General features: G+C 52.8%; 42 protein-coding genes (1 of these 42 running past the window's edge). 22 read left to right on the forward strand and 20 right to left on the reverse strand.

Annotation, left to right across the window (positions count from 1 at the left end):
• Positions 1–219, forward strand: the final stretch of a protein-coding gene (coaD, locus tag HHI26_RS20825) for a pantetheine-phosphate adenylyltransferase (RefSeq protein WP_133846445.1). Its footprint begins 258 nt before the window's first position; only the last 219 of its 477 coding nucleotides appear in the window; its start codon lies off the left edge, out of view; it ends in the stop codon at positions 217–219.
• A gap of 11 nt (positions 220–230) precedes the next feature.
• Here coaD and mutM read toward each other — a convergent pair whose 3' ends face one another.
• The 4 genes from mutM to radC form a co-directional block, all read right to left on the reverse strand.
• Positions 231–1,040 (reverse strand): bifunctional DNA-formamidopyrimidine glycosylase/DNA-(apurinic or apyrimidinic site) lyase, encoded by an 810-nt coding sequence (gene mutM / locus HHI26_RS20830; RefSeq protein ID WP_133846446.1) that lies wholly within the window; start codon positions 1,038–1,040, stop codon positions 231–233.
• A gap of 112 nt (positions 1,041–1,152) precedes the next feature.
• Positions 1,153–1,320, reverse strand: coding sequence for a 50S ribosomal protein L33 (gene rpmG / locus HHI26_RS20835; protein ID WP_001051798.1), 168 nt, complete (start codon positions 1,318–1,320; stop codon positions 1,153–1,155).
• Between the two features lie 16 nt (positions 1,321–1,336).
• Positions 1,337–1,573 (reverse strand): 50S ribosomal protein L28, encoded by a 237-nt coding sequence (gene rpmB, locus HHI26_RS20840; protein ID WP_062746922.1) that lies wholly within the window; start codon positions 1,571–1,573, stop codon positions 1,337–1,339.
• Between the two features lie 297 nt (positions 1,574–1,870).
• Positions 1,871–2,542, reverse strand: a complete 672-nt coding sequence (radC, locus tag HHI26_RS20845; protein WP_133846447.1) for a DNA repair protein RadC — start codon at positions 2,540–2,542, stop codon at positions 1,871–1,873.
• 189 nt (positions 2,543–2,731) lie between these two features.
• Here radC and coaBC point away from each other — a divergent pair, with 189 nt between their 5' ends.
• The 3 genes from coaBC (at position 2,732) to slmA (ending at position 5,094) form a co-directional block, all read left to right on the forward strand.
• Positions 2,732–3,946: a bifunctional phosphopantothenoylcysteine decarboxylase/phosphopantothenate--cysteine ligase CoaBC gene (gene coaBC / locus HHI26_RS20850; RefSeq protein ID WP_133846448.1), complete on the forward strand. Its 1,215-nt coding sequence runs from the start codon at positions 2,732–2,734 to the stop codon at positions 3,944–3,946.
• The gene (gene dut, locus HHI26_RS20855; protein ID WP_133846449.1) at positions 3,924–4,382 is read left to right on the forward strand and encodes a dUTP diphosphatase; all 459 of its coding nucleotides are present in this window, start codon (positions 3,924–3,926) and stop codon (positions 4,380–4,382) included. Before coaBC ends, dut begins: the two co-directional genes overlap by 23 nt.
• Positions 4,383–4,497: 115 nt before the next feature.
• Positions 4,498–5,094, forward strand: a complete 597-nt coding sequence (gene slmA, locus HHI26_RS20860; RefSeq protein ID WP_133846450.1) for a nucleoid occlusion factor SlmA — start codon at positions 4,498–4,500, stop codon at positions 5,092–5,094.
• A 48-nt stretch (positions 5,095–5,142) separates the two neighbouring features.
• Here the strand turns inward: slmA and pyrE are convergent, their stop codons facing one another.
• Both pyrE and rph read right to left on the reverse strand, forming a co-directional pair.
• Positions 5,143–5,784: an orotate phosphoribosyltransferase gene (gene pyrE, locus HHI26_RS20865; protein WP_159338307.1), complete on the reverse strand. Its 642-nt coding sequence runs from the start codon at positions 5,782–5,784 to the stop codon at positions 5,143–5,145.
• Positions 5,785–5,841: 57 nt separating this feature from the next.
• The gene (gene rph, locus HHI26_RS20870; RefSeq protein ID WP_133846452.1) at positions 5,842–6,558 is read right to left on the reverse strand and encodes a ribonuclease PH; all 717 of its coding nucleotides are present in this window, start codon (positions 6,556–6,558) and stop codon (positions 5,842–5,844) included.
• A gap of 210 nt (positions 6,559–6,768) precedes the next feature.
• Here rph and HHI26_RS20875 point away from each other — a divergent pair, with 210 nt between their 5' ends.
• Positions 6,769–7,953, forward strand: a complete 1,185-nt coding sequence (locus HHI26_RS20875; protein WP_171149625.1) for a nucleoside transporter C-terminal domain-containing protein — start codon at positions 6,769–6,771, stop codon at positions 7,951–7,953.
• A gap of 49 nt (positions 7,954–8,002) precedes the next feature.
• On the opposite strand, the gene HHI26_RS20880 is transcribed toward HHI26_RS20875, so the two are convergent.
• Positions 8,003–8,431: a DUF3574 domain-containing protein gene (locus HHI26_RS20880; RefSeq protein WP_133846454.1), complete on the reverse strand. Its 429-nt coding sequence runs from the start codon at positions 8,429–8,431 to the stop codon at positions 8,003–8,005.
• A gap of 155 nt (positions 8,432–8,586) precedes the next feature.
• On the opposite strand from HHI26_RS20880, the gene HHI26_RS20885 reads away from it, so the two are divergent.
• From HHI26_RS20885 to HHI26_RS20895, 3 genes are all read left to right on the forward strand, one after another.
• Positions 8,587–9,450: a YicC/YloC family endoribonuclease gene (locus tag HHI26_RS20885; protein WP_133846455.1), complete on the forward strand. Its 864-nt coding sequence runs from the start codon at positions 8,587–8,589 to the stop codon at positions 9,448–9,450.
• A gap of 384 nt (positions 9,451–9,834) precedes the next feature.
• Positions 9,835–10,173: a zinc ribbon domain-containing protein YjdM gene (locus HHI26_RS20890; protein ID WP_133846456.1), complete on the forward strand. Its 339-nt coding sequence runs from the start codon at positions 9,835–9,837 to the stop codon at positions 10,171–10,173.
• A gap of 153 nt (positions 10,174–10,326) precedes the next feature.
• Positions 10,327–11,685 (forward strand): MFS transporter, encoded by a 1,359-nt coding sequence (locus HHI26_RS20895; RefSeq protein WP_133846457.1) that lies wholly within the window; start codon positions 10,327–10,329, stop codon positions 11,683–11,685.
• 316 nt (positions 11,686–12,001) lie between these two features.
• On the opposite strand, the gene HHI26_RS20900 is transcribed toward HHI26_RS20895, so the two are convergent.
• Positions 12,002–12,646: a response regulator transcription factor gene (locus HHI26_RS20900; RefSeq protein WP_133846458.1), complete on the reverse strand. Its 645-nt coding sequence runs from the start codon at positions 12,644–12,646 to the stop codon at positions 12,002–12,004.
• A 490-nt stretch (positions 12,647–13,136) separates the two neighbouring features.
• On the opposite strand from HHI26_RS20900, the gene HHI26_RS20905 reads away from it, so the two are divergent.
• The gene (locus HHI26_RS20905; RefSeq protein WP_133846459.1) at positions 13,137–13,754 is read left to right on the forward strand and encodes a trimeric intracellular cation channel family protein; all 618 of its coding nucleotides are present in this window, start codon (positions 13,137–13,139) and stop codon (positions 13,752–13,754) included.
• Here the strand turns inward: HHI26_RS20905 and ligB are convergent.
• The gene (gene ligB / locus HHI26_RS20910) at positions 13,751–15,433 is read right to left on the reverse strand and encodes an NAD-dependent DNA ligase LigB (RefSeq protein ID WP_133846460.1); all 1,683 of its coding nucleotides are present in this window, start codon (positions 15,431–15,433) and stop codon (positions 13,751–13,753) included. The two genes, HHI26_RS20905 and ligB, sit on opposite strands and share 4 nt — an antisense overlap.
• 260 nt (positions 15,434–15,693) lie before the next feature.
• On the opposite strand from ligB, the gene gmk reads away from it, so the two are divergent.
• From gmk to rluF, 8 genes are all read left to right on the forward strand, one after another.
• On the forward strand, positions 15,694–16,317 hold the full coding sequence (gene gmk / locus HHI26_RS20915) for a guanylate kinase (RefSeq protein ID WP_133846461.1): 624 nt from the start codon (positions 15,694–15,696) through the stop codon (positions 16,315–16,317).
• Positions 16,318–16,373: 56 nt separating this feature from the next.
• Entirely contained in the window at positions 16,374–16,649 is a 276-nt protein-coding gene (gene rpoZ / locus HHI26_RS20920) for a DNA-directed RNA polymerase subunit omega (RefSeq protein WP_133846462.1), read from the forward strand.
• A 19-nt stretch (positions 16,650–16,668) separates the two neighbouring features.
• On the forward strand, positions 16,669–18,792 hold the full coding sequence (spoT, locus tag HHI26_RS20925) for a bifunctional GTP diphosphokinase/guanosine-3',5'-bis pyrophosphate 3'-pyrophosphohydrolase (protein WP_133846463.1): 2,124 nt from the start codon (positions 16,669–16,671) through the stop codon (positions 18,790–18,792).
• Between the two features lie 86 nt (positions 18,793–18,878).
• Positions 18,879–19,574, forward strand: coding sequence for a tRNA (guanosine(18)-2'-O)-methyltransferase TrmH (gene trmH, locus HHI26_RS20930; RefSeq protein ID WP_133846464.1), 696 nt, complete (start codon positions 18,879–18,881; stop codon positions 19,572–19,574).
• Positions 19,574–21,655, forward strand: coding sequence for an ATP-dependent DNA helicase RecG (recG, locus tag HHI26_RS20935; RefSeq protein ID WP_133846465.1), 2,082 nt, complete (start codon positions 19,574–19,576; stop codon positions 21,653–21,655). Before trmH ends, recG begins: the two co-directional genes overlap by 1 nt.
• A 100-nt stretch (positions 21,656–21,755) precedes the next feature.
• A complete protein-coding gene (locus tag HHI26_RS20940; protein WP_159338303.1) occupies positions 21,756–23,144 on the forward strand; it encodes a uracil-xanthine permease family protein in 1,389 nt (462 codons plus the stop codon).
• A gap of 116 nt (positions 23,145–23,260) precedes the next feature.
• Positions 23,261–24,943 carry an AsmA family protein gene (locus HHI26_RS20945; RefSeq protein ID WP_171149632.1) on the forward strand — a complete coding sequence of 561 codons (1,683 nt, stop codon included), beginning with the start codon at positions 23,261–23,263 and terminating at the stop codon, positions 24,941–24,943.
• An 84-nt stretch (positions 24,944–25,027) separates the two neighbouring features.
• Positions 25,028–25,900, forward strand: coding sequence for a 23S rRNA pseudouridine(2604) synthase RluF (rluF, locus tag HHI26_RS20950; protein ID WP_133846468.1), 873 nt, complete (start codon positions 25,028–25,030; stop codon positions 25,898–25,900).
• 13 nt (positions 25,901–25,913) lie between these two features.
• Here the strand turns inward: rluF and fabY are convergent, their stop codons facing one another.
• The 5 genes from fabY to typA form a co-directional block, all read right to left on the reverse strand.
• Positions 25,914–26,852, reverse strand: a complete 939-nt coding sequence (gene fabY / locus HHI26_RS20955; protein WP_133846469.1) for a fatty acid biosynthesis protein FabY — start codon at positions 26,850–26,852, stop codon at positions 25,914–25,916.
• 59 nt (positions 26,853–26,911) lie between these two features.
• A complete protein-coding gene (dtd, locus tag HHI26_RS20960; RefSeq protein ID WP_133846470.1) occupies positions 26,912–27,349 on the reverse strand; it encodes a D-aminoacyl-tRNA deacylase in 438 nt (145 codons plus the stop codon).
• Entirely contained in the window at positions 27,346–28,218 is an 873-nt protein-coding gene (locus HHI26_RS20965; protein WP_133846471.1) for a virulence factor BrkB family protein, read from the reverse strand. Before HHI26_RS20965 ends, dtd begins: the two co-directional genes overlap by 4 nt.
• A complete protein-coding gene (gene yihX, locus HHI26_RS20970; RefSeq protein WP_133846472.1) occupies positions 28,219–28,815 on the reverse strand; it encodes a glucose-1-phosphatase in 597 nt (198 codons plus the stop codon).
• Positions 28,816–28,956: 141 nt separating this feature from the next.
• Positions 28,957–30,780, reverse strand: coding sequence for a ribosome-dependent GTPase TypA (typA, locus tag HHI26_RS20975; RefSeq protein ID WP_133846473.1), 1,824 nt, complete (start codon positions 30,778–30,780; stop codon positions 28,957–28,959).
• A 435-nt stretch (positions 30,781–31,215) separates the two neighbouring features.
• On the opposite strand from typA, the gene glnA reads away from it, so the two are divergent.
• From glnA to glnG, 3 genes are all read left to right on the forward strand, one after another.
• Positions 31,216–32,625 carry a glutamate--ammonia ligase gene (gene glnA / locus HHI26_RS20980; protein WP_133846474.1) on the forward strand — a complete coding sequence of 470 codons (1,410 nt, stop codon included), beginning with the start codon at positions 31,216–31,218 and terminating at the stop codon, positions 32,623–32,625.
• A 271-nt stretch (positions 32,626–32,896) separates the two neighbouring features.
• A complete protein-coding gene (gene glnL, locus HHI26_RS20985) occupies positions 32,897–33,946 on the forward strand; it encodes a nitrogen regulation protein NR(II) (RefSeq protein ID WP_133846475.1) in 1,050 nt (349 codons plus the stop codon).
• 7 nt (positions 33,947–33,953) lie between these two features.
• On the forward strand, positions 33,954–35,363 hold the full coding sequence (gene glnG, locus HHI26_RS20990; protein WP_133846476.1) for a nitrogen regulation protein NR(I): 1,410 nt from the start codon (positions 33,954–33,956) through the stop codon (positions 35,361–35,363).
• 126 nt (positions 35,364–35,489) lie between these two features.
• On the opposite strand, the gene hemN is transcribed toward glnG, so the two are convergent.
• Positions 35,490–36,863: an oxygen-independent coproporphyrinogen III oxidase gene (hemN, locus tag HHI26_RS20995; protein WP_133846477.1), complete on the reverse strand. Its 1,374-nt coding sequence runs from the start codon at positions 36,861–36,863 to the stop codon at positions 35,490–35,492.
• 242 nt (positions 36,864–37,105) lie between these two features.
• Positions 37,106–37,633, reverse strand: a complete 528-nt coding sequence (gene yihI, locus HHI26_RS21000; protein ID WP_171149626.1) for a Der GTPase-activating protein YihI — start codon at positions 37,631–37,633, stop codon at positions 37,106–37,108.
• Between the two features lie 551 nt (positions 37,634–38,184).
• Here yihI and yihA point away from each other — a divergent pair.
• Complete coding sequence (gene yihA, locus HHI26_RS21005; RefSeq protein ID WP_133846480.1) at positions 38,185–38,820, forward strand: ribosome biogenesis GTP-binding protein YihA/YsxC; 636 nt, start codon at positions 38,185–38,187, stop codon at positions 38,818–38,820.
• A 412-nt stretch (positions 38,821–39,232) separates the two neighbouring features.
• Here the strand turns inward: yihA and polA are convergent, their stop codons facing one another.
• From polA to HHI26_RS21025, 4 genes are all read right to left on the reverse strand, one after another.
• Positions 39,233–42,025: a DNA polymerase I gene (polA, locus tag HHI26_RS21010; protein ID WP_159338300.1), complete on the reverse strand. Its 2,793-nt coding sequence runs from the start codon at positions 42,023–42,025 to the stop codon at positions 39,233–39,235.
• A gap of 406 nt (positions 42,026–42,431) precedes the next feature.
• A complete protein-coding gene (gene dsbA / locus HHI26_RS21015; RefSeq protein WP_133846482.1) occupies positions 42,432–43,061 on the reverse strand; it encodes a thiol:disulfide interchange protein DsbA in 630 nt (209 codons plus the stop codon).
• A 48-nt stretch (positions 43,062–43,109) separates the two neighbouring features.
• Positions 43,110–44,102 (reverse strand): serine/threonine protein kinase, encoded by a 993-nt coding sequence (locus HHI26_RS21020; RefSeq protein ID WP_167864789.1) that lies wholly within the window; start codon positions 44,100–44,102, stop codon positions 43,110–43,112.
• 82 nt (positions 44,103–44,184) lie between these two features.
• Positions 44,185–44,454 carry a YihD family protein gene (locus tag HHI26_RS21025; RefSeq protein WP_159338298.1) on the reverse strand — a complete coding sequence of 90 codons (270 nt, stop codon included), beginning with the start codon at positions 44,452–44,454 and terminating at the stop codon, positions 44,185–44,187.
• Positions 44,455–44,505: 51 nt separating this feature from the next.
• Between HHI26_RS21025 and mobA the strand changes: the two genes are divergently transcribed.
• Positions 44,506–45,087, forward strand: a complete 582-nt coding sequence (gene mobA, locus HHI26_RS21030; RefSeq protein ID WP_171149627.1) for a molybdenum cofactor guanylyltransferase MobA — start codon at positions 44,506–44,508, stop codon at positions 45,085–45,087.
• The last annotated feature ends 162 nt before the right edge of the window (positions 45,088–45,249 follow it).

Genomic DNA, 45,249 nt, shown 5'->3' on the forward strand with positions numbered 1-45,249 from the left:
GTACGTGGCCTGCGGGCGGTGTCTGATTTTGAATACGAACTGCAACTGGCGCATATGAACCGTCACCTGATGCCCACGCTGGAAAGCGTATTTTTGATGCCTTCCGAAGCCTGGTCCTTTATCTCTTCATCCCTGATGAAAGAGGTGGCGCGCCACGGAGGGGAAGTCCAGGCGTTCCTGCCTGCCCCGGTGTATGAGGCACTGAAAGCGAAACTCTGATCAAGAGCGGCTTACTGCTGGCAGTGACGGCAGAAAAAGGTGCTGCGCTGCCCGTGCTTACTGCTCTCGATTGGCATGCCGCACTGTCGGCAAGGTTCACCCGCACGGCCATAAACCTGCAGTTCCTGCGCAAAATACCCGGGCTTACCGTCACTTTGTAGAAAGTCGCGTAAGGTAGTACCACCTTGCTCAATAGAACGCAGCAGGACCGCTTTGATGGTGGCAACCAGCAGCCCGGTGTCGGCTTCAGTTAAGTCCATTGCAGGACGATCGGGTAAGATCCCCGCCACAAACAGCGATTCACTTGCGTAGATATTTCCCACGCCCACCACCACTTTGTTATCCATCAGCCAGGGTTTGACCGCTGTACGCTTACCCCGTGATTTTTCAAACAGATATGCGGCTGAAAAATCCTCGCTAAGCGGCTCTGGCCCCAGATGCGACAGCACAGAGCTGGCGGCAAGGTCAGGACACCACAACCAGGCACCAAAGCGGCGTGGATCGGTATAACGCAGAACCTTACCGTTGCTCATGACAAGATCAACATGATCGTGCTTTGCCGCAGGCAGGTCTTCCGGCAATACGCGCAGGCTGCCCGACATTCCAAGATGCACAATGATCCAGCCTGTTGGCAGTTCCAGCAGCAGATATTTAGCACGGCGCTGGACGCTCAGAACGGGCTGGTCACTCAGAGCATGGATTTCTTGCGAAACAGGCCAGCGAAGGCGTGCATTACGCACCACTGCATGCAGAATCGTTGCTCCAACAAGATGTGGCTCGATCCCGCGTCGACTGGTTTCGACCTCTGGTAACTCTGGCATTGCCTCGCCTCCGTAGCGCCTGGCCAATTTTTCACACTGCAGCGTACTATACAGAAAACCCCAGAAACAAAAAAACCCGGCCGGGGCCGGGTTTTTCATCCACTGAGATTAATTACTTAATCTTAGCTTCTTTATAGATCACGTGCTGGCGGACAACTGGATCGAATTTCTTCAGTTCCAATTTTTCCGGCTTAGTACGTTTGTTCTTCGTGGTGGTATAGAAGTGACCTGTACCAGCAGAAGAAACCAGCTTGATCTTCTCACGAATACCTTTAGCCATGTTTCAGTTCCTTACCTTAGTACTTCTCACCGCGGGCACGGAGATCGGCCAAGACCGTATCAATACCCTTTTTATCAATTACGCGCATGCCATTGGCAGATACGCGCAGTGTAACGAAGCGCTTTTCGCTCTCAATCCAAAAACGATGAGAGTGCAGGTTCGGCAGGAAACGGCGTTTCGTCGCGTTCATTGCGTGGGAACGGTTGTTACCCGTTACCGGACGCTTGCCAGTTACTTGGCAGACTCGTGACATGTCTATTCTCCAAAAATCAAATCAGCTCGAGCTTTAAAAATAAGGTTCTGGCCGCCTCGTCAGGCTTATAGCCCATCCAGGCGAGTTCTATGTGAACCCGCTGAGTAGGCTCAAACGCCAAACCCGAGATTCTCAAAGGTGGCGTAGTATACGCCCTGAAGCGCGACCGCTCAAGTCCCGAACAGATAAAGATCCCTAAGGATCGCGTACATTTGTCTTTTTTGTACAGGAAGCATCCGGTTTATGCACTGTAATTCCTGAACTAAATCGTAAAACGGTTAAATAACAGCCCACTCATTATAGCCATCCCCGCTCAGCAAAAGACACATACTCACCCCGCCCGATCACCATATGGTCAAGTACCCGGATATTCATCAGGGTACAGGCACGCACAATTTGCTGCGTTATATCACGATCGGCGCGGCTGGGTTCTGCCAGCCCGGATGGGTGATTATGCGCCAGAATGACCGCCGCTGCATTGCGTTTTAGCGCTTCGCGTATAATCTCACGGGGGTGCACTTCAACGCTGTTGAGCGTGCCACTGAACATTTCACTGGTATGAATGACCCGATGCTGATTATCAAAAAAGACCACCTGGAAAATCTCCCTTTCCCGGTGCGCCAGTGAGCTGTTAAGAAAATCCAGCATCTGTTCAGCACTGCTGACAACACGGTTTTCCAATGCCTGCTGGCAGGTAAAGCAGCGCCGGGCGAGTTCGGCCACCGCATTGAGTTGCGCATATTTTGCCATGCCGATACCGTGAATCGCCTGAAAATCTTCGGCGGGTGCCGTCATCAATTGGTGTAACGAGCCAAATACGTCAAGCAACCGCTGCGCCAGCGTCATCACGTGGACCCCACGCGTTCCGATGCGCAGGAAAATAGCCAGCAGTTCAACATCACTCAGCGTTTGTGCGCCACATTTCAACAATTTTTCACGCGGGGGTAACCCCATCCAGTTCTCATCCATCTGCCGTTTCTCCTTCCTGAAGATAAAAAAGCATGGCATTATATACAGTAGTTTCCTATTGCGATGTGCTGACTTTACGCGCCAGCTCGCAAAAAATGTGTGGTGCTAACCCGCCCGCCGGAGTGTGATAAAATAATCAGATTACGGCGCGAGAGCACCGGGCAGGCTAAACAGAAGGCGAACAGCAACATGATGGGATTAACCGGAAAACGTATTGTTCTTGGCGTCAGTGGGGGGATCGCTGCCTATAAAACCCCTGAACTGGTACGCAGGTTACGCGACCGTGGCGCAGAAGTACGTGTCGTCATGACTCACGCAGCGAAAGCCTTTATCACCCCACTCAGTTTGCAGGCTGTATCTGGCTATCCGGTTTCCGACGATTTACTCGACCCGGCTGCTGAGGCCGCTATGGGTCATATTGAATTGGGGAAATGGGCAGATCTGGTCATCCTTGCCCCTGCAACTGCGGACCTGATCGCCCGTGTTGCCGCGGGTATGGCGAACGACCTGGTGACGACCCTTTGCCTCGCAACGGCAGCACCGGTGGCAATTGTCCCGGCAATGAACCAGCAGATGTACCGCGCACTGCCTACCCAGCATAATGTACAACTGCTGGCACAACGCGGAGTGCTGGTTTGGGGCCCTGACAGCGGCAGCCAGGCCTGTGGCGATATCGGCCCAGGGCGTATGCTCGACCCGCTGGCGATTGTTGACCTGGCGATAAACTGGGCTGCTCCCGTCAACGATCTGCAACATCTCAATATTATGATCACCGCCGGCCCGACCCGGGAAGCACTCGATCCGGTGCGTTTTATCAGCAATCACAGCTCAGGAAAGATGGGGTTTGCTATTGCGGCGGCGGCGGCGCAACGCGGTGCCAGCGTCACGCTGGTGGCGGGCCCGGTTACGTTGCCGACACCGGCAGGCGTTAATCGTATTGATGTCACTTCGGCGCTGGACATGCAGCAGGCAGTGATGGCGCAGGCAGCCGCTCAACAGATCTTTATTGGTTGTGCGGCAGTAGCCGACTACAGGGCGGCGGCAGTGGCGGAAGAAAAAATCAAAAAACAGGGCGAAGAAATCACCCTGCGAATGATAAAAAATCCCGATATTGTGGCAGGTGTTGCAGCGATGCCGCACGACAGACCGTATGTTGTAGGATTTGCCGCTGAAACCCAGAATGTGGAAGAATACGCACAACAAAAACGGACGCGCAAGAATCTGGACTTGATCTGCGCCAATGATGTAGCCAAAACCGGGCAGGGTTTCAACAGTGATACCAATGCTCTTCACCTTTTTTGGCAGGAGGGAGATAAAGCCTTACCGCTCTGCGATAAGACACTCCTTGGCCAACAGCTATTAGACGAGATTGTCAGCCTTTATGATGAAAAAAATCGACGTTAAGATTCTTGATGCGCGAGTCGGCACCGACTTCCCCCTGCCAACCTACGCCACGTCAGGTTCTGCCGGGCTTGATTTGCGTGCCTGCCTGGATGAAGCCTTTGTGCTTGAGCCTGGTGTAACAACGCTGGTGCCAACGGGTTTAGCGATTCATATTGCTGACCCACAGCTGGCTGCCGTGATCCTGCCGCGTTCCGGGCTGGGGCATAAGCATGGCGTCGTTCTGGGTAACCTGGTCGGTTTGATCGATTCCGATTATCAGGGTCAACTGATGGTTTCCGTCTGGAACCGTGGGCAAGACTCCTTTACTATCGAACCCGGCGAACGTATTGCGCAGATGGTTTTCGTGCCTGTCGTCCAGGCCGAGTTCAATCTGGTCAACGACTTTGACACCAGCGTGCGTGGTGAAGGTGGTTTCGGCCATTCTGGTCGCCAGTAATTCTCCACGGGCCGCACAACGATAATCTGAATTGACTCGCCGTGACCACGCGTTCACGGACGTTGTGTGGGCCTTTGCCCGTTTTATGGTGATGTTTTCAGGGGTCTTTTAAGACATGGTAGAAAAGAAGAGTGCGAAAAGGAATCGCCGCGAAGAAATTCTACAGGCGCTGGCGCAAATGCTGGAGTCTGGTGATGGCAGCCAGCGCATCACCACCGCCAAACTGGCGGCGAATGTAGGGGTTTCTGAAGCAGCGCTTTACCGGCATTTTCCCAGCAAAACCAAGATGTTTGACAGCCTGATCGAATTTATTGAAGACAGCCTGATTACGCGCATCAATCTGATTCTGAAAGATGAAAAAGAGACGCTTCCGCGTCTACGTATGATCACTCAGTTAATTCTGGGCTTTGGTGAGCGTAATCCGGGTTTAACGCGCATTCTGACCGGCCATGCGCTGATGTTCGAACAGGATCGCTTACAGGGGCGTATAAACCAGCTTTTTGAACGTATTGAGGTGCAGCTGCGCCAGGTGATGCGTGAGAAGAAAATGCGTGAAGGTGAAGGGTTTATTACCGATGAAACGCTGCTGGCCAGCCAGCTACTGGCATTTTGCGAGGGATTGCTGTCACGGTTTGTTCGTTCCGAATTCCGCTATCGCCCTACCGTCGACTTCGACGTACGCTGGCCACTACTGGCCGCACAACTCGTGTAATGTTGCGGGTCGACCAGAAAGAGGGTCGGCCCGCACAACGACATCCTGTCAGATACCAAACTCGCTGCGATAAGCACGTACAGCAATCAGATGATCGGCCATTTCTGGCTTTTCTTCCAGGTAAGCAATCAGTTCTTTTAGCGTGATGATCGAAATCACCTGACATCCATAATCACGTTCCACTTCCTGAATCGCTGAGATTTCGCCACGTCCGCGTTCCTGACGGTCGAGGGAAATCAATACGCCAGCCAGCGTCGCCTGATGCGCCGCGATAATTTCCATCGATTCGCGAATAGCCGTGCCTGCAGTGATCACATCATCCACCAGCATGATTTTACCCTGCAACGGGCTGCCCACCAGCGTGCCACCTTCGCCATGGGTTTTGGCTTCTTTGCGGTTAAAACAGTAAGGAACGTCACGGTCGTGATGATCGGCCAGAGCTACCACCGTCGTGGTCGCAATGGGGATGCCTTTATAGGCTGGGCCAAAGACCAGATCGAAATCGATACCCGAATCCACCAGTGCCTGGGCATAGAAACGGCCCAGCAGGGCAAGATCACGCCCGGTATTGAACAGACCGGCGTTAAAGAAATAAGGGCTTTTGCGCCCTGATTTCAGCGTGAACTCACCAAACTTCAGCACCTGCTTGTTGATGGCGAATTCGATAAATTGGCGCTGCCAGGCTTTCATGTCGTTTTCCTCAAATAGGGGGCATAAAAAAGGCGACTTCATCGTCGCCTGAAAAAATCAGTTGGCCAGCGCCGCTTTTTGCGCTGCAACCAGAGTATCGATACCGCCTCGTGCCAGCTCCAACAGCTTCAGCAGTTCGTCATGAGTGAACGGTTCACCTTCTGCGGTGCCCTGCACTTCAATCATGCGACCGTCTTCCGTCATCACCACATTCATGTCGGTTTCGGCGGCAGAGTCCTCAACGTACTCCAGATCGCACAGCGCTTCGCCCTTGACGATGCCAACAGAGATCGCGGCGACCATGCCTTTCATCGGGTTAGTCTTCAGCTTACCGATAGAGACGAGATGGTTCAGCGCATCAGCCAGTGCCACGCAAGCTCCGGTGATGGAGGCAGTACGGGTGCCACCGTCGGCCTGTAACACGTCACAGTCCAGGGTAATGGTGAATTCACCCAGCGCCTTCAGATCAATTGCCGCACGCAGCGAGCGGGCGATTAAACGCTGGATTTCCAGGGTACGACCGCCCTGCTTCCCTTTAGCCGCTTCACGCGCATTACGGCTGTGGGTGGCACGTGGCAGCATGCCGTATTCGGCGGTGACCCAACCCTGGCCCTGACCTTTCAGAAAACGTGGTACGCCTTCATCAATGGTGGCGGTACACAGAACTTTGGTATCACCGAATTCAACCAGCACAGAGCCTTCTGCATGTTTGGTGTAATGACGGGTCAGGGTGACGGGGCGCACCTGTTGTGCGCTACGGCCTGATGGACGCATAATTTCTCTCCGGCTAGCTAAACATAATTGGCTGCGCATTATACGGATTTCGCTATGGATTGCCTATCGCAGGCGAAACTGAACGCGGATTGTTATGAAAATAACGACTATTTAAACGCTAAAACAGCCAGATAGCGCCCGGCTGGATGTAAATCAAACTGAAATATGGCTAAATGCCTCTCATTAATCATTCTCATGCCGGACCTGCGTATGACCTCTGTTTTTCATTTTATTCTGGCCCTGGCCATTATCTGCTGCCTGGCGTTACTGTTCAGTAATGACCGGAAAAAAATTCGCCCACGCGTGCTGTTGCAACTGGTTGTCATTGAAGCTGCCCTCGCCTGGTTCTTCCTGCACGCTTCTGGCGGGCTGACCGTTGTTACCGTCTTTTCAGGCTTCTTTGAGGTTCTGCTGAAATACGCAGCGCAGGGAACCGATTTTGTCTTCGGCGGGATGAGTTCACAGGGGCTGGCGTTTATCTTCCTCGGCGTGCTCTGCCCAATTGTCTTTATCTCTGCCCTGATCGGGATTTTGCAGCACCTTAAAATTCTGCCGCTGTTGATCAGGGGCGTTGGCACCGTTTTCTCTAAAGTTAACGGTATGGGTAAGCTGGAGTCATTTAATGCCGTCAGCACGCTGATCCTCGGCCAGTCGGAAAACTTTATCGCCTATAAAGGTATCCTGGCAGAGATTTCACCACGTCGCCTCTACTCAATGGCAGCGGCCGCGATGTCCACCGTGTCGCTGTCGATTGTTGGCGCCTATATGTCGATGATTGAGCCACGCTATGTTGTGGCGGCGCTGATCCTTAACATGTTCAGTACCTTTATCATCCTGTCGATTATCAACCCGACACCGGTGGGCGATGAGCCGGAGATTCGTCTGGAAAAGCTGCACGAAGATCAGAGCTTCTTTGAAATGCTGGGTGAATACATTCTGGCTGGCTTTAAAGTGGCGATGATAATTCTGGCCATGCTGATTGGCTTTATCGCCTTAATTGCAGCGGTGAATGCCGTTTTCTCAGCCGTTTTCGGCATTAGCTTCCAGCAGATCCTCGGCTATGTGTTCTGGCCATTTGCGTGGCTGATTGGCATCCCGACCGCAGATGCTCTGCCGGCTGCCAGTATTATGGCGACAAAGCTGGTAACGAACGAGTTTGTGGCCATGATTGAGCTGAAGAAAATCGCCGCAGAATTGTCGCCGCGCGGACTGGGTATTCTGTCGGTGTTCCTGGTCTCCTTCGCGAACTTTGCCTCTATCGGCATCGTCGCCGGGGCGATAAAAGGGTTGAATGAGCAACAGGGGAATGTGGTTTCACGCTACGGCCTGAAGCTGATTTACGGCTCCACGCTGGTCAGCTTGCTCTCTGCAGCCTTTGCCGGGCTGGTGCTGTAATCTCTACACCCGGCGCATTCGCGCCGGGTGTTCTTGATTAAAAGACAGGTCAGAACGCCACACAGGCCGCCGCATCCACCCGCATCACTGAATCCTGGGCAAAGCGCTGTTTATAAATAGCACGCAGTGCCTCAATCCCCTGTTCACTGGCTTTATCCGGAGCATGGATCAGCAGCAGCGCCTTGCTGTTTTCCCGCGCCAGTTTTCCATCATTTCCCAGCCACTGCCCTTTTGCCGCAAAGACCGTCAACCCTGCTTTGAAGCGAGGTGTGACTTCTGAATCAACAAACGTCTGCCATTCTGCCTCGGTGATAACGGCACCCTGCGGGCGATTCAGACCGAAGTAGAGGGTAGTTTGCGTCAGGGCGTCGCCCACGGTACAGATCGGGGCGGTCATCTGGCTGGCTGGCCGTGACGGTGTCGTGCAGCCTGACAGCGCCAGTACCAGAAGGGAAAATGTGAATACGCGCGGCATCATAGTGGCTCCTGAAGTGAGTGATGTTTCTTATTTCGGCATCTTAAGCTTCTGGCAACAAAACGTCAGCCAAAACACGGCCATTTGACCGAATGCCTGTTAAGGCATCGTCAGCATCGCTATAATCGCTGCATCTTTTCCTAATAACGGTACGCAAAATGATCCGCAGCATGACAGCTTATGCCCGACGCGAAACGAAAGGCGAATGGGGCAGCGCAGCCTGGGAGCTGCGTTCCGTCAACCAGCGCTATCTTGAAACCTATATTCGTCTGCCAGAGCAGTTTCGTGGCCTGGAACCGGTAATTCGTGAACGCATTCGTAATCGTCTAACCCGTGGGAAAATCGAAGTTAACCTGCGTTTCGACGCTGACCCGCGTGCCCAAAGTTCGCTGGTACTGAATGAAAAACTGGCCATCCAGCTGGTGCAGGCTGCCAACTGGGTCAAAATGCAGAGCGACGAGGGTGAAATCAATCCGGTCGATATCCTGCGCTGGCCTGGCGTGATGTCAGCCGAAGAGCAGGATCTGGATGCGATTTCTGCCCAGTTGCTGAAGGCGCTGGATGCTGCCATCGACGAATTTATTATTGCGCGTGAAAGCGAAGGCACGGCTCTGAAAGCGCTGATTGAACAGCGTCTGGAAGGGGTGAGCGCGGAAGTGATCAAAGTCCGTACGCATATGCCAGAAGTACTCAAATGGCAACGTGAACGACTGGTTACCCGCCTGGAAGAGGCGCAGGTACAGCTGGAAAATAATCGCCTGGAGCAAGAGCTGGTGATGCTGGCGCAGCGTGTGGACGTCGCGGAAGAGCTGGACCGTCTGGAAGCCCATGTGAAAGAAACCTATAACATCCTGAAGAAGAAGGAAGCGGTCGGCCGCCGCCTCGACTTTATGATGCAGGAGTTCAACCGTGAGTCGAACACACTGGGATCAAAATCCATTAATGCTGATATCACCGCTTCTGCCATTGAGCTGAAAGTGCTGATTGAGCAGATGAGAGAACAGATTCAGAACATCGAGTAATGCGATGCTCACTGTGTAAAAAAGCCCTGTTTACAGGGCTTTTTTATGCTGTTTTCCCGCCGCCAGCAACAGCGGCTCACGATAGATCCAGTGAAAACTGAAATCCTGTTCGCTGTGCAGACTTATTTCCCCGATGATCACTATATCCATCTGGCCTTTAGACAGCGATTAAAGTTAAACATTGATTCCTTTCATAGCGATTTTACAGTGAATATTATTCAGAACCACAATATCTGACGCATCGAGTATCAGGTCAGCAGCCGCTGCGTTCTCTGCGAGATACTGTGCAGGTATCAAAATCCTCGGCCAAACAGCAATAGGAAGAACGTCTCCGACAAGGTAAACTATCCCCTTACTTTATTATGGATTTACTTAAGGATTATCATGGAAACGTTACCTCCTTGCCCAAAATGTCACTCAGAATATAGCTGGCAAGATGGCGTGATGCTCAACTGCCCGGAATGTGGCCACGTGTGGGCTGATGGCGCTGACGCCGCGACTGATGACACCCTGATTGTTAAAGATGCCAACGGCAACCTGCTGGCAGATGGCGATAGCGTCACGGTGATTAAAGACCTTAAAGTCAAAGGCAGTTCAACACCGCTGAAGATTGGCACCAAAGTAAAAAGCATTCGCCTGGTAGAAGGTGACCACAATATTGACTGCAAAATCGATGGCTTTGGCCCGATGAAATTGAAGTCTGAGTTTGTGAAAAAGAACTGATCCCAGCCAGTAGCCTCTGCGCTACTGGTTCCCTTTCCTCACCCGCCCGATTTGCCCTCAGGATTGAAACTGCTAGTATCACAAGGCACCCGCTTACGGTGTTAGGGGCGTACGGCGCTCAACGGACCGGTTCAATATTCCCCAGGAGGCAGAGTGAACAAGACGTTAGGCGTGTTTTTCCCGCTTTATACCACTACGCTGTTAATGCTGCTCGGTTCCGGGTTGCTGACGACCTATGTTTCCCTGCGTCTGACATCGGCCCATGTCTCCGGCGGTCTGATCGGGGCCATTATTGCAGCGAACTACATCGGCCTGGTGATCGGCGGCAAAGTGGGTCATTTTCTCATCGCCCGCGTCGGCCATATTCGTACCTATGTTTCCTGCGCCGGTATTATTACCGCGGCCGTGCTGTGCCACGGGCTAACCGGGTTTATCCCGGTCTGGGTCGGGCTGCGGTTGATCATCGGTCTGTGCATGATGTGCCAATATATGGTGCTGGAAAGCTGGCTTAACGACCAGTCAGAATCTGAACAGCGTGGCAAAGTCTTTGGCTGCTATATGGTGGCGACCTACCTCGGCATGTCGCTCGGGCAGGTGGTGCTGATGCTGCAAACCGATCTGGGTCTGAGCACGTTGCTGTTAATCGCCCTCTGTTTCTCACTCTGTCTGGTGCCAATTGCCTTGACCACGCGGACACACGCCCGCCAGCTTTCCCCAGCCCCGATGGAGTTGCGGTATTTTATCGGTGCTATCCCTAAAGTACTCGCAACCACCCTCGCTATTGGCATGCTGGTCGGCTCTTTTTATGGACTGGCACCGGTTTATGCCAGTCAGCAAGATCTGACAACAGGCCAAACCGGTCTGTTTATGGCCATCGCTATTTTTGCCGGGCTGGTCGCACAGTTTCCTCTCAGCTGGTTGTCTGATCGCTATAACCGCACCCTGCTGATGCGACTAAATGCCATTGTGCTGATTGTTGCAGCGCTACCCCTGGCAGTCCTGCCACACATCAGTTTCTCGCTGCTGCTGGGGCTGGGTTTTATCGTCAGTATGCTGCAGTTTTCGCTATATCCTCTGGCTGTCGCTCTGGCGAATGACCTGGTTGAGCCGGAAAGACGCGTCTCACTGGCAGCGTGCCTGCTGATGGCCTTTGGTGTCGGCGCCAGTATTGGTCCACTGGTCGTAGGCCTGCTAATGGAGCCTCTGGGGGGCAATACGCTTTATGCCTTCTTTGCGCTGTGTGGCCTGATCATTGTCGGCCTGAGCAGAACAGTGAAGGAAGACGAGGCACAATTTGTTGAGGATGCGCCCGTTCCACATATTGCGATGCCAGACAGCCTGATGAGTTCTCCGCTTTCTCCGGCACTGAATCCGGCATTTGATGAACAGATGATTGAGGAAACGATGCCCTCTTTTGATAGCGAATCGCTGACGGAAGAAGAAGCAACCTCGGCACAGGGAGCCGACCCCGATGAAGAAACCGGACTGAAAAAAGCCTGGGAAAAATTGTAAGTCGTCAGACAGGCTGCTGACGGGAAATAACGCTTCCCACATCGAGAGACCAGGCTTTGCCCTGGTCTCTCACGATTCGAGCGTGCTGTTCTCTTGCAGAACAGAAGGACTGAATGTCCGACAGATACCACTTGCCCCACATGGGTAATACTGCCCCAATGATGCCCCTCGTGATGACAGTTAATCACCTGGGGCATTTTCGTCTTGGTGTCGCTACCAAAAATAAGAACAACCGCATTAGAAATAATCGCTACAACTGAAAAAATGGAAATAACCTTCCAACTAAATACTATTTTTACCTTACGATACCAAAAAACTAGATTAACCCTTTTGCGTATGCATAGCGTATCAGCTCAATGTTAGAGGAGACACCCAGCCTACGCATCGCATTATACTTTTGAGTGGAAATTGTGCTGATGGTTCTGTTTTGGCGCACTGCAATTTCTGACAACGTGTATCCAGAAGAGAATAGTCTAATCACCTCTAACTCTTTAGGAGTAAGAGGGCTTCCTTTTTCCTTTCCTTTTACTAGATAATTCTTAACATGGCTACATGATGAAGAGAAGAAATACCCTTGCTGGGTCATGACGTGTTGGCAAGCCATTACCGTTTCCTCTACAGGGTCAGATTTACTAACGATTGACTTAACGCCATAATCGCATGCACTTCTCAGAATGGCTGTATTACTTTGTGAGGTAAGCAGGACAACCTTCACATCAGGAAACCGCCCTTTTAGAGCACGAAGCTTGGCAAACCCATCCATAGTCGAACGGTCTGAACTCAATGAAAAATCAGTAATAACTATGTCCGTTTGTTTAGAAGCCAGACCTGACAATAAGTTTTTCCCACATATTGTTTCGTTTGAAACAACGAACAAATCGCTATTTTCGAACAGCATCTTTATCGAATATATGATATGTGGGTGGTCATCAGAGATTGCTATTGTGTGCCGGTTAGACATACTCCCTCCATGTAGATTATCATCACAGCCCTGAATAAACATTCCGTTCATTAACAATTTCACAAAACATCTTAAATGCGCTCAGTACGGAATGGCAAGCAATTTGCACCAGATAAAAGCAAAGCATTGACTTACCTGTAATAAAAAAAACATAAATTAATGATGATAATTATAACCAGCTGGATATTTATAAATAAAATCTGAACACTTTAGAACAAAAAAATCATAAAATATAACTGTAAAACCAAACACAGAGAGACTTATTTATCAAACAATAATAATCAATAAAATCAGACAGACTCCATTCTGAAAACATCCATTTACACTCATTCCTATTTCATCTCCACGCATTTATTGTTTTGCTACGGCATTCATCGTTAGTGGCCCCCCGTTGAGCCGCCTCATACGACAAGGCTTCCCCTGTGAAAATTTCAGTCGCCGTTTTGACGCTAACCCCTTAGGATTGCCGCCAGGTTTTAAGGAGATGGCAATGTTACTCACGGTCCTTTATATCATCGGTATTACAGCGGAAGCCATGACAGGCGCACTGGCGGCTGGCCGTCGCAAGATGGATATGTTCGGTGTGATCATCATCGCGTCTGTCACCGCGATTGGCGGGGGTTCAGTCCGCGATATGCTGCTAGGACATTACCCACTCGGTTGGGTGAAACATCCTGAATACATCATGATTGTTGCTGCCGCCGCCGTCATCACTACGCTGGCAGCCCCCCTCATGCCCCACCTTCGTAAGGTTTTTCTTGTCCTTGATGCATTAGGCCTGGTGGTCTTTTCCATCATTGGTGCGCAGGTAGCGCTGGATATGGGGCACGCTGGAATTATTGCAGCCATCAGCGCAGTTGTGACGGGTGTGTTTGGCGGTGTTCTCCGCGATATGTTCTGCAACCAGATCCCCCTGGTTTTCCAGAAAGAGCTTTATGCTGGCATCGCCTTCGCCTCGGGCTGGGTCTACATTCTTTTGCTAAAAACCGCGCTGCCCACGGAAACTGTCATTATCATTACGCTGCTAGCCGGATTCATCGCTCGTTTGTTGGCGCTTCGTTTCAAACTGGGCTTGCCTGTATTCAATTACCCGCACGATGACCATTAATCTGATGATACAGCCAGGGCGGCCGGCTCCTCCAACCAATGGATAAGCTGCCGCACCTCCTGATGTTGCAGGAAATTGATAATCTTTTGCGCCAGCCCGTCACCAATACCGGGTAACGTCTGCCACTCCTCTACCGTGCGTGACAATAGCTGCGACCAGCTATCATCCACCAGTGCATTCATGGCCTTCTCAGGGATCGGAACACCTAATGCCCTGACCCAACGCTTGAAAGGCCGCTGTCGACTTAAGCGAAATTGCTGCCAGAAAAGATGTGATCTCGCCTCTCCGATTCCAGGAACAACCTTTAACTGTTCCTGCGACAGTGCCAGCCATGAAAACAAGTGTGTCAGATAGCCCGACTGAAGCAACTGCTGCCAGTTCTGGCGCCCCATACCCGTCAGGTTAAGCGCAGACTTACTGCTCAGCCACTCCAGCCGTGCCAGGAACTGCTGCCGACATTCTGGTGTCAGATGAAGGCAACTAAGATGACTGAAAGATGCCGCATCGGGAAACTGAGGATAATCTCGCTGCGCCACCCGCCACAGTACCTCATTCAGACGCGGGATCCCCTGACCCGCAAGATCAATACTGACGTGGTCTCCGGCGATCACATTCCATTTCCGCCAGCGTGACACTGAGCCAACATTCACCCGACTGATGCGTTTGTCATCCAGCTGTACTGGTTGCAGAATAAGCACCACATTCGTTTTTCCCGTACGGCCAACAGAAAACGCCACGGAACGGACTTCGCTGGTCGCTTGCGGTGGGGGATATTTCCAGGCCACCGCCCAGTTCCCCTGGCCAGGGATCCAGTTCCATCCCTGTTCCGATGGGAGGCTATGTACCACAACACCATCGGTAACAAAGGACAACGGCTGATGGAACCAGCGCTCACGCCAGCTTTCGACTTCGTCTGCGCCAGTCACTCTGTGCGTCCATTCACTGACATCGGGAAAACCCGCCTGACGCAGAGCCAACAGGCGCTGTGTTAAGTTTTCCGGTCCGTCTGGCCATGCCCAGACAAACAGACCGATATGCGGCAGCACTTCGGCAGGTGTTTTCGCCATTAATGCACCGGCAACAATTGAACGGGCATTTTTTCCCCCATCAGTAGCCTGCTGGTGATCGGTCATCTTGAGATACAATTCGCCCTGAAAAATCTGCTGCCTGGACAACAACGGAATCGTAAGGGGAATATCGCTAATCAACGCAGCTTTTGTCGTCCAGTCTTCGCCTGACAGGCCGTTACCACGACTGATCATCTTTACCAGTTTTCCCTGACGATAGATCAGCGTAACAGCCACTCCATCAATCTTCGGTTGTACCCAGAGCTCTCGCCTGTTCATCATCCAGTGGGCTACATCATCCTTACGGGACAGTTTTCGGACCCCGACATGGGCGACAGGATGTGACACCTTGCCATCGGTCTTCAGCACTGGCGGGTGAGGCTCGAGAGTGGGATGAAAACAACGTTGCCACTGCTGTAACTTACTGCGCAGAGCATCATAGTGCTCATCGGTCACCACGCTTTTCCCCTGACGATGGTAGAGGTCATCCCACTGAATGAGTTGGGCTTCAAGACCCGCGATCTCCTCCTCAGCGCGTGTGGGCGCCCAAACCGGACACATTGCCGAAACCCCGAGGCTAAAAAGCCAGACCAGTAAAATGAGATAGTGCATCCCTGCTTCTCCTGCGCATTCAATGAATACCCGGCAGTAAAACGCAGCAAAGGGGAACTGGCGAGGGGGAAAGCAGAATGATGGAAGCTGGCTTCAGGGGTTTCTGCTGCAGGGCACATCACACGACAAAAAACTTGAGAAACATTGTCCATTTCGACAGAAAAAGGCGTATTACAGGGCCTAAACGCTGCATCACGCGCTGCACCTGTGTATACTGTGCAGGAAGTAGACTCCGCTTTATTGGCATATCAAGAATAATCATGGCTCAAGGTACACTTTTTATTGTTTCCGCCCCCAGCGGCGCGGGTAAATCCAGTCTGATTCAGGCGTTGTTGAAAACGCAACCGCTGTACGATACTCAGGTATCTGTTTCCCACACCACACGTGGGGTACGGCCGGGTGAAAATCACGGTGAGCACTATTACTTCGTCAATCACGACGAATTCCGCACCATGATCAGCGAAGATGCGTTCCTCGAACATGCTGAAGTGTTCGGCAATTACTATGGAACATCGCGTAAAGCGATTGAACAAGTGTTGTCGACTGGCGTTGATGTGTTTCTTGATATTGACTGGCAGGGTGCAAAACAGATTCGCGAGAAAATGCCGGCAGCCCGCAGCATTTTTGTGCTGCCACCGTCGAAAGACGAACTGGACCGCCGCCTGCGTGGCCGCGGCCAGGACAGCGAAGAAGTGATTACCAAGCGTATGGCGCAGGCTGTTGCCGAAATGAGCCATTACGCAGAGTACGATTACCTGATCGTGAATGATGATTTCGATCTGGCATTGTCCGATTTGAAAAACATTATTCGCGCAGAGCGTCTGCGTATGGCTCGTCAAAAAGCCCGTCATGATGCTTTAATCAGCAAACTATTGGCAGACTGAGGACAACTCAGTATGATGCCCAGTCATTTCGTCACCACCCGTGGAGTATCACACTTATGGCACGCGTAACCGTACAGGACGCAGTAGAAAAAATTGGTAACCGTTTTGACCTGGTTCTGGTAGCAGCACGTCGCGCACGTCAGATGCAGATTGGTGGTAAAGACCCACTGGTTCCTGAAGAGAACGACAAATCTACCGTTATCGCGCTGCGCGAAATCGAAGAAGGCCTGATCACGAATCAGATCCTCGACGTTCGCGATCGCCAGGAGCAGCAAGAGCAGGAAGCCGCTGAATTACAGGCTGTTACCGCTATCGCTGAAGGTCGTCGTTAATTCGCTTTGAAGGCCCGCCTTGTATCTGTTTGAAAGCCTCAATCAGCTGATTGAAAAATACTTGCCTGAGGAGCAAATTAAGCGCCTCAAGCAAGCTTATCTTGTCGCACGTGATGCTCACGAGGGACAGACACGCTCCAGCGGTGAGCCTTATATCACCCACCCGGTCGCCGTAGCCTGCATCCTCGCTGAAATGAAGCTCGACCATGAAACACTGATGGCCGCACTTCTGCACGATGTTATCGAAGACACCCCCGCCACTTACCAGGATATGGAACAGCTGTTCGGTCAGACCGTTGCTGAACTGGTAGAAGGGGTTTCTAAGCTCGATAAACTGAAGTTCCGCGACAAAAAAGAAGCGCAGGCTGAAAACTTCCGCAAGATGATCATGGCGATGGTGCAAGATATCCGCGTCATTTTGATCAAGCTGGCCGACCGCACGCATAATATGCGCACCCTGGGTGCGCTGCGTCCGGATAAAAAACGCCGTATTGCGCAAGAAACACTCGAAATTTATAGCCCACTGGCACACCGCCTGGGTATACACCACCTGAAAACCGAGCTGGAAGAACTGGGCTTCGAAGCCCTGTATCCGAACCGCTATCGCGTGATTAAAGAGGTGGTGAAAGCCGCACGTGGCAACCGTAAAGAGATGATTCAGAAAATCCTCTCTGAAATTGACGGCCGCCTCGAAGAAGCGGGAATTACCCGCCGCGTCAGCGGTCGCGAAAAGCATCTCTATTCTATCTACTGCAAAATGCACCTGAAAGAGCAACGGTTCCATTCGATTATGGATATCTACGCTTTCCGGGTGATCGTGCGTGATGTGGATACCTGCTACCGCGTGCTGGGCCAGATGCACAGTTTATATAAACCGCGCCCAGGCCGGGTAAAAGACTACATCGCCATTCCTAAAGCCAACGGCTATCAATCCCTGCACACCTCAATGATCGGTCCTCACGGCGTCCCGGTTGAAGTGCAGATCCGTACTGAAGATATGGATCAGATGGCAGAGATGGGGGTCGCGGCGCACTGGGCTTATAAAGAACAGGGCGAAAGCAGCACTACCGCGCAAATCCGCGCACAGCGTTGGTTGCAGAGCCTGCTGGAACTGCAACAAAGTGCCGGTAGCTCCTTTGAATTTATCGAGAGCGTGAAATCCGATCTGTTCCCGGATGAGATTTACGTTTTCACCCCAGAAGGGCGTATTGTCGAATTGCCGGCGGGTGCCACACCGGTTGACTTTGCCTACGCCGTTCACACCGACATTGGCCATGCCTGCGTCGGTGCACGCGTAGACCGCCAGCCTTACCCCCTGTCGCAGTCGCTGACCAGCGGCCAGACCGTGGAAATCATTACTGCACCAGGCGCCCGTCCGAACGCCGCCTGGCTGAACTTTGTCGTCAGCTCCAAAGCGCGCGCCAAAATCCGTCAGTTGCTGAAAAACCTTAAGCGTGATGACTCCGTCAGCCTCGGCCGTCGTCTGCTTAATCATGCGCTGGGTGGCAGCCGTAAACTGGCAGAGATCCCTGAAGCTAACGTCCAGCATGAGCTGGAGCGCATGAAGATGGCGTCACTTGACGACCTGCTGGCTGAAATCGGTCTGGGTAACGCAATGAGTGTGGTCGTGGCGAAAAACCTGCAACAGAGCGACCAAAATGCTCCGGCCACCAGCACATCAACAACCAGCGGTACGCGTAGCAAGCTGCCGATCAAAGGGGCTGACGGTGTTTTGATCACGTTTGCCAAGTGCTGCCGTCCGATCCCCGGCGACCCGATTGTTGCTCACGTCAGTCCAGGCAAAGGTTTGGTCGTGCACCATGAATCCTGCCGTAATATCCGTGGCTATCAGAAAGAGCCCGAAAAATACATGGCGGTCGAGTGGGACAAGGTCACCGAGCAGGAGTTTGTGGCTGAAATTAAAGTGGATATGTTTAACCACCAGGGCGCACTGGCCAATCTGACTGCGGCGATCAATACCGCCGCTTCCAATATTCAGAGCCTGAACACCGAAGAGAAAGATGGTCGTGTGTACAGCGCCTTTATCCGTCTGACGGCGCGCGATCGTGTTCATCTGGCGAATATCATGCGTAAAATTCGCGTGATGCCGGATGTGATCAAGGTGCACCGCAACCGCAATTAAGGGAATGACGGAGCAAACCTCCGTCTTTTCCTGCTCCCCGATCGCCGGTCTGACGGAATGACTTATTTTTAGGGAGTCTACTTCGCATGAATGCTCAACGTTATGCCCGCATCCGCGCAATGCTTGCCGCCCGTCAGCACGATCTGACAGTGTGTATGGAGCAGGTGCATAAACCTCATAACGTTTCGGCGGTAATCCGTACTGCTGATGCCGTTGGCGTACATGAAGTCCACGCGGTGTGGCCGGGTAGCCGTATGCGCACCATGGTCTCTTCCGCTGCGGGGAGCAACAGCTGGGTGCAGGTTAAAACCCACCGCACCATCGCAGACGCCGTCACCCATCTGAAAGACCAGAACATGCAGATTCTGGCAACCAACCTTTCCGATAAAGCCGTCGATTTTCGTGAAATCGACTATACCCGCCCGACCTGCATTCTGATGGGTCAGGAAAAAACAGGCATCACTCAGGAAGCACTCGATCTCGCCGATCAGGACATCATCATTCCGATGATTGGGATGGTGCAGTCACTGAATGTATCCGTTGCCTCTGCATTGATCCTCTATGAAGCCCAGCGCCAGCGGCAAAACGCCGGGATGTATCTGCGCGCAGAGAGCACGCTGGAATTCAGTGAACAGCAGCGGCTGCTGTTTGAAGGTGGCTATCCTGTGCTGGCCCGCGTGGCAAAGCATAAAGGGCTGCCCTATCCGGAAATCAACGATCGGGGTGAGGTCGTTGCCGACCCGGAATGGTGGGCTACCATGCAGTCCCGGGCGCGTAAATAATGCAGGGCCGCCTGCTGGATGCAGTGCCGCTTAACACGCTATCAGGCGTGGGTGCCAGCCAGACGGCGAAACTGGCCAAACTGGGCCTGCTGACCGTGCAGGACTTGCTGTTACACCTGCCAATGCGCTATGAAGATCGCACCCAACTGTATGCGATTAACGACCTGCTGCCGGGGATTTATGCCACGGTCGAAGGTGAAGTCCTGCATAGCGATATCTCATTTGGCCGCCGTCGAATGCTGACCTGCCAGATCAGCGATGGCAGCGGTGTGCTTACCCTGCGCTTTTTTAACTTCAATGCAGGAATGAAAAACAGTCTCGCGACCGGGCGGCGCGTCACCGCTTACGGTGAGATCAAACGGGGTCAACGCGGCGCCGAAATCATCCATCCCGAATATAAGGTGCAGGGCGATCAGAGTATCACTGAGCTTCAGGAAACGCTGACACCGGTTTACTCCACCACCGAAGGTATACGGCAGGCAACGCTACGTAACCTGACCGATCAGGCATTAACTCTGCTGGACACCTGTGCGATTGCTGAGCTGCTGCCGCCAGAACTGAGCCGGGGGTTAATCAGCCTGCCCAATGCGTTACGTACCCTGCACCGTCCGCCGCCCGATATGGCGCTGACCGATCTCGACAGCGGTACCCATCCGGCCCAGCGACGTTTGATTATGGAAGAACTGCTGGCGCATAACCTCAGCATGCTGGCGGTGCGTGCCGGAGCGCAGCGTTATCATGCGCTGCCGATGGAAGCCCGCCACAATCTGAGTGAAAAACTGCTGGCGGCGCTGCCTTTCAAACCCACCAATGCACAGGCACGCGTGGTACGCGAGATCGAAACTGACCTTGCCCACGATTATCCAATGATGCGCCTGGTACAGGGCGATGTTGGCTCAGGTAAAACGCTGGTCGCCGCACTGGCTGCGTTGAATGTGATTGCTTACGGCAAGCAGGTGGCGCTGATGGCACCGACCGAGCTATTAGCTGAACAGCACGCGAATAATTTCCGTCAGTGGTTTGCGCCACTGGGGCTGGAAGTGGGTTGGCTGGCAGGAAAGCAGAAAGGAAAGGCGCGCATCGCACAACAGGAAGCCATTGCCAGCGGTCAGGTGTCAATGGTTGTCGGTACCCACGCCATCTTCCAGGAACAGGTACAGTTTAACGGCCTTGCGCTGGTGATTATCGATGAACAACATCGCTTTGGCGTCCACCAGCGTCTGGCGCTGTGGGAAAAAGGTGAGGAGCAGGGCTTCCATCCGCATCAGTTGATTATGACAGCCACCCCCATCCCCCGAACGCTGGCGATGACCGCCTATGCCGATCTGGATACCTCTACCATTGACGAACTGCCGCCAGGCAGAACGCCGGTGACAACGGTCGCCATCCCGGACACGCGCCGTGCCGATATCATTGCGCGAGTGAAAGGCGCCTGCGGCAGCGAAGGTCGCCAGGCCTACTGGGTCTGTACGCTGATTGAAGAATCTGAGTTGCTGGAAGCGCAGGCGGCCGAGGCCACCTGGGAAGAACTGAAGCTGGCCTTACCTGAGCTGAACATCGGGCTGGTGCATGGCCGTATGAAGTCACAGGACAAACAGGCCGTCATGCTGGCGTTTAAACAGGGTGAGATCCACCTGCTGATTGCGACTACCGTGATTGAGGTTGGGGTGGACGTTCCCAATGCCAGCCTGATGATTATTGAAAATCCTGAACGCCTGGGTCTTGCACAGCTTCACCAGTTACGCGGGCGCGTAGGCCGTGGTGCTGTCGCCTCTCATTGTGTACTGCTGTACAAAGCCCCATTAAGCAAAACCGCTCAAAAGCGCTTACAGGTGTTACGCGACAGCAACGATGGGTTTGTCATTGCCCAGTGCGATCTCGAAATTCGCGGCCCCGGTGAGCTCCTCGGGACGCGTCAAACCGGTAACGCCGAGTTTAAAGTGGCCGACCTGCTGCGTGACCAGGCGATGATCCCCGAGGTACAGCGCGTGGCACGCCATATTCACCAGCACTATCCGGAGCAGGCGGTCGCCCTGATTGAACGCTGGCTACCGGAAACCGAACGCTATACCAACGCCTGATCATGAATGTTTTCGATTCCTGTTCGCTGCGTTGGCAAACGATTGCTTTTACGCAAAAGAAGATTAAAATCGCCACTTTATTGCCCCGGGAAGCCTGAAGATGTCCGTTGAAACCCAAGATGCTGCCGCCGACCGTAGCCCTGTTGCTACCGGCAAAAGCGAACTGATTTACCGCCTTGAAGATCGTCCGCCGTTACCGCAAACCCTGTTTGCAGCCTGTCAGCATCTGCTGGCGATGTTTGTTGCCGTGATTACGCCGGCACTGCTGATTTGCCAGGCACTAGGCCTGCCTGCACAAGATACGCAGCATATTATCAGTATGTCCCTCTTTGCTTCCGGCGTGGCATCCATCCTGCAAATAAAAACTTGGGGACCGGTGGGTTCCGGTCTGTTGTCGATTCAGGGCACCAGCTTCAACTTTGTTACACCACTGATTATGGGTGGTCTGGCATTGAAAAACGGCGGCACTGACGTCCCAACGATGATGGCCGCCCTGTTCGGCACGCTGATGCTAGCCTCCTGCACCGAGATGGCACTGTCACGCGTACTGCATCTGGCGCGTCGTGTTATTACTCCGCTGGTTTCCGGTATTGTCGTGATGATTATCGGCCTGTCGTTGATCCAGGTCGGTCTGACCTCCATCGGTGGGGGGTTTGCCGCGATGAACGATCACACCTTTGGCGCACCGAAAAATCTGCTGCTGGCAGGTGCTGTGCTGGCGGTGATTATTCTGCTGAATCGCCAGCGTAACGCTTATCTGCGCGTCGCATCACTGGTGATTGCGATGGCAGTCGGTTATCTGCTGGCCTGGGCGATGGGCATGCTGCCGGAAAACACGACCCCGGCAAATACCGCGCTGATCGCCATTCCTACTCCGTTTTATTATGGGTTGGGCATCGACTGGAACTTGCTGATCCCACTGATGCTGGTATTTATGGTGACTTCGCTGGAAACCATCGGTGATATCACCGCCACTTCTGATGTCTCCGAACAACCGGTCAGCGGCCCGCTGTATATGAAGCGTCTGAAAGGCGGCGTGTTGGCCAACGGCCTTAACTCGTTTGTTTCGGCATTGTTTAATACATTCCCCAATTCGTGCTTCGGGCAGAATAACGGCGTGATCCAGTTAACTGGCGTGGCCAGCCGCTATGTCGGCTTTGTCGTGTCGTTAATGCTGATCGTACTCGGTCTGTTCCCGGCGGTCAGTGGCTTTGTGCAGCATATTCCTGAGCCCGTCCTCGGCGGTGCCACCATCGTGATGTTCGGGACCATTGCCGCTTCAGGCGTGCGCATTGTGTCACGCGAGCCGCTGAACCGCCGTGCAATTATGATTATCGCGCTGTCGTTAGCTGTCGGTCTGGGCGTTTCTCAGCAGCCGCTGATTTTACAATTTGCCCCTGACTGGCTGAAAACGCTGCTCTCTTCCGGTATTGCCGCAGGCGGTATCACTGCCATCATTCTGAATCTGGTTTTCCCGCAGGAAAAATAAACCTTTCTCTGTCCCGGATCCGGGCGGTTTAATTCCGCCCGAAGCCGGGACAGGTTGAGATACGGCGATAAATCAGGCATAACAATCCATTACCAGAATTCATAGGGATGGATGTGATGAAGTTCTTCGGCAAAGTATTACTCACCCTGCTGCTCCTGCTGCTGCTGGTGATAGTCACCGTCTATGTGCTGTTGCAAACCCAGTGGGGCGCAGGCTGGATTGGCCGTCAGGTCAGTGCCGACAGTGACTATCAGCTATCGCTCAGTAAGATGGAGCATGACTTTTCCGATCCCAGCCATCTGCTGTTAAACAATGTCTCCTTCGGCCGTAAAGGCCAGCCCGCAACACTGGTGGCTAAACGCGTCAATCTCGGGCTTGGGCTTATCCAGTTCAGTAACCCACTCCATTTCGCCAGCATTCGTCTTGAGCAGGGAACACTCAACCTCAGCGAAAAGAGCGCGCCGCTTTCATTACAAGCTGACCGCCTGCAACTGAGCCAGATGGCGTTAAACCGTAACCAGGGTGAATGGCCGTTACAGGCACAACGGGTTGACGGCGGTGTGATGCCGTGGAAACCGGAAGCCGGTAAGGTGCTCGGCAACGAGGCCAGCTTCCAGATGAGTGCAGGTTCGCTAACGTTGCAGGGCATTCCCGCCGCCAACGTGTTGATTCAGGGCAGTCTGAAAGGACAACAGCTTATCTTCAGTAATCTTGGCGCCGATGTGGCACTGGGATCCGTCACCGCCAGCGCGCAGCGCGATGTGAAAGGCGTCTGGCAGGTATCCAATCTACGTCTGAACAGCATCCGTCTTCAGAGTAATAAAAACCTTAGCGATTTCATGCAGCCCCTGCGCACACTGCCGGCGGTGCATTTTGACCGTGTTGACGTGACCGATGCGCGCCTTGAAGGGCAAGACTGGGCTGTCACCGATCTCGACCTGACCCTAAAAGATCTGAGCGTCAGTCACGGCGACTGGGAAAGTGATAACGGCTCACTGTCGATGAATGCCAGCAGTTTTGTGAATGGCAGCATGCAGTTGAACGATCCGATTGCCAATATGGACTTCACCGCGCAGGGCGTGGCGCTCACACAGTTCAGCTCTCGCTGGGTCAACGGCCTGGTGCGGGCGCAGGGAAACTGGACGCGCAGCGACAAAAAACTGACGCTGGATGAGCTGGTCATCGCCGGGCTGGAATATACCCTGCCGCTGAACTGGCGTGATCACTGGATGCAACCTCTGCCCTCCTGGCTTGCAAGCGTTGAGGTGACCAAATTCAGCGCTAACCGCAACCTGATTATCGATATCAATCCGGACTTCCCGTTCCAGATGACGTCACTGGACGGTACGGGCAACCATCTGCTGATGGCTCGTCAACATCAGTGGGGAATCTGGTCAGGCGATCTGAGCGTCAATGCCGCCGAAGCCACGTTTAACCGTGTCGACCTGCGCCATCCCTCGCTGGCGCTCAACGCCGGGGATAATAGCATCAACGTGACGGAGATGAGTGCTTTCAGCCATGAAGGTATGCTGGAGGGCCTGGCCACGGTCAGCCAGCAACCGCAACGTACGCTATCGTTGACCCTGAGTGGCCGTCAGATGCCCGTGAATGTGTTACATGACTGGGGCTGGCCACAGGTGCCACTGCAGGGTAACGGCAATCTCCAGCTGAAATTACAGGGCAGTCTGTCGGCGGCACAATCACTGAAATCGTCTGCTAATGGTGCGCTGACAGTGACGGCAGGCGAGAAATCGGTGCAACAGACCATGCAGGCAGGCCAGGTCGCTGGCGCGCAGTAATTCTCGTTCGGGGCAATATCTGCCCCGTCCGGGCTTCGCAACCTCACGCGGGTAAGGTATAGTCCGCTTTTTTACGGGGGAACTATGCTGACTAACTCATCCATTCGTCTTAACAAATACATTGGCGAGAGCGGTATCTGTTCTCGCCGCGATGCCGATCGTTACATCGAACAGGGAAATGTTTTTATTAACGGCAAGCGTGCCTCGGTGGGCGATCAGGTCTTTGCCGGCGATGTGGTGAAAGTGAACGGTCAGCTTATTGAACCGCGTAACGAAGACGATCTGGTGCTGATTGCACTGAACAAGCCTGTCGGTATCGTTAGCACTACGGAAGATGGAGAGCGCGACAACATCGTTGATTTCGTTAACCACAGCAAGCGCGTCTTCCCTATTGGCCGCCTGGACAAAGACTCTCAGGGATTGATCTTACTGACCAACCACGGCGATCTGGTCAATAAGATCCTCCGGGCCGGTAACGACCACGAAAAAGAGTACATCGTGACCGTCAACAAACCGGTTACCGAAGAGTTTATTCGCGGTCTGGGCGCAGGCGTGCCGATGCTCGGTACGGTCACCAAAAAATGTAAAGTGAAGAAAGAAGCTCCGTTTGTCTTTCGCATCACACTGGTACAGGGACTAAACCGTCAGATTCGCCGTATGGCCGAGCACTTTGGCTACGAGGTTACCAAGCTGGAACGTGTTCGTATTATGAACATCAGCCTGAAAGGCGTGCCGCCGGGAGAATGGCGCGATTTGACTGACGATGAACTGATCGCGTTATTTAAACTGATTGAGGATTCGTCCTCCGAAGATAAATCTGCGAAGAAAGCTCCGGCAAAAAAAACGACCGCGAAAAAGCCGGTATCAGGCGGGGCGAAATCCGCCGATAAAGCCCCTTCCAGTCCGGCGGGTCGCAAACGTTTTGACCAGCCAGGCCGTAAGAAAAAGGGCCGCTAAGGCCATTTTCTCATTAACCGCCGCACCCGCCCTGCTCTAACGGGCCGTCCGGGTCGGCGGGCAATACGATATATACCCCTTCAAACACCGCACCCGACTCATCGTTACCAAACAGTTCCACCTCCAGCTGCACACGCGCCTTACGGCCACGCGCCAGACGGTCAAGGTCGCCAGACAGTGATCCGAGGTCAGCGATTGCGCCCGGCTTACCGCTGATAGGCTTACTGTAACGAATATGGGCATCGGCCAGGATGATCGTCCCACCAAGGTGACGTTCACGCAACAACAGCCAGATAAGCCCCCACCCGGTGAGCGTCGCCAGTGAAAACAGGCTTCCGGCAAACAATGTGTGGTGAGGATTCTGGTTGCCGGTTTCCGGCATCGTGGTGATAAATTTCTGACCGGTATACTGCAGAATGCGCACGCCCATTTTTTCACTGAGCGGAATGTGCTGATACCAGGCCTGCTGCAACTGCCCACACCAGTCCGCACGGTGCAGAATATCATCCAGTGTCACCACGGGTTTAATCATCAGGAAATGGCGTACCGGCGTGGTTTGTGGCGCCGTGATTTCGCCCTGATTGAGGTAGCCAAGCTTAGAGAAGAAATCGACCGCATCTTCACGGGCGCTACACACCACGCGCTTGACCCCTTCCTGACGGGCAACAGACTCCAGCGTCATCGCCACCAGTGTTCCCAGGCCTTTCCCCTGGACAGACGGATGAACGGCGAGGAAGCGGATGGCGGCTTCGTTATCGGCATTGATATACAACCGGCCGATAGCCACCGGATTGCCCTGTTCGTCCACGACCATCTGATGATGCGCCAACGCATCCCAGGCATCACGTTCTGAGCCCATCGGCTGGTGTAATGGCTTACGCAGCATCTCCCAGCGGAACTGGTAATAGGTATCTAACTCTTCTGCAGTTTCTGGCACGCGGAGGTGATACATAAAATGGTTCTCTCTCTCAGGTCCCGCCAGGCCATTCCTTTGCCGCTCGGCTAGCTGCTTCAAACCTGCAGCCAGAAGGTCACGGGGCCATCATTAATCAACGCCACTTTCATATCAGCGGCGAAACGCCCGGTTTCCGTGGCTATTCCTTTATCACGACAGCAGGCAGCGAAATACTCATACAGTTTTTCAGCATCAGCGGGCGCAGCACCACCAGAAAAACTCGGACGCATCCCTTTTTTGGTGTCAGCCGCCAGTGTGAACTGCGACACGACCAGAACACTTCCCCCCGCCTGTTGCACGTTGAGATTCATCTTGTCGTTTTCGTCGCCGAAGATACGGTAACCAAGGACTTTATCGACTAACTTTTTCGCGTGCTCAGGCGTATCGCCTTTCTCCACACCCAGTAAAATCAGTAGCCCAGGCCCGATTTCCCCGATGGTTTCCCCCGCCACTGTCACGCTGGCGGATAACGCCCGTTGAATTAAGGCAATCATGATTCTTCGTTCTCTCTTTCTTGTTCTTCTTGTTTAAGCTGGCGGTAATCCCCCAGCGTGGCGGTAATTTCTGCCCCTAATAAAACAATACACCAGGTCCAGTAAACCCATAAAAAAAGAATGGGAATAACAGCAAGCACGCCGTAAATCAGCTGGTACGAGGGAAACATCGTAACATACAGCGCAAAGCCCTTTTTACCCAGTTCGAAGAGTAACCCGGCAACAACCGCACCGATTAGCGCATCGCGCCCTGCCACCTGGGTGGTCGGGACAATGCTGTACAGCAGCCAGAACGACAGGCAGGAGAGCAGCAGCGGGAATATCCGTAACCCGACATCCACCAGCATGCTCACGCCGCTGACCGTCGCCCAGTGTAACGACAGCAGATAGGAGCTGATCGCCAGGCTGGCACCCGCCAACAGCGGCCCGAGGGTCAGAATCATCCAGTAGACGGCAAACGAGTAGACCAGTGGCCGCTTACGTTTACTGCGCCAGATGGTGTTAAGCGCCGAGTCTATCGAATACATTAACAAGAGCGCAGTGAACACCAGACCACCGACGCCAACAGCGGTCATTTTGCTGACGTTAGCCACAAACTGTTCCAGATAGTTTTGGATCGTGGCGCCAGCCGCTGGCACAAAGTTGTTAAAGACGAAGTTTTTCAGCTGAATACTGGCATCAGAAAACATCGGGAAAGCGGCAAACAGGGCAAAGACCACGGCAATCAGTGGCACCAGCGACAGTAACGAGACATAGGCCAGGTGCCCGGCCAGCATGGTCATGCCATCTTCATCAATGCGTTGCCACAGCAGCTTCACCCATGCCCAAAAGGCCCGTAGTCGGTGCCGATAATGATTGAGAAAGCGCATTTATTGGCGATCGGCAAAGAAAGCCGGTAACACGCTGGCATCGGTAATCAGCAGGCTGTGAATACCGAGCTTGCGCGCCGCTTCAATGTTATCGGGGTTATCATCAAAGAAGATCGCTTCTTCAGCGGAGAACTCTTCTTCATTGAGCAGGTGTTGATAGATCGCCGGGTCAGGTTTACGCAATCCCATTTCCTGCGACAGATAGACTTTGTCGGCGGCAGCATTCACCTCCGGATATTGTGACGGCCAGAACTGACAGTGCAGACGGTTAGTGTTTGACAGGATAACCACGCGCTCACCCTGCTGACGCAATTTATGCATGATGGCAATGACTTCCGGGCGCACGCCGACGAACACCGCCTGCCAACCGGCAGCAAACTGTTCATAGCTTAATGACAGCCCCAGCTCATCAGACATTTTTTGTGCGAACGCTTCGTCACTTATTTCACCACGCTCGTGCTGGTGAAAACTCTCCCCCATTTGAAAACGACTTTGCAGCGTCGAGAGTGGTACGCGGCTCAGATCGCTCCAGACACCGAGAACCCGGTTGAAATCAATATCAACAATGACGTTACCTAAATCAAAGATATACAGCATGGCCATCTCCTTTTGTTCCGGTGAGTTATTCACTCTAGCGGTAAATGGAGAGACTGAACAGGTGAGGATTTTGAAAACTGCGGAGAAGATTCAGAAGGAAGCTCAGGACCGGAGAAAACTCCGGCCCTGAGAAAAGCGGTATTACGCTTCTTTCGGACCGCGGCTTGCGCGCTTACGGTCGTTTTCAGTCAGGTGACGTTTACGGATACGTACAGACTGTGGAGTCACTTCGACCAGTTCGTCATCATCAATGAACTCAAGCGCCTGCTCGAGGGTCATTTTCTGAGGTGGAACCAGAGTGGTGGCTTCATCAGTACCGGAAGCACGCATGTTGGTCAGCTTCTTACCGGTCAGGCAGTTCACAGTCAGGTCGTTAGAACGTGAGTGAATACCGATGATCTGGCCTTCATACACTTCAGCACCGTGGCCGAGGAACAGCTTACCGCGATCCTGCAGGCTGAACAGGGCGAACGCGACTGCTTTACCCTGGCCGTTAGAGATCAGCACGCCGTTCTGACGCTGGCCAACTTCGCCTTGACGCACATCGTCGTAGTGGCTGAAGGTGGAGTACAGCAGACCGGTACCGGAAGTCATGGTCATGAATTCGTTACGGAAACCGATCAGACCACGGCTTGGGATCTCATAGTCGAGACGCACACGGCCTTTGCCATCCGGATCCATGTTTTTCATGTCACCTTTACGCTCACCCATCGCCTGCATCACAGAACCCTGATGCTGTTCTTCGATGTCGAGGGTCACGTTTTCGAATGGCTCCTGCTTGCGGCCTTCGAATTCACGGAAGATAACTTTTGGACGGGATACCGCCAGCTCGAAACCTTCACGACGCATGTTTTCGATCAGAACTGACAGGTGAAGTTCACCACGACCTGATACGCGGAAGGCGTCAGCATCTGGGGTTTCTTCAACACGCAGTGCCACGTTGTGCACCAGTTCTTTGTTCAGACGGTCAAGGATCTGACGTGAAGTCACATACTTACCTTCTTTACCGCAGAACGGAGAGGTGTTAACGCAGAAGAACATGGTAACCGTTGGTTCATCAACGCTCAGGGCTGGCAGCGCTTCCACATTCTGAGTATCACAGATGGTGTCAGAGATGTTCAGTTCGCCCAGACCGGTGATAGCGATGATGTCGCCGGCTTCCGCTTCAGTCGCTTCGATACGCTCCAGGCCCATATGGGTCAGAACTTTACCGACTTTAGCGTTACGGGTTTTGCCTTCGCTGTTGATCACAGTGATCTGCTGGTTAGGACGCACTTTACCGCGCTTGATACGGCCGATACCGATAACACCCAGGTAGTTGTTGTAGTCCAGCTGGGAGATTTGCATCTGCAGCGGGGCTTCCAGCTCAACCTGTGGTGGAGAGACGTGCTTAACAATCGCCTCATACAGCGGGGTCATGTCTTCCGCCATATCGTTGTGATCCAGGCCTGCAATACCGTTCAGGGCTGAAGCATAGATAATCGGGAAGTCGAGCTGCTCGTCGGTCGCATCCAGGTTAACGAACAGGTCAAACACCTGATCAACAACCCAGTCAGGACGCGCGCCAGGGCGGTCGACTTTGTTAATTACCACGATCGGCTTCAGACCATTAGCAAACGCTTTTTTGGTCACGAAACGGGTTTGCGGCATCGGGCCATCCATTGCATCCACAACCAGCAGCACCGAGTCGACCATTGACATCACACGCTCTACCTCACCGCCGAAGTCGGCGTGTCCTGGGGTATCCACGATGTTGATGCGGTAGTCATTCCATTTAATGGCGGTGTTTTTTGCGAGGATGGTAATCCCACGCTCTTTCTCCAAATCGTTGGAGTCCATTACGCGTTCGGTTGCTTCGGTACGGGCATCAAAGGTCCCGGACTGCTGCAGCAACTTATCAACCAGGGTAGTTTTACCATGGTCAACGTGGGCAATAATGGCGATGTTACGCAAATTTTCGATCACAGCTTTGCCTCAGGCATTAGAAATAGCGCGCTATTGTACACGGATTAATCGAAGGACTGAACAGGATCACATATTTCATATAAAGATAACTGTCCGGATTGCATTTACAGCCATTTTCAGTGCAAACATTGCACTTGGACGAAAATTTGCACCAAAAGAGTGCCCATTTATCATTCAATGGCACCAAAATGGTGCGCGACTTCCATCGTGGTGCAGTCCTCGTCTCACGAGAGGGCGCATCATAGCGCTTTTTTCGTTAAATAAAAAAGTTGGCATAGATTTCGCAAATACTCATTAAGCGAAAAACGCCAGTTTCCACAACGGTTGTAAGCTTGTGAGAGATCTTTATTATCGGAGTTAGCGCGGCGAATAGCAAAGCGCACCGGTGAAGTTCTCTAAACACGACGCCAATGACAAAATCCAGGAGAGTTAAGTATGTCCGCTGAACACGTTCTGTCGATGATGAACGAGCACGAAGTCAAATTTGTTGACCTGCGTTTTACCGATACCAAAGGTAAAGAGCAGCACGTGACTATCCCTGCTCATCAGGTTAACGCTGACTTCTTCGAAGAAGGCAAAATGTTTGACGGCTCCTCGATTGGTGGCTGGAAAGGTATCAACGAATCCGACATGGTTCTGATGCCAGACTCAACCACCGCAGTCATTGACCCGTTCTTTGCTGATTCTACACTGATCATCCGTTGTGACATCCTCGAGCCAGGCACCATGCAGGGCTACGACCGCGACCCGCGTTCCATCGCGAAACGCGCTGAAGATTTCCTGCGCTCTTCCGGCATTGCAGACACCGTTCTGTTTGGGCCAGAGCCAGAGTTCTTCCTGTTCGATGATATCCGTTTCGGCAGCAGCACTTCAGGTTCACACGTTGCTATCGACGACATCGAAGCTTACTGGAACTCCGGTAAAGAATATGAAGGCGGTAATAAAGGCCACCGTCCAGGTCTGAAAGGCGGCTACTTCCCAGTGCCACCCGTCGACTCAGCGCAGGATATCCGTTCTGCAATGTGTCTGACCATGGAACAGATGGGCCTGGTCGTTGAAGCTCACCACCACGAAGTGGCAACGGCGGGTCAGAACGAAGTGGCAACCCGCTTCAATACCATGACCAAAAAAGCTGACGAAATTCAGATCTACAAATATGTTGTGCACAACGTCGCTCACGCTTACGGCAAAACCGCGACCTTCATGCCAAAACCGATGTTCGGTGATAACGGTTCTGGAATGCACTGCCATATGTCTCTGTCAAAAGGCGGCACTAACCTGTTCGCGGGTGACAAATACGGCGGCCTGTCTGAAATGGCGCTGTTCTACATCGGTGGTGTAATCAAACACGCTAAAGCAATCAATGCTCTGGCGAACCCGACCACTAACTCCTATAAGCGTCTGGTCCCAGGCTACGAAGCGCCAGTTATGCTGGCTTACTCTGCCCGTAACCGTTCTGCTTCTATCCGTATCCCAGTGGTTGCCAGCCCGAAAGCACGCCGTATTGAAGCGCGCTTCCCTGACCCTGCTGCAAACCCATACCTGTGCTTCGCTGCACTGCTGATGGCTGGCCTGGACGGCATCATCAACAAGATCCACCCTGGCGATGCAATGGACAAAAACCTGTACGACCTGCCACCGGAAGAAGAAGCTGAGATTCCAAAAGTTGCAGGTTCTCTGGACGAAGCCCTGGCTGCACTGAACGAAGACCGCGAGTTCCTGACCCGTGGTGGCGTGTTCACTGACGATGCTATCGAAGCTTATATCGAGCTGCGTAAAGCAGAAATGGACCGCGTTCGTATGACTCCGCATCCGGTTGAGTTCGAACTGTACTACAGCGTTTAATTTAGAAGTAAGCCCGACGAATTTCATGTTGCAGCAAGGCGGCAATCGAAGGAGGCCCGATGAGCTTAGTTCGCTAAGTGATTCGGGTGACTGAGAGAAGCCAACACAGCTGCGGCGTGAAAGACGTCTGGGATTTTGTTGCCGTGGAAACTTTCAGCCCATCTCAGGATGGGCTTTTTTCACCACGAATTCCCGGTAATGTCAGACGATTTTCGCGTTTTATGGCTATAATGCACTAAATTGGTGCATAACTACTTCAGGAGAATGCTGTATGGCAACTGGCCCGCTGCCCGATGCTGGGCAGATTCTCAATTCACTGATCAACAGTATCTTACTGGTTGATGGTGCGTTGGTGGTTCATTACGCCAACCCTGCCGCGCAGCAACTGCTGGCGCAAAGTTCCCGCAAGCTGTTTGGTACGCCACTGCCGGAACTGATGGGTTATTTTTCCCTGAATATTGAGGTCATGCTCGAAAGTCTGGATGCCGGACAAGGTTTTACCGACAGCGAAGTGACCCTGGTGGTCGACAGCCGTGCGCACATTATGTCGCTCACCGCACAACGTCTGCCCGAAGGATTGATTCTGCTGGAAATGGCGCCCATGGATAATCAGCGCCGGCTGAGTCAGGAACAGCTACAACATGCGCAGCAGGTAGCAGCACGTGATTTAGTGCGTGGACTGGCACACGAAATTAAAAACCCGCTGGGTGGGCTACGCGGTGCAGCACAACTGCTGGCCAGAGCCCTGCCCGACCCGGCGTTAACGGAATACACCAAGGTCATCATTGAACAGGCCGATCGCCTGCGCAATCTGGTCGACCGTCTGCTTGGCCCGCAACAGCCCGGTATGCATGTCACACAGAGCATCCATCAGGTGGCTGAACGTGTGGTGAATCTGGTCTCGATGGAGCTGCCCGATAATGTGGTGCTTGTCCGCGATTATGACCCGAGCCTGCCTGAACTGCCGCACGACCCGGACCAGATAGAACAAGTCCTTTTGAATGTAGTACGCAACGCCCTGCAGGCGTTGGGTGAAGAAGGCGGCACGATTACTTTACGTACCCGAACGGCGTTCCAGTTAACGCTGCACGGAACACGCTATCGCCTGGTGGCACGCATCGATATTGAAGATGACGGCCCCGGCATTCCGGCACAGCTGCAGGATACGCTGTTTTACCCGATGGTAAGCGGCCGCGAAGGCGGTACCGGGCTGGGGTTATCGATTGCCCGCAGCCTGATCGATCAGCATTCGGGAAAAATAGAGTTCCACAGCTGGCCTGGACACACTGAATTCTCGGTTTACCTGCCTATTCGCCAGTGAGGTTTCTATGCAACGAGGGATAGTTTGGATCGTCGATGACGATAGCTCCATCCGCTGGGTGCTTGAACGCGCGCTGACCGGAGCTGGTTTAAACTGCGCAACGTTTGACAGCGCAAACGAGGTACTGGAAGCCCTTGCGACCAAAACCCCAGACGTTTTACTGTCAGATATTCGTATGCCCGGTATGGACGGCCTGGCGCTGTTAAAGCAGATCAAACAGCGGCACCCTATGCTGCCGGTGATCATTATGACAGCGCACTCAGACCTGGATGCTGCCGTCAGCGCTTATCAACAGGGCGCGTTTGATTACCTGCCGAAGCCTTTCGATATTGATGAAGCCGTTGCACTGGTTGAGCGCGCCATCAGTCACTATCAAGAGCAGCAGCAGCCGCGCAATCAGCCCGTCAGCGGGCCTACCACCGATATCATCGGTGAAGCGCCAGCAATGCAGGATGTTTTTCGTATTATCGGCCGCCTGTCGCGCTCGTCGATCAGTGTGCTGATTAACGGTGAATCCGGTACGGGTAAAGAGCTGGTTGCTCATGCACTGCATCGCCACAGTCCGCGTGCGAAAGCGCCATTTATCGCGCTGAATATGGCGGCGATCCCTAAAGACCTGATCGAATCAGAACTGTTTGGTCATGAGAAAGGGGCGTTTACCGGTGCCAATCAAATTCGACAAGGTCGTTTTGAACAGGCCGATGGCGGTACGCTGTTCCTCGATGAAATTGGCGATATGCCACTGGATGTTCAGACCCGTCTGCTGCGAGTGCTGGCCGATGGTCAGTTCTATCGTGTCGGGGGCTATGCGCCGGTCAAGGTGGATGTGCGTATTATTGCTGCGACTCACCAGAATCTGGAGCTGCGCGTGCATGAGGGGAAATTCCGTGAGGATTTATTCCACCGCCTGAACGTGATCCGTGTGCATCTGCCTCCCCTGCGTGAGCGTCGTGAAGATATTCCGCGTCTGGCGCGTTACTTCTTACAGGTCGCCGCCAGAGAATTGGGGGTGGAAGCCAAGATCCTGCATCCTGAAACGGAAACCGCGCTCACGCGGTTGCACTGGTCTGGCAACGTCCGCCAGCTGGAGAATACCTGTCGCTGGCTGACGGTGATGGCCGCCGGGCAGGAAGTCCTGATCCAGGATCTACCGCCAGAGCTGTTTGAAACATCGACGCCAGAAAACCCGGTTCAGTCATTGCCGGACAGCTGGGCGACGTTGCTGGCACAGTGGGCGGACCGCGCACTGCGCTCCGGTCATCAAAACCTGCTGTCGGAAGCGCAACCCGAGATGGAGCGTACGCTGCTGACTACCGCCCTGCGTCATACGCAGGGTCATAAACAGGAAGCGGCTCGTCTGCTGGGCTGGGGACGCAATACGCTAACACGTAAGCTGAAAGAGCTGGGAATGGAATAACAGACGAGGGCGGATAAAGAGCGGACCGAAAAAGAAGGTCCGCCCCTACACGTTCCAGCTGTAGGGTCCGATCATTTTTTCCGATCGGGCCTTTGGGGCGACCATTTTTTTCGGTCGCCCCGGCCATCAGATCACCCGTGAAAATTGTCCCCCAGATGCTTTCTGACGCAGGTAACGGTCGAAGCACATGCAGATATTCCTTATCAGTAAACGGCCCTTAGCGGTGACGACAAGGCGGCTGTCGTGGCATTCCACCAGCCCGTCCACCATCAGTGGCGTCAGCAGAGCCAGATCGTCGGCAAAATACTCACGGAAGTGAATTCCCCATTGCGTACTGATGGCGTCAAATGACAGCGAGAAGTTGCAGATCAGACTTTTAATCACATCCCGCCGCAGACAATCATCTTCACTCAATTGCAAGCCGCGCCACAGGGCGGTTTTTCCTGCCCGTATTTCTGCGTAATAGTGTTTCAGCTCTTTGTGGTTTTGCGCGTAGCTGTCCCCGATCATACTAATCGCTGAAACGCCCATTCCCAGCAGGTCACTGTCACCCTGCGTCGTGTATCCCTGGAAGTTGCGGTGCAGTTTCCCCCCACGCTGAGCAATAGCCAGTTCGTCATTGTGCCGGGCAAAGTGGTCCATGCCGATAAACTGATACCCTTGCGCGGTGAGCGTCGTGATGGTTTGACGCAAAATCTCCAGCTTTTCCAGGGCGCCGGGCAGCTCCTCATCCTTGATTTTACGCTGAGCGGGGAACAGTGCGGGCATATGAGCATAGTTAAAGACACTCAGACGATCCGGGTTCAGCTCAGCCACTTTTTGCAAAGTGAAAGCAAAACTCTCTGGGGTCTGTGCTGGCAGGCCATAAATCAGATCAATATTCGTGGAGGCAAAACCCAGCTCACGCGCCCGTGCCATCAGGGAAAAGATCATCGCTTCATCCTGTACGCGATTCACCTTCTCCTGCACCTGCTTATTAAAATCCTGCACGCCCATGCTCAGGCGGTTAAAACCTTCGGCTCGCAGATGATCAAGCACGGTGAGCTCAATTTCCCGCGGGTCGACTTCAATTGAGATCTCAGCACCCTCCGTAAAGTGAAAGTGCTGGCGCAGACAGGTCATCAGTCGGCTGATTTGCGCTTTATTGAGGAAAGTGGGAGTGCCGCCCCCCCAGTGCATCTGACTGACGGTGCGATGCTGGAACAGCGGTGCACGCAGGGCGATTTCCTGCACCAGTACATCCAGATAGTCATCCGCTTTATGCTGCTGACGCGTGACCTGCTTATTACAACCGCAGAAGTAACATAGCTTGTGGCAAAAGGGGATGTGCAGATAGAGCGACAGCGGCCGTTCAGGGTAACGCTGCGTTGCCTGAAGAAAAGCCGGCTCGTCGTAATCCTGATGGAATTCCAGTGCGGTCGGATAAGAGGTATAGCGGGGACCGGCGGTATTGTACTTCTGAATGAGCGGGAGATCCCACTCTGTGGTCTGCATCTGCATGGCGGCTTCCCTTATCGTCGTCGCATTGACCGCCGCGTGACAGGAAGCTGCTGGCTGACGATCTTGCTGCGCAGCCGGGTTTTCAGCCGCGATAGCCGCTGTAGTTTAACGAATAACCACCCCAGCCAGCACAGCAGAATCAGCGCAATAATTGATCCAGGCCAAATCATCACCAAAAACCCTACAAAGAAAAGGCAGCGCTAAATTGCGCTGCCTCATGTTACGTCAGAGAGACGAGAGGATCACTGGCCGCCTTTGAGCAGGCGATACATATCTTCTTCTGCCTGCTCATCTTCTGCGTCATCGTCCAGGGCAATCCCTAACTGCTCCATCAGCACGTCGATACGATCCAGTGACTGATCCAGCCACGCCTGCTCTTCAGCTGACAGTGCATCGCCATTTTCCAGACGATCGAGCAACGCATCCAGACGCTCGTCATTTTCCAACTGCGCCAGTTCTTCTTCTGGTGACAGACGAGCCTTCTTCTCTACAACGGGTTTTGCCACTTTTGCCGGCTTCGGCTTGCTGGCAACCACATCCGGGCCCAGGGCAATCGGTTTTTTACTGCCGATACGTGGGTCTTTGGCCGGTTTGCCGTTAGCGCCTTTCTTGCTCTCGGCGACCGGGTTAGCCCGACTGCCGGAAGTATTGCCGCTGTGCTTTTTATCACGCTTGCGGTCTCGCGCTTCCTGATTAATCTCATCACGCGTTTTACGTTTCACTTTGGCTCCCGGTTTTTTATCCTGGGGCGTGCGTGCAGGTTGCTTCATGGTTTCTGCTCTCAGACGTTTATCTTCAGTATAGAATTGCCGCGAAATCTAGCAGAAAGCAGACAAAGAAAAAAGGCGGCAGGTCACCCTGTCGCCTTTTTTCGCACCTTCCGCAGAAGGACTGACAATGTCAGCATCCTTATTAGCAGCCAGCATCCCTGTTTTCCTTTGCCTTTACTCAATCCTGTGAGCGTTCCTGAATCCTTGTCGCGCACACCTGTGCACATTTCCTTCCCTGCCCGAGATCGTCCTGATGCTCCCTGAGCACTTCATCCTGAAGTGAAATATCCTGTTTCTGGATACAAATGTAGACTAACCAGTCCGGCAAACAAGGTGACATAAGTAATTTTTACTCTGTTTTTTTTGGCCATTTCACAACCCTATGAAAATTAGTAAAAAATCCATTTTTTTAATTTCAAAATACAGAGAGTGCTCGCAGGGTGAATGGTCAATGTCTCACAGCACTCGATCATGCAGTGTCTTACCGGGCGCTTTACCGCTATACAGGGTATAATCAGCACAATTGTCCTTTCTTACCTGGAGTATCTATTTTGTCTGGCTGGAATTATCACGTAACCCATTTTGTCACCAGCGCCCCCGATATCCGCCACCTGCCTGCCGATACTGGCATTGAGGTTGCTTTTGCCGGGCGTTCTAACGCGGGTAAATCCAGCGCACTGAATACGCTGACTAACCAGAAAGGCCTGGCTCGTACCAGTAAAACCCCTGGTCGTACCCAATTGATCAACCTTTTCCAGGTTGCTGAAGGCTACCGTCTGGTCGACCTGCCAGGCTACGGTTACGCGCAGGTCCCGGAAGAGATGAAGCTCAAATGGCAACGTGCGCTGGCGGAATACCTGCGCGATCGTCATTGTCTGAAGGGACTGGTAGTGCTGATGGATATTCGCCATCCGCTGAAAGATCTCGATCGTCAGATGGTGATGTGGGCCGTACAGAGCGGGATTGAAGTACTGATTTTGCTGACTAAGGCCGACAAACTGGCATCCGGGGCGCGTAAGGCCCAGCTGAACGCGGTTCGTGAAGAGGCAAAAACCTTCCTCGGCACTGTCGATGTTGAAGCGTTTTCATCACTCAAGAAAATTGGTGTGGATAAACTGAGCCAGAAGCTGGACAGCTGGTATCGTGATATTCCTCCGGCAACCGAAGACGATATTCCTGCCGAATAACCCGCCTGCCCCCTACGTTTCGCCCAATAAAAAACGCCCCAGTCATTACTGACTGGGGCGGCTAAAATATTCAGCCAAATCCGATTACGTGAAGTAAAAGGTCTGAAAGATAGAACATCTTACCTCTGTACCCTACATCTGAAACTTTACATCATTTTTTGAGCGCTCAAAAGGGTTTTTTGTAGTTAATTTTCAGAAAACGACATGCATTATCCAACTCAAGTCACATAATGCAGTCGATCATGTAGCTTAATTACTAAAAAAGTGTTGCGGCAGAGATGGTTAGATGATGTCACTGGCGAAAAGGGATAACGCGAGTGGCTGAACCGTTTAAAGCGACAATGTTAGCAGGGACAATCCTGCGAGCTGATTTCGGGAGAGTCATCAGCCCACAGGACAGAGAAAAATGAACTTAGTGAGCCTGATCCCAGTTGTCACCCACACCAATATCAACGCGCAGCGGCACATCCAGTTTCATGCTGCCTTCCATCAACTGACGGATTTTCGCTGATGCGCTATCGACTGCATCGGCACGCACTTCAAACACCAGTTCATCGTGTACCTGCATGATCATTTTCACGTCACCGTTTGTCTGAGGCTTCAGCCATTCATCCACGGCAATCATTGCCCGTTTGATGATATCCGCTGCGGTCCCCTGCATTGGTGCATTAATCGCAGCACGCTCTGCCGCTTTACGACGCATCGCATTGCTCGCTTTAATCTCTGGGAGATAGAGTCGGCGGCCATCCAGCGTCGAGACATAGCCTTTCTCTGCCGCCAGTTCGCGGGTACTCTCCATATACTGCAGTACACCCGGGTAACGTTCAAAGTAGAGGTCCATGTACTTCTTCGCTTCACCGGCACCAATATTGAGCTGACGTGACAGACCAAAAGCACTCATGCCGTAAATAAGGCCAAAGTTGATCGCTTTAGCGCTACGGCGCTGCTCGCCGCTGACTTTATCCAGCGCAACGCCGAAGACTTCAGAGGCTGTCGCACGGTGAATATCCTGCTCGCTGGCAAAGGCGGTCAGCAGCCCTTTATCCTGTGACAGATGCGCCATGATGCGTAGCTCAATCTGTGAGTAGTCAGCCGCGACAATGCGACAGCCTTTCGGCGCGATAAATGCCTGACGAATACGTCGCCCTTCATCATTACGCACCGGGATGTTTTGTAGGTTCGGATCGCTGGAAGAGAGACGCCCGGTAGCCGTGACTGTCTGGTGATAAGAAGTATGTACTCGTCCGCTGTGTGGATTGATCATCAACGGAAGCTTATCGGTATAGGTGGATTTCAGCTTAGAGAGACCACGATGTTCCAGAATCACCTTCGGCAGCGGATAGTCCAGCGCCAGCTCAGCTAAGACTTCTTCGCTGGTCGACGGTGCGCCACCCGGCGTTTTCTTGGTGGGCTTGATGCCCTGCTTTTCAAACAGGATGGTTTGTAATTGCTTCGGCGAAGAGAGATTGAACGGTTCACCTGCCAGCTCGTGTGCCTTCAGCTCCAGCTCTGCCAGGCGGCTGCCCAGCTCCTGCGAGTGCACCGCCAGAATATTCTGGTCAATAAGCACACCGTTGCGCTCAATACGGGAGATGACCGGCACCAGCGGCATCTCAACCTGTTCAAAGACCTCTTTTGGCCCCTGCTCTTTCTGCAACTCTGGCCACATTTTCAGATGCAGCTGTAGCGTGACGTCGGCATCTTCCGCCGCGTAATGCGCCGCCTGCTCCAGCGCGATCTGGTTAAACGTCAGCTGATTCTTACCTTTGCCGGCAATCTCTTCAAAGCTTACGGTTTTATGGCCCAGCCAGCGTGATGCCAGGGTATCCATATCATGGCGCCCGACAACGCTACTCAGCGCATAAGATTCCAGCATGGTATCGAACTGAATACCTTGTAATTCAATGTCATAGTTTGCCAGCACGCCACGGTCGTACTTCAGATTCTGTCCGACTTTAAGCGCTTTGGGGTTTTCGAGCAGCGGTTTAAGCCGTGCCAGTACGGATTGACGATCTAACTGATCCGGTGCATCAAGGTAGTCATGTGCAACGGGCAGGTAAGCGGCTTCACCTGGGGCGATGGCAAAAGACAGGCCGATGATGTTAGCACTGAGCGTATCCAGTGAATCGGTTTCCAGGTCGAAGGCAAACAACTCGCTTTGCTGAAGCTTCGTCAGCCAGCTATCGAAGGTCGCTTCATCCAGAATGGTGACATAACCTTCGGAAGAGAGCACGCTAGCGACTTCTGCGGCATCCGGTTCCACGCTTGCATCCACTTTGCCTTTTGCGGCAGTGGGTCGACTCTTATTCCCTTGCAGCCAGGTACCTTCTTCCAGATCAACAATCCAGCGCTTAAATTCGTAGTGTTTAAATAACCCCAGCAGTTCTTCAACTGCCGGTTCTTCAACGGTCAGCTGATCGCAGGTCAATTCCAGTTCCACGTCGGTCTTAATCGTTGCCAACTGATAGGAGAGGAGGGCCATCTCCTTATTCTGTTCCAGTTTCGCGGCCATGGTTTTAGCCCCGCGGAAAGTCAGTGTTGCCACTTTATCCAGGTTGGCGTAAATATCCTTCACTCCGCCTAATCCCTGTAACAGTGCCTGAGCCGTTTTTTCACCGACACCCGCTACGCCCGGAATGTTATCGGAGGAGTCGCCCATCAGTGCCAGGAAATCAATCATCAACGAGGGAGGGATACCGTATTTCTCAACCACTTCATCCGGGCCAAGAATCGCATTATTCATCGTGTTGATTAAGGTGATATTTGGCGTTACCAGCTGAGCCATATCTTTATCACCGGTGCTGATCAGCACCGGTTTACCGATTTTCTCTGCGGCCAGCGCCAGCGTACCGATGACATCATCAGCCTCCACACCTGAGATGGCCAGCAGCGGCAGCCCCATCGCTTTGACCATGGTATGCAGTGGTTCAATTTGCGCACGCAGATCGTCGGGCATCGGGGGACGGTGAGATTTGTACGCTTCAAATAATTCGTCGCGGAAGGTTTTACCCTTGGCATCAAATACCACTGCTACATGACTTGGCTTATATTGCAGCAGCAGGCTGCGCAGCATATTTAATACGCCGTACATTGCACCGGTAGGTTCGCCTGCGCTGTTGGTCAGCGGAGGGAACGCATGATAAGCACGGTACAGGTAGGAAGATCCATCTACCAGAATCAGCGGGTTTTCTGCAATTTTAGCCATAAGTCGTCACGTTCTTCTTTGGTTTTTGATTGGCGTTAAGGATGCCACAGCTCGCTATGAAAGATGAAATCTCAACGGCGAATAATCCACGGACAATTGTCATTTTGCGTTACGCTTCGCATTGACACGTTGTGGATAAGTTTGTGTGTAAATTTACTAACAGCAGCTAACCCGTGGAAATTCATTTAAAAATAAAATTAAATTTTGTTTATAATCATTTAGTTATTTATTCACTCCAGGATTAACTTTATGTTTTCCGGAATAAAGCTGATGTGGATATAAGTTGGTACGCTCAGAGAAAGAGACGATATCTACAACTGATGAAAGGGCATTTTTACGATAATTATCTCGTCAGGCGAGAAAGAAAACGCCGGCATTGCCGGCGTTAAGGGAAGTCTGTGCAGGCTTACTTCTGGGAAGTCAGGAATTTCACCACGTTGGCATACTGCTGAACATAGTTTTCCTGTGAACTGGTATCCAGGCCACCGTTGTTCACCATGTATTTGCCGTTGACGAACATCGCTGGCACACCACGCAGATCCAGATCTGCTGCGGCTTTCTCTTGCTGAGCAACCAGTGATTTCACCACGAAGCTGTTCCAGGCGGCATCGTACTCTTCAGGCTTGATACCCGCAGCTTTAACGAAGACCGCTTTCAGGCTGGCAGGATCAGTGATGGTTTGCGTCTGCTGAATACCGTCGAAAATGGGTGCCGTTACTTTGTCTTCCACACCCAGAGCCATCGCGACTGCCCAGGCCTGCGTTACGGTTTTACCCATTTCGCCACCCAGGAATTCAACATGATACTTGGTGACTTTCACATTCTCTGGCAGGCCTTTCTTCACGGCATCACTCACATGCCATACATGCTCAAACTGGTAGCAGTGTGGGCAATAGAATGAGAAGAATTCGAGAACCTGTGGTTCGCCAGTAGCCGGTTTATCCAGCGTGACGTATTGCTGACCATCGGTAAATTGTGCGGCAGAAGCGCTGAATGCCAGAACCATACCGACGAGCGCAAATAAAATCTTTTTCATCGTCAAACTCTCTCCTGATTACATCTCAATAGGCGAACCAAAGGGTGATCACACCTGGAAAACAGGTGCAAGCTGTAGCGGAGGCTCTTGCAGCAGCTTGTTCTGTTCGTTAAAAGTGGAAATCTGTCTGCGCCAGAAATCCTCATCCGTCATCCACGGAAAACTGGCCGGGAAAGCCGGGTCGTGCCAGCGGCGTACAACCCATGCAAGATAATAAACCATCCGCATAGCACGTAAAGGTTCAATCAGTGACAATTCATGAGTATCAAATTCACAGAATTCACCGTACGCCTCTAGCAAAATGTCCCATTGCAGACGCTGCTCCTGGCGATCGCCATTGATAAGCATCCACAGATCTTGTACCGCAGGGCCATTACGCGCGTCATCCAGGTCAACAAACAGTGGGCCATCACGCCACAATATATTGCCCGGATGGCAGTCGCCGTGTAAGCGCAAAGGCTGCCACTGAGTATGCCAGCAGTTTTGTAAAGTTGTGCGCAGACGCCCGATACTGGCCAGTAAATCAGTTTTTAGCTTTGCGGGGACCAGCGTGCTGTCGGTGAGAATCTGTAACGGTTCATCAATGTATTCCTGTAATCCGATAGTAGGCCGCGACTCAAAGGTTTTCCGGCGGCCCACCTGATGGATTCGCCCGAGGAAACGCCCTACCCATTCCAGGTGATCGTAATTATCGGTTTCGTACTGGCGCCCGCCGAGGCTGGGAAAAACAGCAAACCAGAACCCCTGGTGCTGGTGCAGCATTGAGCCCTTCAGTTCCAGAGGGGCTGCCAGTGGGATCTCATCAGCAAACAGCTCAGAAGCGAACTGATGTTCTTCTTCTATCTGCGCCTGCGACCAACGCTGCGGGCGATAGAACTTCGCCACGTAGCGCCGTTTGTCGTCATCGGAGAACTGGTAGACGCGGTTTTCATAGCTGTTTAGCGCCGTCAGGCCGGATTCCACGCGCAGACCGGTCTCCCACAACGCATCCAGGATGGTATCAGGCGTCAGGGTGTGGAAGTTAAAAGCAGGTTCTTTCATCCGGCATGCTCGCTGATAATCGATAAATAATAGCCTGCAAGAGTACCATTAAATGGCAGCGGCAGCGGGTCAACCGCCTGATTTAATCCTTAATCACGCCCCGAGCACGCAGTAATGCTGTTTTGAAATCATCCTCATAGTCTTTCTTCAGCCCTGGAATTTCAGCATCTTTATCACTGCCCCGCATCTTGAGATGATAGATCAGTACATCATCCGTTAATTCACTAAAAGGCTGCTTAAAGCCGGCTTCATCGGCTAATTTCTGTAAAAACTCAAGTAAATTCAGATCAGGATCGTCCTGCCAGGCAGGCTGCAGCAAGCTGATTAATTCGTTAAGGCGATGGCATTTCATGCAGTTGTCCCTGTATAAAGAACCCAACATTAAGCATAGGGTATAAAACTAATGAATCGAATTTCCGCCCCTGAACGCGAAACCGTGACCGGCGTCATCCTTGCAGGTGGCCGTGGCAGCCGTATGGGGGGCGAAGATAAAGGGCTCATGCTGTGGCAGAACAAACCACTCTACCAACATGTTTTGCAGCGTTTTCAGCCCCAGGTCACTACTGTATGGATTAATGCCAATCGAAATATTGAGGTATATCAACAGAGCGGTTTGCCTGTGATATCCGATACGCTGGCAGCTTTCCCGGGACCACTAGCAGGAATGCTGGCAGCACTGCAACAGACAGAAACTGAGTGGGTAGTATTCACTTCCTGTGATACGCCATTGCTCCCGGATAATCTGGTTCAGAACTTGTGGCAGCATAAAGGAACAGCATTTGCGGTCTGGGCACGCACAGAAGAGCGAGATCACCCCACGCAAGCATTGCTGCACCGCAGTATTGCGGGTTCACTGCAACGCTATCTGGCGGACGGTGACCGTAAGTTGATGCTATTTCTTCAGCAGGCAGGGGGGCACAGTGTTTTGTTTGAGCGAGCAGAGGCTGCATTTCGCAATGTTAACTATCCGGAAGATCTCATTTAGGCTTTTATAGCAGGTAATCCCCTGACAAAACGGAGATTTTTCGTGTCAGATCGACGATTATCGCCAAATTCAAAGCACAAAAAAACCCCGGCCTTTCGGTCGGGGTTCTTTCTTCGTTTGATGCCTGGCAGTTCCCTACTCTCGCATGGGGAGACCCCACAC

The organism is Erwinia sp. JH02, from assembly GCF_013074405.1.
Lineage (GTDB): Bacteria > Pseudomonadota > Gammaproteobacteria > Enterobacterales > Enterobacteriaceae > Erwinia > Erwinia rhapontici.

Coding starts and splice junctions, on each gene's coding strand:
- mobA (WP_171149627.1), top strand. CDS start 44,506: ATGAATCGAATTTCCGCCCCTGAACGCGAAACCGTGACCGGCGTCATC.
- ligB (WP_133846460.1), bottom strand. CDS start 15,433: ATGCACTATCTCATTTTACTGGTCTGGCTTTTTAGCCTCGGGGTTTCG.
- gmk (WP_133846461.1), top strand. CDS start 15,694: ATGGCTCAAGGTACACTTTTTATTGTTTCCGCCCCCAGCGGCGCGGGT.
- HHI26_RS21025 (WP_159338298.1), bottom strand. CDS start 44,454: ATGAAATGCCATCGCCTTAACGAATTAATCAGCTTGCTGCAGCCTGCC.
- HHI26_RS21020 (WP_167864789.1), bottom strand. CDS start 44,102: ATGAAAGAACCTGCTTTTAACTTCCACACCCTGACGCCTGATACCATC.
- HHI26_RS20965 (WP_133846471.1), bottom strand. CDS start 28,218: ATGCGCTTTCTCAATCATTATCGGCACCGACTACGGGCCTTTTGGGCA.
- recG (WP_133846465.1), top strand. CDS start 19,574: ATGCAGGGCCGCCTGCTGGATGCAGTGCCGCTTAACACGCTATCAGGC.
- HHI26_RS20905 (WP_133846459.1), top strand. CDS start 13,137: ATGTTACTCACGGTCCTTTATATCATCGGTATTACAGCGGAAGCCATG.
- glnL (WP_133846475.1), top strand. CDS start 32,897: ATGGCAACTGGCCCGCTGCCCGATGCTGGGCAGATTCTCAATTCACTG.
- rpoZ (WP_133846462.1), top strand. CDS start 16,374: ATGGCACGCGTAACCGTACAGGACGCAGTAGAAAAAATTGGTAACCGT.
- rluF (WP_133846468.1), top strand. CDS start 25,028: ATGCTGACTAACTCATCCATTCGTCTTAACAAATACATTGGCGAGAGC.
- mutM (WP_133846446.1), bottom strand. CDS start 1,040: ATGCCAGAGTTACCAGAGGTCGAAACCAGTCGACGCGGGATCGAGCCA.
- yihI (WP_171149626.1), bottom strand. CDS start 37,633: ATGAAGCAACCTGCACGCACGCCCCAGGATAAAAAACCGGGAGCCAAA.
- HHI26_RS20885 (WP_133846455.1), top strand. CDS start 8,587: ATGATCCGCAGCATGACAGCTTATGCCCGACGCGAAACGAAAGGCGAA.
- HHI26_RS20940 (WP_159338303.1), top strand. CDS start 21,756: ATGTCCGTTGAAACCCAAGATGCTGCCGCCGACCGTAGCCCTGTTGCT.
- dut (WP_133846449.1), top strand. CDS start 3,924: ATGATGAAAAAAATCGACGTTAAGATTCTTGATGCGCGAGTCGGCACC.
- hemN (WP_133846477.1), bottom strand. CDS start 36,863: ATGCAGATGCAGACCACAGAGTGGGATCTCCCGCTCATTCAGAAGTAC.
- rpmB (WP_062746922.1), bottom strand. CDS start 1,573: ATGTCACGAGTCTGCCAAGTAACTGGCAAGCGTCCGGTAACGGGTAAC.
- HHI26_RS20875 (WP_171149625.1), top strand. CDS start 6,769: ATGACCTCTGTTTTTCATTTTATTCTGGCCCTGGCCATTATCTGCTGC.
- slmA (WP_133846450.1), top strand. CDS start 4,498: ATGGTAGAAAAGAAGAGTGCGAAAAGGAATCGCCGCGAAGAAATTCTA.
- yihX (WP_133846472.1), bottom strand. CDS start 28,815: ATGCTGTATATCTTTGATTTAGGTAACGTCATTGTTGATATTGATTTC.
- coaBC (WP_133846448.1), top strand. CDS start 2,732: ATGATGGGATTAACCGGAAAACGTATTGTTCTTGGCGTCAGTGGGGGG.
- rph (WP_133846452.1), bottom strand. CDS start 6,558: ATGCGTCCATCAGGCCGTAGCGCACAACAGGTGCGCCCCGTCACCCTG.
- HHI26_RS20880 (WP_133846454.1), bottom strand. CDS start 8,431: ATGATGCCGCGCGTATTCACATTTTCCCTTCTGGTACTGGCGCTGTCA.
- glnG (WP_133846476.1), top strand. CDS start 33,954: ATGCAACGAGGGATAGTTTGGATCGTCGATGACGATAGCTCCATCCGC.
- dtd (WP_133846470.1), bottom strand. CDS start 27,349: ATGATTGCCTTAATTCAACGGGCGTTATCCGCCAGCGTGACAGTGGCG.
- pyrE (WP_159338307.1), bottom strand. CDS start 5,784: ATGAAAGCCTGGCAGCGCCAATTTATCGAATTCGCCATCAACAAGCAG.
- trmH (WP_133846464.1), top strand. CDS start 18,879: ATGAATGCTCAACGTTATGCCCGCATCCGCGCAATGCTTGCCGCCCGT.
- polA (WP_159338300.1), bottom strand. CDS start 42,025: ATGGCTAAAATTGCAGAAAACCCGCTGATTCTGGTAGATGGATCTTCC.
- radC (WP_133846447.1), bottom strand. CDS start 2,542: ATGGATGAGAACTGGATGGGGTTACCCCCGCGTGAAAAATTGTTGAAA.
- rpmG (WP_001051798.1), bottom strand. CDS start 1,320: ATGGCTAAAGGTATTCGTGAGAAGATCAAGCTGGTTTCTTCTGCTGGT.
- HHI26_RS20945 (WP_171149632.1), top strand. CDS start 23,261: ATGAAGTTCTTCGGCAAAGTATTACTCACCCTGCTGCTCCTGCTGCTG.
- HHI26_RS20900 (WP_133846458.1), bottom strand. CDS start 12,646: ATGTCTAACCGGCACACAATAGCAATCTCTGATGACCACCCACATATC.
- HHI26_RS20890 (WP_133846456.1), top strand. CDS start 9,835: ATGGAAACGTTACCTCCTTGCCCAAAATGTCACTCAGAATATAGCTGG.
- fabY (WP_133846469.1), bottom strand. CDS start 26,852: ATGTATCACCTCCGCGTGCCAGAAACTGCAGAAGAGTTAGATACCTAT.
- dsbA (WP_133846482.1), bottom strand. CDS start 43,061: ATGAAAAAGATTTTATTTGCGCTCGTCGGTATGGTTCTGGCATTCAGC.
- glnA (WP_133846474.1), top strand. CDS start 31,216: ATGTCCGCTGAACACGTTCTGTCGATGATGAACGAGCACGAAGTCAAA.